A 56928-nucleotide genomic window follows, 5' to 3' on the forward strand; every position below is an offset into this window, starting at 1 on the left:
GGTGGGAGGGAGGCGATGAACACTGGCGTTTCAGCTAGCGCCTCCCTCCCCTGAATGGGGAGGGATTGAGGGTGGGGTGATGGGAGCCACTATACCAGAAATCGACCTGGGGAAGGTTGGGTGGGGGTAACCCCTAGAAAACTAAGCCTTGGCTTCTTCGAACAGCAGTTCGACGTGTTCCCAGTTCACCAGGCTGTCGAACCAGGCTTCGAGGTACTTCGGACGGGCATTGCGGTAGTCGATGTAATAGGAGTGCTCCCACACGTCGACACCCAGGATCGGCTTGCCACCATGGACCAGCGGCGACTCGCCGTTCGGCGTCTTGGTGATTTCGAGCTTGCCGTTCTTGAGCGAAATCCAGGCCCAGCCGGAGCCGAACTGCGTGGTGCCGGCTGCAATGAAATCGGCGCGGAGCTTGTCGAAGCCGCCGAGATCAGAATCGACAGCTGCCTGCAGCTTCGCGGGCAGGTTCTTGCCGCCGCCGTTTGGCTTCATCCAGTTCCAGAAGTGAATATGGTTGTAATGCTGGCCGGCATTGTTGAACAGGCCGGCATTCTTGCCGTAGCTTTCCTTGACGATGTCTTCGAGCGGCAGGATTTCGAGACCCGAACCTTCGAGCAGCTTTTCGCCATTGGTCACATAGGCCTGGTGATGCTTGTCATGGTGAAACTCCAGCGTTTCAGCCGACATGTAGGGGCCGAGCGCATCATAGGCATAGGGCAGGGGCGGCAGAGTGAACTTGGTCGACATTTAGGCCTCCATTTGTGGATTAGACGCTGAGGTGATCGAGCCGCTTTGGAAAATCCGTCCACGGGTTTTCCAAACTGGCCCTTGGTAAAATATATAAGACGATTGTGACGGCACAGCAATCATTTGCCGGGGAACGATCCTTCCAAACCGACGGCATTTAACGCAAAGGCGTAGCACATGGCGGTTTCCTTGAGGCGATCGAAGCGCCCTGAAGCTCCGCCATGGCCGGCGCCCATATTGGTCTTGAGATATAAGGGCGCCGAGCCGCTCTTGGTTGCGCGCAGCTTGGCGACCCATTTGGCGGGTTCCCAGTAGGTGACGCGCGGATCGGTCAGGCCAGCAAGCGCGAAAATCGGCGGATAATCTTGTGCCGCGACCTGCTCATAGGGTGCGTAGGCGGCGATGCGGGCATAATCCCCGGCCGAAGCCAGCGGATTGCCCCACTCGGGCCATTCGGGCGGAGTGAGCGGCAGCGTCTCATCGAGCATGGTGTTGAGCACATCGACAAACGGCACCTGGGCGAGAATGCCGCCCCACAGGTCGGGGCGCAGGTTGGCGATGGCGCCCATCAGCATGCCGCCGGCCGAGCCGCCCTGGGCGACGATGCGGCCCTTGGCGGTGTAGCCGTCGCTGATCAGCATTTCGGCCGAAGCGATGAAATCGGTGAAGGTGTTGGTCTTGTGCTCGCGACGGCCGCCGACATACCAGCGATAGCCCTTTTCCATGCCGCCACGAATGTGGGCTGTGGCATGCACAAAGCCGCGATCGACCAGCGACAGCGCCGAGATTGAGAAGGCGGCCGGCATCGACATGCCATAGGCGCCGTAGCCATACAGAAGCGCCGGGGCGGAGCCGTCGAGCTTGGTGCCCTTGCGATAAAGCACCGTCACGGGGACCTGCTCACCGTCGGGGGCAGTGGCAAACAGGCGGCGGGTTTCGTAATGGTCCGGATTGTGGCCAGACGGCACTTCCTGCTCTTTAAGCAGGGTGCGAGTGCCGGTTTCGAGGTCCATGTCATAGGTGCGTGACGGCGTTGTCGGCGACGAATATGTCAGGCGGAACACCGAGGTATCGAACTCGTAGCCGACGGACATGCCGAGCGAATAGGCTTCCTCGTCGAATTCAACGGTCTCTTCCTTGTCGGTGCGCAGGTCTCGCACCACGATGCGCGGCAGGCCCTCGAAGCGCTCGAGGCGCAGCAGGTGGTTCTTGATCACCACGGTGTCGAGGATCAGCACGCCTTGCTGGTGTGGGATCAGGTCGCTCCAGTTCTCGGCGCCCATACTGTCGACGGGCGCGATCGCGACCTTGAAGTCCTCGGCGCCGTTGGCATTGGTGCGGATATAGAGCAGGCCGTCGCGCTCCTCGATGTCGTATTCGCGGTCGGTCAGGCGCGGGGAAACCACGCGTGGTTCGCCGCCAAGTTCTGCATCGATCAGCCAGCATTCCGAGGTCTGGTGGTCATGCGCGTCGATGACGATGAACTTGTCGGAGAGGGTGCGGCCGACGCCGACAAAAAAGCCGGGGTCTTTTTCCTCGAAGATGATCGGGTCATTGGCCTGATCGGTGCCGATAGTGTGCAGCTTGACCCGGTAAGGGCGGTGGTTGTCGTCATATTCGGTGTAGTAGATGGCGCTGGAATCATTGGTCCAGACGTAGGAGCCGGCGGTTTCGACAATGACCTCGCCGCTGTCCATGCCGGTATCGAGGTTGCGGATCACGATATCATAATATTCCGAGCCGGCGCGGTCGGCGGCCCAGGCGAGGTAGCGGTGGGAGCGATCATGCTCGGCCCCGGCAAAGCCGAAATACGCGTCGCCGGCTTCGACATTGCAATCGAGCAGGATGCTCTCGGGGCCGCCATCGCGGGCGGTGCGGACGATAAGGGGATACTGCTTGCCCTCCAGCATCCGCGAATTATAGGCGAAGGGGCCGTCCGGCGAGGCCATGCCGCTGTCGTCCTCTTTGATGCGGCCGCGGATTTCCTTGTAGATCGTGTCCTGCAGCGCCTCGGTCGGCTTGCCGAACTCGGCCTCGAAATAGCTGTTCTCGGCATCGAGATAGGAGCGGATTTCCGGGTCCAGCGTCTCGGGCCTCTGCATCACCTCCTGCCAGTTATCCGCACGCAGCCAATGGTATGGGTCATCCCGCTGGATGTTATGGAACGTGGCGGAATGCGGCTTGCGGGCAGCAACAGGAGGCGTGGTCTTGGTCATGGGTGGATCCAGAAAGGCGGGGTCCACTCACATAGGGCCGCGCCGGGACTTAGGGAAGGGGTGCAAGAAACTGCGCCTTTGTGGCCCCATCACCCCACCCTCATTCCTTCTCGCCTCAAATCGCTCCACTGGAGCGATTTGCCCTTCGGGATGGTTCGAAGCCCATTCAGGGGAGGGAGGCGCCAGCTCAAAGGCCAGTGTTCATCGCCTCCCTCCCCCTTGTGGGGACGGAATGAGGGTGGGGGTGGTTTGGGCGAGAACTATCATTCTTGTTTTCCCCCATACCTCGCGCGTGTCACCCCGTTTTGGCTTGTCCGCCGCACCTCATTGTTTAAGGTCTTGCCAACCCGGCCAGAAGAGTCGGTGCGGCGGGAGTATCGGTCTTGGAGCTCGGCATGGACGCAAGCATTGCGCTGGTGGCTATTTGGCCATTTGCGGCCGCGTTGCTGGCGCCGTGGGTCCATCGCTTCGCCAAGCCCTTTGGCGGATGGGTGCTGGCGCTGGTGCCGGGCGGGATATTTCTGTTTCTATTGACGCTGATCGACCCGGTGCTGGCGACTGGATCGGTTTCGGCCCGCATCGCCTGGGTCCCCGCCTATGATCTCGACCTGTCGTTTTTCGTCGACGGGCTGAGCCTGATCTTCGCACTGACTATCTCCGGCATTGGCACACTGGTCGTGCTGTATGCCGGCGCCTATTTGAAGGGCCATCCACATCTCGGGCGGTTTTTCGGCTTCCTGCTGGCTTTCATGGGCGCCATGCTGGGGCTGGTGCTTGCCGATAACATGCTGGCGCTGTTCATGTTCTGGGAGCTGACCTCGGTCACCTCATTCCTGCTGATCGGCTTCGATCATACCCGGATGGCAGCGCGGCGTGGCGCCATCCAGGCGCTGGTCATCACCAATATCGGCGGCATGGCCCTGCTGGTGGGCGTGCTGCTGGTGCATCAGATGACCGGCGTTTGGGACCTGAGCGCTTCGGGGGACGAGGTGCGAGGCACGGCCTTATATGGCTCGGTGCTCGGGTGCTTCCTGCTTGCGGCTTTCACCAAATCGGCGCAGGTGCCGTTTCATTTCTGGCTGCCCAATGCCATGGAGGCGCCAACCCCGGTTTCGGCATTTCTTCACTCGGCGACCATGGTGCAGGCCGGCGTTTACCTGCTGGCGCGGACCATGCCGTGGCTGGGCGGCACCGCAGCCTGGACCTGGATATTGGTGTGTTTCGGCGGCGCGACGCTGATCTGGGGCGCGTTGGGTGCGCTGCGCCAGACCGATCTCAAGCAGATGCTGGCGCAAACCACCATCGCCTCGCTAGGACTATCGGTATTGCTGCTGGGCCTGGGCTCGACTTATGCGGTATCCGCAGTAGTGATCTATTTTGTCGCCCACGCGCTGTACAAGGCTGCGCTGTTCATGGTGGTCGGGGCCGTCGACCACGAAGCAGGCACGCGCGACGTCACCGTGCTGAGTGGGCTGGCCGACCGGATGCCGGTGACCTTTATCGGCGCCGCGCTGGCAAGCCTGGCGATGATCGGGCTGCCGCTTACTCTCGGCTATTACGCCAAGGAAGAGATGTATCTCGGGCTGCTGGCGTGGCGCTGGGACGATATCGTCGTCCTCGCGGTGCTGGTGGCTGGCAACGCCACGCTGGCGGGTGTGGCCATGCTCGTCATGGTGAAGCCGTTCCTCGGGCCAACGCTCCCGACGCCAAAAGCCCTGCACGAAGCGCCCATCGCCATGCTGGCGGGACCGATCATTCTGGGCGCGGCGGGTATCGTTGCCGCCGTGATGCCGGATTGGCTGGGGCAGACTGTGCTGCAGCCGGGCGCTTCTGCTATCCTCGCAACACCGGTCGAAAGCCACCTGTCGTTGACGATCAATCCGGCCAATCCGCTGATCTGGCTGTCGGTGCTGACCTGGGTGCTCGGCCTACTGGTTTATCGCAAGATGGCGACGCTGCGCACGCTGCTGCGGCGGCTTGAAACCGGGCTAGGCTGGACGGCGGACACGGTGTTCGATGCACTGATGTTCGGGCTGATCGGCTTTTCGGCCGCGGTGACACGGTTCTTGCACCATGGAAAGCTCGAGATTTATCTGGTCACGGTGTTTGCCGCACTGGCGCTGGCGCTGATCGTGCCGATGGCTCTGCTCGGTGGTTATGCGGTGCTGCTGCCGACAAGCGATCTGGGCAACTGGTCGGCCAAGCTCGCCTGGCCGCAACTGACGATTTATGAGTGGGGCGTGGTCGCGCTGGCGCTGGTCGGCCTCGTCGCGGTTGTGCTGGCGCCGAGCCGGCTGATCGCCATCGTCGCCCTGGGCATCCAGGGCGCGGCGGTGGCGCTGATCTTCCTGCTGTTCGGGGCGCCGGACCTAGCCTTTACCCAGTTCATGGTTGAGGTGCTGTCGGTGGTGATCCTGGCGCTGGTGATGACGCGGCTGCGGCTCGACGAGCGCGATCATCGCGAGTTGGAAGACCTGGCCCGCGACGGCATGCTGGCGCTGGTCTGCGGCGTGGGCGTCAGCCTGTTGCTGATGGTGGTGCTGAGTGGCGATCTTGACACGCGCCTGTCCGAACTGTTCATCGCCACCAGCGTGCCGATCGCTCATGGCGCCAATATCGTCAACGTTATCCTGGTTGATTATCGTGGCTTTGATACGCTGGGCGAAATTTCGGTGGTGATGGGTGCCGGCATGGCAATCACGGCGCTGCTGCGCCGACGAAAGGCTGTGGCATGAACACCATCATTTTCCGCACCATGGCGCCGCTGATTGTCGCCATCATGCTGGTTTTCGCCGTCTATATCTGCCTGCGCGGCCATAACGAGCCGGGCGGTGGCTTTATCGGCGGGCTGATCGCCGCATCGGCTATCGCCATCCTCGGCATGGCCAACGGCGCAGAAGCGACCCGGCGCGCATTGCGTTTTGATCCGCTGTCCATCGCTGGCTTTGGCGTGTTCATCGCCGGGCTGTCGGGGCTGGCCTCATTGTTCACCGGCTCGCCCTTCATGACCAGTATCTGGCTGTATCTCGAACTGGGAGAGACCGTGGTGCCGCTCTCGACGCCGATGGTGTTCGATATCGGGGTGTTCCTCGTGGTGTTCGGTACCATCTCGGCGATTTCGCTTGGCCTCGAAGCCGATGGTGGGGAGGCAAGCTGATGGATTACGTGCTCGCGGCGCTGGTCGGGTGTTTTATCGCGGCGGGGATTTACCTGCTGCTGTCGCGCTCGGTCATCCGCATGCTGCTCGGGCTGGTGGTGTTCGGCAATGGCGTGAACCTGCTGATCTTCACCGCTGGCCGGTTGACTCGTGCTGCCGCCCCTATCGTTCCAGCCGGATTGAATCAGCCAGATGGCCCCGTCGCCAATCCGCTGCCGCAGGCGCTGATCCTGACCGCCATCGTCATCGGTTTTGCCGTGTTCAGCTTCCTGCTGGTGCTGGCCTTCCGGGCCTATCAAACACTCGATGCCGACAATACAGATACGATGCGCGTCGCCGAACCGGTGGATGAGCCCAATCCGCCGCTGAGCTACTAGATGGGGACGTTTGTGTTAACCGATGCGCTAATCCAGACCACCACGGCAGTTGCCGATTGGGTGCTGGTTTTGCCGCTTATTTTGGCCTTGCTCGGCGCAGCGGCGGCGCTGATGCTGCGTAAAACGGCTAACCTGTGCTTCTTACTGGCGATGCTGGTCGTAGTCGCCATAATTGCCTGCGAAATCACTCTGCTGCTGCGGGTTTTCGAGAGCGGCCCGCTCAGCATGACCATGGGTAAATGGCTGCCGCCGTTCGGTATTTCCTTCGTCGCTGACCTGTTCGGCGCCGGCTTTGCACTGGCCGCATCCGTCGTGACGCTGGTGGTTTTGGTCTACGCCGAAGGCGAGCGCGGTCAGGGTGTGGACGACAATTTCCACGCCATGGTTTTGCTGCTTCTGGCCGGCGTCACCGGCTCGTTCCTGACCGGCGATCTGTTCAATCTCTACGTCTGGTTCGAGGTGATGCTGATCGCTTCCTTCGGCCTGATGGTGCTGGGCGGACGGCCCTTACAGCTTGATGGCGCTGTAAAATACGGCTTCCTCAACTTCCTGGCGACAGCATTTTTCCTGCTGGCACTGGGCCTGCTGTATGGCCTGCTCGGCACCCTCAACATGGCCGATATCCTGCGCGGGGCGCCGCTGGCAAACCCTGCGGCAATAGCGACGATTGCTGGCATATTGCTGCTGGCTTTCGGCATGAAGGCTGCAGCTTTTCCGCTTAATGCCTGGTTGCCGGCGTCCTATCATACACCACCGGCGGCTATTTCGGCTTTATTGGCCGGCTTGCTGACCAAGGTTGGAGCCTACGCGCTGTTGCGCAGCCTCGTCGTCGTGCTTCCGGCCAGCCGGGATTTGCTTGAGCCAGTGCTGGTGGCTATCGCGGCGGCAACGCTGCTGATCGCGCCGCTGGGCGCTATTGCCGAAACCAATCTGCGGCGGGCCATAGGCTTTTTGGTGATCGGTGGGATTGGGTCGGTGCTGGCGGGCGTGGCCGTGCCGTCGCTAGAGGGCGTCAGCGGGGCGGGGCTGTATGTATTCCACGCCATGCTGACCATGACCGCGCTTTATCTGGTGGCCGGGCTGATCGAGCGGGCAACCGGGGCGACCGATACGAGGCATATGGGCGGGCTCTATGCAGCAAGTGCGCCGCTGTCGATCCTGTTCCTGGTGCTGATCCTCGCCACTGCGGGCGTGCCGCCATTCCTGGGCTTCTGGCCCAAGCTGCTACTGCTGCAGGCGAGTTTGGGGCAGGGCGGCTGGAGCGGTGGCCTGCTGGCTGGCGCGCTGCTGATCAACGCCGTGCTGACGCTGATTGCCGGCTCGCGGCTGTGGGCGCATGTGTTCTGGCGTCCTGCTCCCGGCGGGGCAACGGTGCTGCCGATGGCACGCGGCGCGGTTTGGACCGGCTTTGGCGCTACAGCGGCTCTCGCCGCGCTGATCGTCGCGGCAGGGCTTTGGCCCAATGGGCTGTTTGAAATTTTGGCCGTCGGCGCGCCTGACATGATCGATCCAGCGCGCTACGTCGAAGCCGTCGGACTTGCGGGAGTAGCGCCATGACCGTGGCTGTGATTGTGCTCATGCTGGCGCTGCTTTGGGCAGCCATCACCGGCAATTTTTCGGGGCTCAACCTGCTGCTGGGCGCGACTATCGGCGCGCTGGCAGTATCACTGCTGCGGACGGCCTTTGCCCCGCCCCGGGCCTTGCGCAAGATCCGGCAGTTCCTGTCGCTGACGCTGCTGTTTTTCTATGAACTGGCGGTCAGTGCTGTCCGCGTGGCGATCGTAGTACTGACGCCGAATCTGAGATCGGCTTTGCGCCCGAAGGTGGTAGCCTTTCCGCTCAGCGTAAAGTCGGATGCGGAGATCACGCTACTGGCCAATCTCATCACGCTGACGCCCGGCACGCTCAGCATTGATGTCAGCGCCGACCGGTCGATACTCTATGTCCATGTATTGAACGCGCAGTCGCCGGAAGCGGTGATTGCTGAGATCGCGGGTGGCTTCGAGGCCAAGGTGCGGGAGCTTTATGCATGACGCCGGCTGACGCGCTTTCTCTCGCGACTTTCATCGCTCTGATCATGCTTGCTCTGGCGCTGCTGCTATCAACGGTGCGGATCATCATCGGGCCTACGTTGGCCGACCGGGTGCTGGCGCTGGACCTGATGACGGTGGTGGCCATGGGTTTTGTCGGTACGGCGGCGATTCGCACCGGGCTGATGCTGTATCTCGACATTGCCATCGCACTGGCGCTGCTCGGTTTTGTAGCGACCATCGCTCTGGCGCGCTACATCTTGTCGCGGGTTACGTCGGAGGGGCCGCAATGACGATCTCCGACATTGCAGTTTATGCCGGGTGCGTAATCCTGGTTTTTGGCGCAGCATTCAGCCTGATTGCGAGCATCGGAGTGTTGCGACTGCCCGACCTCCTTACGCGCATGCATGCAGCCTCCAAGGCGGGTGCAGTCGGCGGAGGGCTGGTTTTGCTGGCAGTTGCGCTGCTGTGCTTTGACGCAGGCATAGCCCTGCGCGCAATTATCGGCATTGTATTCTTACTGCTCACCACGCCAGTTGCGGCTCATCTGCTAGCAAGAGCCAATTATCACGTCACTGATCAAACACCTGTGAACAAGGCAGTTGCGCAACTAAATTCAAAAAGAAGCCCAGATTCACAGAAATGAACTGAGACTTCGTAGCATGTTAATCGGGCATACTGGGTTGCGAAGCACAATGAACAGTCTTAGAGATGAAAGATGGTCGTGGCCGCCACCGTGACGACCCAAGAAAAATAATGAAAGGTTGAATTATGAGTGACATCGCCGGATCGGCGACGGGTTACGAGCACGATCTTATCGAGCTCAGCACCGACATCGTCTCTGCTTACGTGAGCCACAACTCGGTCAGTGTGACTGATTTGCCCAAGCTGATTGCCGAAGTTCACGGTGCTCTGCGTGCGCTTCAGAACAACGAAGTGCAGGTGCCCGTCGAAGAATTGAAGCCTGCCGTGCCGGTTCGCAAGTCTGTTGCTGCCGACTACATCATCTGCCTCGAAGACGGCAAGAAGTTCAAGTCGCTGAAGCGCCACCTTCGCACGCATTATAATCTCTCGCCGGAAGAATACCGCGAGAAGTGGGGCTTGCCTGCCGATTACCCAATGGTTGCTCCCAACTATTCGGCTACGCGCTCCAAGCTTGCCAAGGATAACGGGCTCGGCCGCAAGGCTGCTGCCTAACTTACCCTACATCCACTACGAGACGTCGCGTCCATCCGGACCCCGGCGAGAACCAGCCTCAAACGGCCGCCCACCAGGGCGGCCGTTTGACTTTCTACAGACTTATCCCCCTCCGCTCTTGCCTATCGCAGTATGTAGGAATTAAATCCTGATACACAGCGAGGCAGGCACATGCACCACACTCCTTTTCCCTCGACGATCCAGCACGCCGTGCCTTGGGGCGCCACCGCTCAGCGCAACTGCGATCGGGTGATTGCCCTGGTAGCTCAACAAAAAAGCGTTCCAATACGGCTGCTTACCGACGCCAACCGAGGCCGCCGTGGCGCAGCGCGGGCTCGCCAGCTGGCGATGTATCTGTCCCATGTCGTCTATGGCCGCAGCTTAGCCGAAATCGGCAAAGCCTTCGGGCGAGATAGGACAACTGTCTCATATGCCTGTGCGTTGATCGAAGATATGCGCGATGATCCGCGCTTTGACGAGGAGGTGTGTGCGCTGGAGCTACAACTGGAAACCTCCATGGCGACGGAGGTGGACCATGTCCGCTAGGGCGCCCGGCGATGGCGCGGGAGATGCCTTTCTCGGGCCGCATCATCTGGCGGCGGCGGAGCGGTTGGAACGCTTGATATTGCGGGCACAGCTGATGCCACGGGTGACCATGTCGTATAATCCGGCCAGTGCCGGTGGCGGGAACCGGGGCGCCAATAGCGTCGAGACCGGCAGCGACAGTGCCGCCGCCGCCCGCCAGAAGCTCAACCGCCTGGCGGGGATGTTGCCGCCCGATTGCTGGGGCGTGCTGATCGACTGTTACGGCCTCGGCAAGGGGTTGCAAGTGATCGAGACCGAACGGCGCTGGCCGCGGCGCAGTGCCAAGCTGGTGTTGCGCATCGGGCTCGACCAGCTTGCCGCCCAGTTCGGACTGGCGCCGCATGCGACGGGCGGGGAGCGCGTACCGGCGCAAAACTGGCTGGAGCAGCGCCTGCCGCTGATCGCGGCGAAGTTACCATAACCATCTAGTGTTCGGTAATAATTGGCTATCCCCCAGCATGCTACAAAGGGCGATGCGGCACAAATTCATCTCGGTTCAGTACCTGCGCGGCTTCGCGGCGATGTTCGTTCTGGCATCTCACGCGCTCTTGTATCCGCTGGTCGGGCATCACCTCGGCTATAGCCGGCTAGGCTGGATGGGCGTCATCCTGTTTTTCGTGATTTCCGGCTTCATCATGGTTGCAGTGACCGGGGAAGGCCGTTTCTCTCCCATGGATTTCTTGCGTCGCCGCTTCATCCGCATCGTTCCGATGTATTGGGGCGCGACCCTGATTGCCGCCGGATTGGCACTGTTTGCGCCCAGCCTGTTCAAGACCACGGTCTATGATACCGGCCAATTGGTGCTGTCGCTGCTGTTCATTCCGTTTCACAACCCGGTCAGCGGTGGAATTCATCCGCTCTACAAACTGGGCTGGACGCTGAACTACGAAGTGTTCTTCTATGTCTGTTTTGCGCTGCTGGCCTTTCTCGGCGCGCAGGCCCGCGTTATCGGTCTGACCGTAGCTTTTTCGGTGCTGACGGCGATCGGCGCGATGTTGCGGCCGGAGCCGGCTATTGCCGAGTTCTATACGAGCTTCATGCCGCTGGCATTTTGCGCCGGTGCCTGGATTGGGTTGGCGACCTTGCGCGGCAGGATAACGACCCTGCCGCGGCCAGCGGTGTACGCCGTCGCCCTAATCGGCCTGGTGGGGCTGGTCGAGGGTTTTTCCGTTAATCGCGGGCTGCTTGAGGACGGGCTGGCTTTTATCGGACTTGCGGCCTTCGCCTCGGCTCTGGTGCTGCTGGCGGTGCGCTTTGAGCATGCGCTGCCCAGGATCCACCTGCTTGAGCTGATCGGCGACGCGTCCTATTCGATCTATCTTGTGCACATCTACGAGGTCGCCATTCTCGCCGGCCTGGCATTCAAGCTGCTCGATCCGGCTGACCTGTGGGCGGACTACTTTATCGCCGCAGTTTCGGTCGTCGGCGGCACGCTAGCTGGGATCGTGGTGTATCGCTGGGTGGAAATGCCGGCGCTGCGCTTCTTCAACGGCGTGTTTGGCAAGAAGCGCCCGCTGCCGGTACCGGCCGAATAGCTTAGCTCAGCGCTTTGCCTTCGGCGCGGATGCGGTTGACCATGGCGACGAGGCCATTGGAGCGCTGCATGCCCAGATGCTCGCTGAGACCAACTTTCTTGAACCACTCGATAGCATCGGTCTGGGTGATTTCCGTCGCTGGCCGGCCCGAATAGAGGGCGATGAGCACGGCGACCAAGCCCCTGGTGATGATGGCATCGGACTGGCCCCGGAAGCCCATGACCGGCAGCCCGCCAGAGCGGTCCACGCTGGACACCAGCCAGACATTTGACACGCAGCCCTTGACCTTGTTTTCGGCAGTCTTGTCGGCCTCAGCTATCTGCGGCAGCGCCTGCCCAAGCTCGATGAGGTAATTCAGCCGGTCTTCCCAATCGTCGAGGAAGGAGAGGTTTTCGGCAATGTCCTGGAAGGCTTGGGGCTGGCTCATTTCGATTACCTAATCAACGCGCAGCGGCAATACCAGAGCGGCATGGCAAAGAAAAGGCCACAAGCACGGGGCAGCGTGCTTGTGGCTCAGGACCAGAGCTCGTTGGGGTGTCGCTTGGGGAAGTGACACGAGGACTGGTATTCTATCCTGCCCAGTCCGGACGCATTCTCGGAACCGGCGCCAGCTTGACCGTCGAAGTCTCATGCATGGGCGTCGCGATGGTCTGGGAGGTCTGTAGCGTGATGCTTTCCAGCGTATGCCCGGCAATGGCCTTGCCGCCGATGCACTGCAAGCTGTCGCATTGAATGGTGCTGATCTGCTCGGCGACGACGCGGCTGCCCGCGGCCATGGCCTGCTGTGAGAGGGCATTGGCATCCGGAAAATCAACGCCGGGCTTGATCACCATATAGGCGACCGTCAGCCAGAAAAGGGAGCGAACCACTACGAACATTGCCAATACCGGAAATCTCTCGCGGGCCAGATGCGACCTGCCAGACCGACATTAGGGAGAGGTCGTTAAACCGCGTTGGGACTTTTAGATAAAATTTGAAACAAATGCCCACGGTCATTTCAGCAAGGGCAACACCTTGTTTACGCTAACCCGAGAAAGCCCGCCCTGGAGCGATGTCGAGCCGCAGCAGGGCTCTGTATTTAAGGGCGAATTTAGCTGTTGGGACGCAGGGTGACCCCACGAGACCTGGACTCATTCAGGCGGACCGCAGTTGCGGTCGCACCCTGGATGCTCGGCATCCGCCACTGCTGGCGTCGTGATAGTGAGTAATGTGTATGCGTAGCTTATTCTCTTTCGGCGCAAGCAAAGAGATGCCTATGGCCGCAGCCGGGAACGGTCATCGGCCCGAAGTACTGCGCCGCGAGACGCTCGCCAACAATTCCCGCCTGTTGATTCTGCTGAGTGCGCTGGGCATGCCCTTCGCAATCTATCTGCTGGTAACCGGCAGCGTGGTTCCCTTCGTCGTCACCGCTCTCGCCCTGAGCGTCGGCATGGTGACCATGTCGTTGCACCAGCGCAAACTGTTCGATCTGGCGGCCGCCGGGCAGGTCTATGCGATGCTGGTCATCGGTTGCCTGCTGACCCTAGTCGATACCCGACTGGGCGATGCCGGCCTCGCCATTGCGGTGATGGGGCCGATCCTCGCGGCACTGGTGGGACGCACGCCGTTGCGGCGCCAGAGTTGGGTGATGCTGGTGGGTGTCATTGCGCTCGCCGGGCTTGCGAGCATGCTGTCGCTGCCGGCGGTATCAATTGCGGAATCCGTGCTGATGGCGACCAACGTGGCAGTATTCTGCGCCGCCACGGCTATCGTGCTGCAGACCGCCAATCGCATCAACGCAGCCTACGAAGTCTATGACAAGTCGCAGATGGCCGCTTATCGGCACCTGATCGAGCACGTGCAGGACGGGGTGATCCGTTTCTCCAGCGAGGGCGACATTCTGCTGGCCTCGCGCTCGTCCGAGCAGTTGTTCGGCTGCCGTCGCTATGAGCTATCGACCAGCACCTTGAGCGATCGCATCCATGTGCTCGACCGGCCTGCCTACCTCAAGGCCTTCGCCGAGGCTAACCAGGGCGGCCGCACCCGGACTTTCGAAGTGCGGATGCGCCAGGACGATGCACGCGGCGCCCGCAATGTGCCCCGCTTCATCTGGGTCGAAATCAGCCTGTCGCCGGTGGTGGATCCCGACCGGGTCGAGCATCACCATGAAGTCGTGGCCCTGTTCCACGATGTCACTAGCCGCAAGGACAATGAAATAGCCATGGTTGAGGCGCGGCGCATTGCCGAAGAAGCCTCTGCCGCCAAGTCGCGCTTCCTTGCGACCATCGGCCATGAGCTGCGCACGCCGCTCAATGCGGTCGTCGGCTTCTCCGAAATGATGACCAGCGGCATAGGCGGCGAACTGTCCGAAACGCATCGCGAATATGCCGGACTGATCCACCAGAGCGGAAAGCATCTGATCGAAGTGGTTCGCATGCTGCTCGACATGTCCAAGATCGAGGCCGGCAAATTCGAACTGCAGGCCGAGCCCTTTCTTGTCCAAGATATGATCGCACCCTGCTTGAGCATGGTCGAGGCGATGGCGGACAAGCATAACATCACGCTCAGCGCCGATATCGCCGGGCAGCTGCCGATGCTGGTCGCCGACGAGCGCGCATGCCGCCAGATCCTGATCAACCTGCTTTCCAATGCCATCAAGTTTAGCCACCCGAATGGCAAGGTGACGGTCAGCCTCAAGCGGCAGGGCCAAAGCCTTAATCTCTCGGTCAGCGACAATGGTGTCGGCATGGCGCCCGAATCGCTGGAGCGAATTGGTGAGGCCTTCTTCCAGGTGCAGGACGGCTTGTCCCGCCGCTACGAGGGAACCGGCCTAGGCTTGTCTATCGTCAAAGGCCTCGTGGACCTGCATAAGGGTACCCTGAGGGCCATGTCCGAGATTGGAGCGGGGACAACCGTGACAGTTTTGCTGCCCATAAACGGTCCGGCAATAAAGACCGAAGAAACTGGCTCCGTAACGCCCTTCCGCAAAGAGCCGACAGCTGCTCAGATACACCCATGGCAAGACGAAAAAAGAAAAGCGCAATGACGGTAACCACCTTCTCGCGCCTGCCTCTATTGGCGGGCAGTGCTGTCGCGGCCACGCTGGGCCGTGCCGGACTTTGGACTGTGTCGCGCTACATGCGCGCTCCGCTGGCATCGACCGGCCTGTTGGCCATGGTCACGCTGACCGCCCTCGCGGCCAGCAATGCCCTTTATTTCCAGACCGCGCGCCACCCGGCGCCGTTCTTTTCGCCGGCGCTCGATGTGCCGATCGCCCAGCCATTTGTCGCTCCGGTTGGGCAGCCCGCATCGGTCGAGCGGACCGCTGTGCTGCCGGAGGTGTCCGATGACACGACGGGCAGCGTTGCCACACTGCCGCAGGTCGCCCCGGCATCCGCCGTAGTTTCGGGCGGTCCGGTGGGTAACAAAGACGCCTTTGCCGTACAGAAACGGCTGAGCGAACTCGGCCTGTTCAATGGCGCGGTGGATGGCTTCTACGGCCCGATGACCGCTTCGGCGATTCGCTCTTTCGAGACGCGCAATGGTATGACGCCGACCGGCGCGCTGACGCCGGGAGTAATCGAGGCGATCCTCAAATCGGATGCCGCTGGCAGGGTCCCCGTGGCGCAGCAGGTAGAGCCAGTACCACCCGCCCCGGTGCAGCGAGCGGTGGCGCCAGTGCCAGAGGCCGATGTCGTCGTTACGCGCGTTGCCGAGCTGTCTCCGGTCGACCAGGCTGTGGACACCATCGGCAATGCCGCTGCCACCACGATTGATTCGATCGTTGCCGCCGTCGATGGCGGCCGCTCCATGCCTGAGCCTACGGCCAACGCGCCAGTGCCGCAGCGACCCTTACTCGCTTCGCTGGCTCCGGTCGAACCGGCCCCAATCCAGGTTGCCTCGCTTGAACCAATGGCGGCGCCGCGTCCTGTAGCGGCTGAGCCTGCGCCGCAGCAGTCGGTGGCCGATACGAACGTCTTGCCGGCCAACAATGTCCAACTGGTCGGTAACATCCAGAAGGGTCTGGCCAGCCTCGGCTTTTATCATGGATCGATCGACGGGCATCCGGGCGATTCTACTGCCCGCGCCATCCGGGAATTCGAGAATTTCCACAGCTACAAGGTCACCGGTCAAGTGAACCCGGACCTCGTCGAGCTGCTCCGCCAAGCCGGCGCTTCGATCTAGGTGTCCAGGCTCCGCAGCGATCTGTGGTGCGGCGTGTTTGTTCGGCGCCACAATGATCTCGGCGAGATGTGCGTCGTGTCGCGACGTGGCGATCCCATTGCCGGACAGGTCTTCATCGAAGTCGACCACCTAGACGGCACGCGCTCGCTATACACGCCCGCCCCATCGACCAGCGACCGGGACGATGCCCGGCTGGTGTTTCAATGCAGATTCAAACGGGTAGAGCCGGCCAAGGTAACTGAGCGCATCGCCCGCGAGGTCGAGTTCGATCCCGATCTATGGGTGATCAGCATCGACCTGCGCGGCGACGATCTTGGGATCGATTTGACTTAGCTAAATGGGCACGCGGTCACCACAACCGCTTTTTCGCTCGGGCTTGACCCGAGGGCCACTCTCCATACGGCGCAAGCGATGAACGGCCCTCGGATCAAGTCCGAGGGAGGAGAGGTGGGTGGACGCGATTTGGGTGCCCGGCCTCGTGGTTCGACAAGCTCACCAGGAGGTCTCCAAGCCTAACCAGCGCGGCGGGCGCCGATGCGGGCGAGGGCTTCGATGGCCTGGTCGACCACTGGATTATGGGCCGGTGCCAGTTGCGACGGGGTGCGGCGGCTGGTTTCGGTGAAGGGCTTGTATTCGGGCTTGTTGAGCTCGAGCAGGTTCACTTCGCCGCGCCATGCGCTCATCAGGTAGGCCATGGATTCCGGCGTGACATTGCCGAACATCGTGGCGAAATCGGCCAGTGCGCGGGAGCGGTCATTGTCGTGGCTGGTGGCGTGGATCAAAACCTTTAGCCCGTCATAGGCGGTGCAGCCGAAGGCGCGCAGGATGACGAACAGCGAGGCGCCGGTTACGTCATGGGCAATCTGGCCGCAGCGCACTTCATCCAGCCCGGTGATCTGGCTGAGCAGGCGCGTGACTTCCGGACGACGGTTTTCCGAGAACAGCTTCATCAGCGCCTTGGTCAGTTCCTGATTGGCGACAGAGAGCTGCTCGATGGTCTTGCGGATCGGTGCGGGCGGTGTCGCGCGCTGCATGAACGAGCGGATGACCTTGATGCGATGATCGTCCGACAGGTCGAAGAAGGCGGGGGCCAGCAGCGCTGCGTCGAAATCACTGCGCTGGGCCAGGGCCTCGGCAACCATGTGGTCCATCTGAGCCGAACGGGCCAGCGCGCTCAGGTAAGCGCCGCGCGGCACGATGGCGATGTTGGAGGCAAGGGCGCGGTAAACCTTGCGCGAATTCATCTGGAACAGCTTGGCCAGGACCACATTGGAAAGGTCCGGGCGGGCCGCGATAGTGGCGGCCGCCGGCACGTCATAGCGGGCGATAATTTCGAGCATGGTAGGCTCGGACAGCTCCTTGGCGGATGCCAGGAAGCTGATGAGGTCTTCGCCGATATTGTCGATCACCAGCTGCTCCAGTGCTGAAGACAACATCTCGGCGCGTCCCAAAATAGCGGCGCCCTTGGCCTTGGCCTGACTGCCGGCGATGGGGAACAGGCGCCCGGCTAGGGCTTCAAACTGTTCCATTTCGGGAGGCGTTGGCCTGCCACGACGGGCATAAGCGTCGCAGGCAGCGATCAGCAAGGTGTTCGTACGGTCGACGCCACCCGTCTCGATGAGCAGTTGAAACGTCTCGTAGGGCTGAAAACCAAGCATTTTTCGGGGACCGTCACTTCGGAATCGCATCACATTTGATGCAAGCCCACTCTTGCCGCCAATTCGTTAGCAGACTGTTAACCTTGACGTTCTCTTAATGGCCCCATGAGCAGTGAGTTGCGAGGGGTGTCGCATCAACTGATTGTAACGCGAAACGCTGCTGCCGATGGGACCGGCCGAGCGAGCCATTTGGAGGACAGCTTGGGAAAGCTCGTCAAATTCGATCAGCGGCCGCGCGCCGTCAAAGCCGGTGCATCACCAATGCCCGGCAAGGCCCAGATCTTGATTTTCACTGGGGTACGTTATGAACGTGGGACATTACAGCAGCCCATTTCGGGGCTTGATCCTACGCGGCCCAAGCGCAAGCGTGGATAGATTATTTCGCCTGACGACGGCGCTGGCTTTGGCCGCGTTGCTGGTTGCTTGTTCACCCGTCGCGAGGCCGGTGGGGGATTTCGGCCGCGCGGCGCCCAGCTGGACCCATGACGCGGCCATGCCGGCGGCCGGCAATGCCGCTTCCAGCCTGCGTGGGGAGCCTGTCTCCAATTTCAACAAGACCGACCAGGAAGAGGAGATGCATGATCGCGTCTGGCGCTTCCTTGTTGCGGCGCATGCCAAGGACTGGGTGTTCGACAGCTCGGTGGAACTGCAGCGCACGCGGATCATCCCCCCCAACAAGGACCAGCACTACACGGTCGAACGCTACTATGCCTGGCTCAAGCGCACCGAGTACCAGTCCTCGCGCACGCGCTATTCTGCGGTGGGCCGCCATATCGCGGCTGACATCGACACGCTGCCCACGACCTTTGCCGCGATCTGCGCGGTGATCGAGGTCGACCGGCAGCGGGCCGTGGCCTACTCCGGGTTGAGCAACGGATTGCCGCCGGCCATGGGCGACAATATGCGGGCCCGCAAATATGAGAACGACGCCTTCATCGCCTGGTTTGTCCGCGCCCTGAACTACCGCAATGACAGTTATGACTTCGCACTCGACAACCTGCTGGTGGAAACCCCGCATGAGCAATCGCTGGCGGTGGACGAGGCGCTGCGGCGTCTGTCGGCTTTCGTGGCGCGCGCCAATCGGTATGATTTCTGTGGCAATGGCACGGCTCACCTGACCGGCGGCGGTGTCGTCATACCGTCACGCTACCAACGTAGTGGCGATCAGGAGGTCGTGCTGCCCAAATAGAGCTTTAACACGCGCCGCAACAAGACCGAGCGGAGGGCAGGGTGAACGACATCGAGGTTCAGAAAAGCGGCAGTGCGGGCGAGGTGTTCCTCGCCTTCCTCAAGCTCGGGCTGACCTCGTTTGGCGGACCGATCGCGCACCTCGGCTATTTCCACGACGAAATCGTGACGCGCCGACGCTGGATCGGCGAAAGCGCCTATGGCGACCTGGTGGCACTGTGCCAGTTTTTGCCCGGGCCGGCTTCGAGCCAGGTTGGATTTGCGCTGGGCCTGTGGCGTGCCGGGCCGCTTGGCGCACTTGCCGCCTGGGCCGGATTTACCCTGCCTTCGGCGATCTTTCTCGTGCTGTTTGCGCTTGGCGCTGGCGCACTCGATGGGCCGGTGGCGCAGGGCGTGTTGCAGGGGCTCAAGATCGTGGCGGTTGCCGTAGTGGCCCAGGCGGTCTGGGGCATGGCGAGGAGCCTGACGCCGGACCTGCAACGCGCGGGCATCGCACTGGTGGCTATTGTCGTGGTAATCGCGTTGGCTGGATCGGCGGGGCAGGTGGTCGCCATCGTTTTCGGTGGTCTGGCAGGAGTGGTGCTGTGCCGCGGGCCGGCTATTCCGGTGACGCATGTGATGCGTTTTCCGGTCTCGCCGCTAGCCGGGGCGATTTGCCTGCTGGTGTTTGGCGTCTTGCTGGTCGGCCTGCCATTGCTGGCCACTGTCGGCGGGCAGGAAATCGTGCTTTTCGACGCTTTCTATCGCGCCGGCGCCCTGGTGTTTGGCGGCGGCCATGTGGTGTTGCCGTTGCTCGATGCCGAGACCGTGGCGACTGGTTGGGTCAGCAAGGACAGCTTTCTCGCGGGCTATGGCGCGACACAGGCCATGCCGGGGCCGCTGTTCACCTTCGCTGCCTATCTCGGCACTGTCAGCAATGGCATTGCCGGGGCAGTCATAGCGCTGGTGGCGATCTTCCTGCCCGGGCTGCTATTGCTCGTGGGCACACTGCCCTTCTGGGACGGACTGCGTGGCAAGCCCATGGCTCAAGCTGCAATGCGCGGCGCCAATGCTGCCGTGGTCGGTATTCTGGCGGCCGCCCTCTATGACCCGGTCTGGACCAACGCCATTCTAGGACCGATTGATATCGCACTGGCCGTGGCAGGCTTTGTCGCACTGGTATTGTGGAAGGTGCCGCCCTGGATTGTAGTGTTCGCGCTGGCGCTCGGCGGTGGCGCCCTAGGCTTGATGCGGTAACATACCGCCCTGTCGGGAAAGTGGGCGCGTGGTGAATATTTGCGCCGCGCAGCAGCATGACAAGCGCTGGCCGCCGGGTTAGTCTGTGTCGGGACCGCATCGGATTGCCATGAGCCACGATTTCCAAACCGACATCGACGCCGTGGCCCGTATCGACGCGGTCAACACGATCCTCAACGTGATTTGCCAGACCACCGGCATGGGCTTCGCCGCCGTGGCGCGAGTCACGGAGGACCGCTGGATTGTCTGCCAGGTGCTGGACAAGATCGACTTCGGCCTGGCACCCGGCGGCGAACTTGAGTTGGTGAGCACCATCTGCAACGATATCCGCGATAGCGGAAAGGCCGTGGTGATCGACCATGTGGCGGAGGATGAGGCTTTCCGCACGCACCGTTCGCCGCTGCAATACGGCTTTCAGTCCTATATTTCGATGCCTATCGTGCGGCAGGACGGCTCGTTGTTCGGCACGCTTTGCGCCATCGATCCAAACCCGGCCAAGCTGAACAATCCGGTCACAATCGGCATGTTCGAGATGTTTGCGCAGCTCATTTCGGCACAACTGGACTCGGTGGACAACGTTTCGTTGGCCCGGGCCGGCCTGGCCAGCGAACGCCAGATGGCCGAATTGCGCGAGCAGTTCATCGGCGTACTGGGACACGACCTGCGCAATCCGCTGGCTGCCATTGGCTCAGGCACCAACATGTTGCTTAAGACCCCGCTCGACGACAAGGCGACGCGCATCGTCACCCTGATGCAAGGCGCCGTCGTGCGCATGGAATCGCTGATCAGCAATGTAATGGACTTCGCCAGCGGCCACCTGGGCAGTGGTATCGAGCTCGCCAAGGTGCGCGGCGATATGCGGCCGGCGCTGCTGCAGGTGATCGAAGAACTGCGCCTCGCCAATCCCGACCGCGAAATCCTGGCGCGGATCGATTGCGAAACGCCGGTGCATGCAGATCCTGTTCGGGTGGCGCAGCTATTTTCCAACCTCCTGGCAAATGCGCTGACCCACGGCGCGCCGGAGCTGCCAGTCGAAGTCGAGGCTAGCGCCAATGGCGGCAGTTTCCTGCTGTCGATCGTCAACGGCGGCGAGGCAATTCCCGCCCATTTGCATGCCGAGCTGTTTCAGCCCTTTTCACGCCCCTCGGGCAGCGCTGGCCGGTCCGGTCTGGGGCTTGGTCTCTACATTGCCAGCCAGATCGCCGAGGCGCATGGCGGGACCATCGCGGTCAGTTCCACCGCGGATGAGACCCGCTTCACCTTCAGCATGCCGACCGGCTAGGGCCGCGTACCGCAGGTCACATTGGCCAACGACCGTTCGAACCGCCCCCGTACCACGTCATGAGGCGGGGCCAGGCGCACCAGGACGAGCAGCTTGTCGCTGGTGGATTCGACGACCAGCAGGCCTTCTGCGACATCGAGCTGCTGCTGCGCCAGCAGGCGCGTTTGGCTGGCGTTGAAAATGCCGAGATCCAGCACCTGACCGATGCCGTCGCGATTGGTGGTCGAGTAGGCGATAATGCCGGACTGGTTGAACAAGGCCACTGACCAGAATGCATCGGGCAGGGTGCCTTTGACATAGGCCGGACCCTGGCTGAGATCGACGCGGCAGAGGCCATAGACCAGCTCGGGATCGAGACCGAGTGGATTGGCCTCGCCTGCCTTTACCGGGGGCAGGATCGCCATGCGATTGTCGGTATCGATCTCGGCCACGCGGGTCCAGACCGACTGCTCGGCCAAAGCCGGCAGCATCAGAATGACGAAAATGTGGATGATGCCGCCGAGCACGGCGCCGGCAACCAGCCAAAGTAGGGGCCGGATCATGCGCAGTCTCCGCGCAGGATCACCGGCATGGATTCGTCGCTTGAGAAGCCTGAAAACACGGCGGTGTCGTAGAGGCTGAGCACGAGTTTGAATGAGCCTTCGCCGGTCAATTCGAGCCAGTTGCCCGGCATCAGCCGCGTGCCGATATTGATCTGGATGTCGCCCTCGTTGGTGCGCACGATATTGGCGCTGTGCATGGCGGGCGCCACGTCGGGGGCAGCGATGTTGACGCCTGCGTCGTCGAGCGCAACCAGCGTCCAGAACGTGGCGAGCGGCGTCTTGCCCTGCACACTATAGCTGCAATCGCGGCTAAGCGCCTGCCCGTCGCTGTCGCTGGTGGCGGTGAACTGCAGGCCCTCAGCCTGGCCAAGTTCGAAGGCGGCAGTACGGGCCAGATGGCCGCGTGTGTAGGGATTGGGGGCGCTTGCGCCGACATCGGGCCAGGCGTGCCATGGGCCAACCTGCGCCACGCCGAATAGCCGCCCGTCGGTCAGGGCGTAATAGCTCAAGCCGAAGCCCACAACCAAGGCCACGGCGATCATCATCAAAAGGTAGAAGACGAAGCGCACTGGTCAGTGGCTCTGGCAGGCGATGAGTGACATGGGCGGCGAAACCTGCGCGCGAAATGGCTGCCCAAGCCTATAGCAAGGGGGGCAAGTGTTCGGAAGGGCGAAGGTGCCGCTCCGGCTAAACGAGATCGTCGATGGTGACGCGCAATGCCTCGGCGAGCTTGCGCATGGTTTCGATGGAGCCATTGCTGCGCTTGGCTTCGATGTCGGCGATCTGGACACGATTGACGCCCGCGGCGATAGCAAGGGACGACTGCGTCATGCCCCGGAAGTCGCGATAGACCCGAAGCGGGCTCTCGCCATCGATCATGCGATTGACAAATTCGGACGGGATGAGTTCCTCTCGCCCAGAAGCCAGGTCCGCTTTGATGCGATTGTAGGCCGCGATGTCCGCCAAATCCTCGGCAGCCTCGCGCAGGCGCTCATATTCTTCGCGCGGTATCGTCACCATCTCGTTCATTACTGGCCTCCTTCAACATGGGCTCTGCCTCTGGGGGCGACTTTCAGAACCTCGAGGACGGCACCGTCTTCGATGATAACGCGCCAATCCCCGATACGAAGCCTAATCCAACTGCTGCCATGCAAGGCCATGACATTGTTCGCCTGTGATGCAGGAACGGAAGCATATTCGACTATCTTGCCGCGTATGAGCGCAGCCGTAGTCGTCGGCATTCTGCTCAATGCCCGTGCCGCTGCCTTCGTGTAGGTGATCTGCTTCACAGCAGGCATATGTAGTTTAAAGCTACGATGTAGTCAACAACTACAGCCCCTGCGTCGTCGCCGCGGTCACACTCGCCTGATTGCGCGGCGCTGCAGACGCCCCGATCGTGGCGGCAAGCCTGTCGGCGAGGTCGACGAGTTTGCGGGCGGCGCCGGGGGTTAGGCTTGGGGGCCGCTGCACGATCTCTTCTTCAACGGCAGGATCGGTTTCGGCGACTATGGCGGGCTCGATAGCGAAATCGACGCCGAACACCGGCTGGATTTCGACACCGGTATGGGCATAGGCCATGAATTTCTGCCAGGCGATGGCGGGCAGGGTGCCGCCTGTCAGATTGTTGGTCGGGTGATAATCATCGTTGCCGAACCACACCGCGGCGACGTAGTTGCCGGTGAAACCGCAGAACCACGCGTCGCGATAGGATGACGTGGTCCCCGACTTGCCGACCACCGGGACGCCCGGCACATCGGCCCGGCGTCCCGTTCCGCCGGTGACCACGCCACGCAGCATGGAATTCATGTTGGCAACTGTTGTGTCACTGAGAATGCGTTCGCGCGGGGCATCGGGATCGAGATCAAAGACATTCTCGCCGCTGAGCGTGGTCATGCGGGTAATTCCATACGCTGGGGTCTTGAGGCCGTGGTTGGCCAGCACGGCGTAGGACGAGGTCATGTCCAGCACCGAAACCGAGGCGACGCCCAACGCCAGCGAACGGGTGACCGGGTAATCGGCCTGCAAGCCCATGCGATGGCTGAGGGCGGCAATGGTGTCGCGGCCAGTCTTGATCGACAGCGTCACCGGCACGGTATTGAGCGATTGCGCGAAAGCGCTAGCCAGCGTCACCGAGCCCTTGTAGCTGCGGCCGTAGTTCTGCGGGCACCAGTCGCCAATACAGACCGGACGGTCGGTAATCATGTCGGACGGCGTCAGGCCGAGCTGCTCGAAGGCTTCGGAATAGACGAAAATCTTGTAGGCCGATCCGGGCTGTCGGGTGGAGACAATGGCGCGGTTGAACTGGCTTTTGCCGTAATCAGTGCCGCCGACCATGGCGCGGATGGCGCCGACCGTATCGGTAACCACCATGGCGGCCTGGGTCACGTCGTATTGCTCACCCTGTTCGCGCACGGTCGAGACCACGGCCTCTTCGGCGAACTTCTGCAGGGTGGTATCGATCGTGGTGCGGACCACAAAATTGTTGGTGGTGTGCAGGCTGGATTCGATCAGCGTCTTTGACTGCTCGAAGGCCCAATCGAGGAAGTAGTTCGGCGAATTGGCATCGGCAGCACGGCTGACCGGAGTGGCCGGATGACGGCGCGCAGCGGTGACCTGGCCCTCGGTGAGGAAGCCGGCCGCCACCATGTTGGACAGCACCACATTGGCGCGGCCGCGGGCGGCGGCAAGGTCGATATGCGGCGCCCAACGGCCCGGCGCCTTGTAAAGGCCCGACAGCATGGCGGCCTCGGCAAGGGAAACGTCCTGGATGCGCTTGCCGAAATAATAGTCGGCTGCGGCGACCACGCCGAAGTTGCCGCCGCCCATATAGGCGCGGTCGAGATAGAGCTTGAAGATATCGTCCTTGCTGTAGTGCCATTCGAGCCAGACCGACAGGAAGGCTTCGACGATCTTGCGCTCGATGGTGCGCTCGGAGGAAAGGAACAGTTGCTTGGCCAATTGCTGGGTAATGGAGGAGCCGCCGTGGAGGCTCGTCTCGCCCTGCGCATTGGTCAGCAATGCGCGCAAAGTGCCCAGTACGTCGATGCCGAAATGCTCGTAGAAGCGCCGGTCCTCGGTGGCGAGTGTCGCCTTGAGCAGGTAGTCGGGCATATCGGCCAGAGGCACGGAATCATCGGAGCGAATGCCGCGCCGGCCGATCTCTGTGCCGAAGCGGTCGTGGAACACCACGGAATAATCTTCGGCCTTGTTGAACTCCCCCGATGCGGTGACGTCGAAGGCCGGCATAGCCAGGGCCACCAGCAAAACGCAGCCGAGGGCGAGGAAAGAAAATCCGTCGCTGACCACTTCTACCACGACCCGCTTGAAGCCGGCGACGTGGAAGATCGACATGAAATCCTGGAAGCGCGTATAGCCGCTGCCGAGCGATTGCCAAAATTCGTAGAGCGAGGAATCGAGCCACGCATCGGCCGCCAGCATGCCGCCGGATTTTTTGCGTTTCTCTTTGGTATAGAACGGATCCTGCACCAGATATCCCCGGGTAAGCTTCACGGACTGTTGTGCGTACGCGGCGGCGAAAGCAACACAATCGCTGGAATATGATTGCGCTCTGCTCGCGACAAGGGCAAACCGGCAACAGAGCTAGCAGACCTCAGGTTAAGATGGCCTTTTGGGACGAGAAATCCCTGGACGAAATGACCGACGCGGAGTGGGAAGCCCTCTGCGACGGCTGTGGTCGCTGCTGCCTGATCAAGCTCGAAGACGAGGACAGCGGCACCCTCATCACCTCCGACGTCCGCTGCCAGTTGCTGGATGGCGATACCTGCGCTTGTACCGATTATCCGGGGCGGCAGGCCAAGGTGCCGGATTGCATCAAGCTGACGCCGCAGAATGTGGGTGAAATCAAGTGGATACCGGTCACCTGCGCTTATCGCCGGCTAGCCGAAGGCAAGGGCCTGGCATGGTGGCACCCGCTGATTTCAGGCGACCCGCAGACGGTTATTGACGTTGGCGTATCGGCGCGCGGACGCACCTTTGCCGAACTCGATATCGCCCCCGATAAATGGGAAGAACACGCCGTAGACTGGCCCGAATGGGAGCCGCCTGAACAACTCTAAGTGAATTTACCATCTGTTAACCATCTCATGGCCAGATCACGACGTGTGCGAGCCTAGGATGGGCGACGATCATGACGACGACGGCGGTAACTTCCAAACAACCAGTCGATGCTTTCTGGACGCGGGTACGGACAGCGCTGAATGCGATGCGTCCGGTGCGGCAGCCAGCCTACGGACAGGCGGCGATGGCACGCTCGATTGGCATGAAGCCCAAGCTCGGTGCGCTGATCGAAGAAGAGCTGGTGGCGGGTTGGGGCCGGGCCGCTGAAAAGCATGTGTCCCTCAGCCTGCTGGTCATTGAGATCGACCGGGCCACCGAATATTTTACCGCCTATGACAAGCCCGAGACCGATGACGGCGTGCTGACCGTGATGCGCGCCATCACCGATGCGCTGCCGCGCGTTGGTGATAGTTGCCTGCGCCTGGGGCGCGGTGGCTTTGTCGTGGTGCTGCCGGACCTGCCGGTGCTGATGGCTCGGTCGCTGGCAATCAAGATTACCGATGCAGTGCGTCGCCAGAACCTGGCGCACAAGGAAAGCCATGCCGGCATCGTTACCGTCAGCCTCGGCCTGGCCGTGACCAATCCGCGTGGGAGCTATGACCGCAAGTTCTTCGAAGCTGGCGCCGAGGCGCTGAAAAAGGCCCAGCGCAAAGGTATCGGCTATCTGCAGGCCGTCGACCTGCGGCCGGCACTGGAGCGCAAGCGGGCCAAGCACAAGGTTGCCAAGGCCGCCTGAGTCGCCATTCGGGCATAGCCCTCAAGCCGAGAAGACCACCTTCGAAGTTGCCAGCCTGAGCCCGATTCCCTATGAGGGCCGTCCCCTCGCGCGCCTGAAGCGCAAACCCATGATGGACGGCATGCCATGACCCTCGTTTGCGGCCTCGACTTCGGCACGTCCAATTCCACCATTGCCCGGCTTGATTCGAGCGGCGTGCCGCACCTGCTCAAGCTCGAGGCGGGGCGCGAAACCATTCCCAGCGTGATCTTTTTCAGCTTCGAGGACGACAGCGTACATTTCGGCCGCCAGGCCGTGGCCGAATATGTCACCGGCGCCGACGGGCGGCTGATGCGCTCGCTCAAGAGCGTGCTGGGTACCTCGCTGATGAGTGACACCACCCGGGTCAAGGCCAGGAGCTATGGCTTCATCGAAATCCTCGGCATTTTCATTGCCGAACTGAAGCGTCGCGCCGAGTCAGAACTTGGCGGCGCGCTGGATAGCGTGGTCTGCGGCCGGCCGGTGCATTTCGTCGATGACGACGCGGTGGCCGATGCGGCGGCGCAGGAGCAACTGGCCGGAGCGGTGCGCGCGCAGGGTTTTCGGCATGTGGACTTCCAGTTTGAGCCGATTGCGGCGGCGCTGGATTATGAGCGGCAGGTTTCGGATGAACGGCTGGCGCTGATCGTCGATCTGGGCGGCGGTACCTCTGACTTTTCGGTGGTGCGGGTTTCGCCGGAGCGGGCGAAGTTAGTAGATCGCGGTGGCGATATCCTGGCGACAGCGGGCGTGCATATCGGCGGCACCGACTTCGACCGACTGCTGTCGATGGCCAAGGTGATGCCGCAACTCGGGCTGGGCAGCATGACCAAGGATGGCAAGCGGCACCTGCCGGTGGCGCCATATCATGACCTGTCGACCTGGCATCGCATCAACCGGCTCTACAACGCCCAGACCCTGCGCGACCTGCGCGGCACCCGCCGCGAAGCACAAGCGCCCGAGCGGGTCGAGATGATGATGGAATTGATCGAGGACCGACTAGGCCATCGGCTGGTCGGCGCAGTAGAAGCCGCCAAAATTGCATTGTCCGATGCCGACGCGACGGAATTCAGCTTCGAGGTGCGCGACCGCAAGATCGAAGCCACCATGAGCATCGCCGATTTCACCACAGCCCTGCGCCACTCGGTGACGCGGATCGAAGACACCATCGCCGAAACCCTGAAGCGGGCAGGGGTGACGACCGCAAATATCGACAGCCTGATCCTGACCGGCGGGTCCACCCAGGTCCCAGCCATCGCCGACCGCCTGCGGGCATTGTTTCCAGACGCGGAGCTGGTGCGCACGGACGTGCTGGGGAGTGTGGGGCTGGGACTTGCGCTGGACGCGAAACGCAAGTTTGGGTGAGCAGTGGCGGGTCGGACGTTCCGATCAATCGCGCCATTCTGATTTTCAGCATGAAACCGCGACGGCGGGACAGTCGGCAATGGTCATGGCTGGTGCAGACAGAATGCAAGTGTTGGCATTTGTGACCTATGGCAGGCCGTATAGCACGTTGGCTAGGTCCTGGTACGACTAGCAAAGCTTTGGCTGCCTTGCGTTTTTATAGCATGGAATTTCCACATAAGTCGAAGCTAAGGTTCTTCCATGTGGAGTGATTTCAAGAAAATGAAGTTATAGCTTTCTTTTTGAAGTTGGACTACAAAAAGTTAGATCGTAGCTACATTTTAGGTGCGGTGTTCCCGTGAATTGGGAGAGATAAAGCCATAGCAACAAATTTATATAGTGCGGATGTCCTATTCAAGGGCAAGCTGGCCGGCATCCTCGAACAGACGGTGACGGGCGGGACGCGTTTTACCTATGGAGACGGCTGGACAGGAGACATTGCCTGCTGCTTTCCGGCCACCCAGCGCGAGCACAACTGGGCAAATGGGCTGCACCCCTTTTTCCAGCATTTGGGGCCGGAAGGCTGGCTGCGCGAGAAGCAGGCCCGAGGCGCCCATATCCAGGATGAGCAGAACGACTTCGCGTTGCTTTTGGCTTACGGCGAAGATTGCATCGGGGCCGTCGGCATTCGCGCGTCCGAAGAAGCGGACATTCCTAAAGTCGAGGAGGGGGCTCCGACGCCGGGAAAGACGCTGTCCGGCGTACAGAAAAAGCTGCTGGTCGTAAAAGACGGCGATGGTTTCGTCGCTGCGGGCAGAGATGGCCCCGCCCCCTATATTGCGAAATTTAATTCGGAGGCGAGGGAGGGCTTGGTTCGCAACGAGTTTCTTTCGCTTCAGTGGGCAGCAAAAATTCTCGGCAAGAACGAGGTAACGCAGTTCAAGACTGGTCATTTTGGCGAAGAGATCGCGTTGATCGTCAGCCGGTTCGACCGGACCGAGAAAGGCGAAAAGCTGCGCCTCGAGGACTTCGCGCAAGTGCTGGTGAAACCGAGGGGCGTCAACTATGACGGCAAATACGGAAGCAGCTACGAAGAGGTCGCCCGCGTCATCCGGGAGCATTCCGCCCGCCCTGTCATCGATCTCGATAAGCTGTTTCGGCGGCTTGTCGTGTTTGCGGCGCTCGCGAACTGCGATGCACACCTCAAGAATTTTTCGCTTCTGGAAACACCGGAAGGCCTTCGGCTATCGCCGGTGTACGACGTGCTGAATACGGCCATCTACGATGATCTCGACAGGAATTTCGGTCTTTCGATTCTTGGCAGAAGCCGCAACCTCGAAGAGCTGAACGGAACGCTGTTCCGGAAGTTCGGCGCTGAGATCGGCCTGCATGAGCGGGCCGTGGAACTTGCGCTTGGCGACCTGAAGAAGCAAATCGGCAAGAACCCCATCAATGCGCCATCTGGCGAACCACCGAATGGCTTCGTTAGCCGCTTCGAGGAAGTCGTGAGGAACCAATGTCTTCGTCTCTTCGAGGAGTAAATCTCCTCAACTGGCAAAAGCTCATCGATGAAACGATCGAGCGCCGCAAGGAAAGCGGAATGACTAAGCGCGAACACACCGCGCTTGCCGGCGTGAGTGCGCCGACCATGACGGCCTTCGAGCGCGGCGAGACGACGCTTAGCCTGACGAAAGCTTTCGACATTTTGCGTGTCGTCGGACTGATGGACGAACCTGCCGCCGCCGGCGCGCAGGAGCGGTTTCTCCGCGAATCCATTCAACGTTGGCAGAGCCTCATCAAAGACCTTGCAGCCAACAGCCCGGCCCGTTTTCCTGACGGTTATTACCGTGCCGACTACTGCTTCACCGGTGATCTGAAGACGCCGACAGCGCGAGAGTTCGAGGACATGCTGAGGGAAGTGTCTTACACAAAATACACTGGCTGGCCGGTCTTCATGTTCATGACGCGGGAAGAAACCCGCCCTAGCGAAGTCGACGGCGCCATTGAAACCTGGCTCCCGCCGAGCGAGATAGCGGAGCGCAGCTTCGACGATGCCGCTCACTGCGATTTTTGGCGCGGTGTCCCCTCCGGTCGAATGTTTCTGATCCGCGGCTATAAGGAAGACGGTCAGGAAACCTTTCCCGCAGGAACCGTATTTGATGCCACCTTGCCCATCTGGCGTCTTGGCGAAATCCTCATGCATGCGAGCAACCTGGCGCAACTGCTGGCCAAGAGGGATCCATTCCCGCTGACCGTGAAAATGCGCGTACTCTACACCGGACTTCGAGGGCGCCAACTGAAGAGCTGGGCCAATCCTCTGGCAGGGCTGATTATGGAAGGCAGGCCGTCTCGCAGTGACGAAGTCCTGCTTGAAACCGAGGTATCGGTTGAGGATATCAAAGAGGACTTAGCTGCGGTTGTTACGCCCCTCGTGTCGCAACTCTTCGAGCGGTTCGACGCCGAAAGCGTGTCCTATGACTTCGTAAAAAGCGAAGTTTTAAAGCTCACCAAGGCTCGGTTTTAGACGTCTGGTTTTCGAGGGTCGGGACGTTCTGTCTCGACTTCGAAGTTGTGCGGACGCCCACGATGCGCCATTCGAAATCGGGAGGGAACAGGGCCCCGCTCACAAGAGCGGGACCCGTAAGTCGCTTACTTCAGGTCGTCTGCCGACATGTAGCCGGAGTCGACCACAAGTTCCTTGTAGTTGTTCGCATCGACTTCATACGGAGTCAGCAGGATCGACGGCACAACCTTGACGCCATTGTTATAGGTCGTGGTGTCGAGGCCTTCCGGCGTACCGCCGGTGAGAACGGTGTCCACGAGGCCAGCAGTGACGCGCGCCAGTTCGCGGGTGTCCTTGTAGACGGTAGAATACTGCTCGCCGGCGATGATCGCCTTTACCGACGGGATTTCAGCGTCCTGGCCCGAGATGATCGGGTAAGCCAGGTCGCCCGAGCCGTAGCCGATGCCCTTGAGCGAGGAGATGATGCCGCGTGCGACGCCATCGTTGGGGGAAAGCACGGCGTCAACGCGCGAACCGTCCGAGTAGCTGGCCGACAGCAGGTTGTCCATGCGGGCCTGGGCGGTAGCGCCGTCCCACTTCAGGGTGCCGACCTTGTCCATGCCGGTCTGGCCGGACTTCACCACCAGCACGCCGGAATCGATCAGCGGCTGCAGCACGCTGAGCGCCCCGTCATAGAAGAAGAAGGCATTGTTATCGTCTGGCGAACCGCCGAACAGCTCGATATTCCACGGACCCTGCTTTTCGGGATAACCGAGGCCCTTGAGGATGGAATTGGCCTGCAGCACGCCGACCTGGAAGTTATCGAAGGTCGTGTAGTAATCGACGTTGGCGGTGTCGCGGATCAGGCGGTCATAGGCGAACACCTTGACGCCGGCATCGGCCGCCTGCTGCAGAACGGCGCTGAGCGTGGTGCCGTCGAGGGCTGCGATCACGAGGGCCTTGGATCCCTTGGTGACCATGTTTTCAAGCTGTGACAGCTGGTTCGGAATGTCGTCGCCGGCATACTGCAGGTCGACGGTGTAACCGGCAGCTTCAAGTGCCTTCGTCAGCTCGGCGCCATCCGAATTCCAGCGCAGGGTGGTCTGCTCGGGCATCGAAATGCCGATGGTGCCCTTGTCCTGCGCAAAGCTGCTGACGGACGCGCCCAGCGCCAGAGCGCTGACGGCGATCACGGTGGCTAGCGATTTCATAAGTTTCATTATTTTACTCTCCCGTTCAGATTGATCTGGTGGAAGCGGACAAAACGTCGTGCTCAGCAGCAGCCCAAGTCGCACGAATGCGACAGGCGCCTGAATGAGCATTATGTAAATTATGTCCCCACGCGGCGAAGTTGCGCCAAGGCCCTCCCAAGCCAGACGACTAAAGTATGATATGGAATTGAAATACGCAAGATTGTTGACGTACGTACGTCGCAGACGGAAGGCGTATTGGTATGGTAGGTCGCGCCGGCCTCGTGTGAACCCGTTGATCCGCTATCCGGGGCGGACTGTTTTACAATGTTACGGCTGCCGCTCCGACCGCAAATCATGCAGCCTTTTCACCTGCGGGACGGATCAAACTTATGCACTTTATCCCCGCGTGACGGTGGCGGTGTATAGTTCAGGTATGGTCGGAAAAGTGGGTCAGGAAGCTCGGCGTAGAGCAGGCGGGCGGCGGTTGCGCTGTCCGCTCTGAGCTTGCGATTTATAGCTCGAAGCCAGGAAGAGGCCGGAGCGTTCGTGCCATTCGACCATAGGTCTCATGGCCTTCTCGTGCCCTGCGAAGCGGTTCGAAGTCAGTAAAGTGGGTCAGGATGCACGGCGCAGCACATGCGGGCTTCGGTTGCATTGTTTGGGTGGTTCGACGAGTTCGCATTCAAAGCGCCCGCGGATTGAATGGTTGAAGAAGCGGCCGCGGGATTCTGCATCGCGTAAAGCTTCGTAGAGAAACTCGGGCACATCGAAATATTTGTAGCGGCGGCCTTCGGGGGCGAACCAGATCGAGAGTTCCTCGCTGGCGGGCTTGTAATGGATATGGCGGATCGCGGCGGACATCGGGCCTCTCCCGGTTGGATTCCGCAAAGGCGAATCCGCGACGGATTCATCGGGTTCCGGGCTGCGGCGCCGGAGCGATTCACAAGTGAGTCATTGGCATGCAGCAAGAGGACGTTTCCGTCGCCGCGACGATCCAATGGGACCTGGTTCGCGAAGAGTACGAAGCACGCCGGTTTTTACCGGCTGTGATCTGCAAACGCTACGGCATCAGCGCAGCTCAATTGCGGTATCGCCGGCAAGTGGAAGGCTGGCTCAGTGCGCGTGCACGGGTCGTGCGACAGGACGATCTCGTGGCGCGCATGTTGAAGGTTTTGGACAAGCAAGTGAGGCGACTGGAAATGGCTGTAGATGAACCGATCGACAAGCAGGCAAACGTGCTGAGCATCCAGGTCAAGACGCTCGACAAGCTGATCGAGCTGGGAGCTGCCCAGCGGAACGTGGAACCTGCAAGCAAGCGGGACGTCACCGATCTTCGTAACAAGGTGGCGAAGCGAATTGAACAATTCCGCAATCGTTGATCGCTTTGCAGACCCCTCCAAAAAGACTGCAGAGGAACTCGAGGATTTCTACTTTAACTGGGACATATGGGCACTCGACAAGCAGCGCCCCCCGGAAGGTGACTGGACCACCTGGCTGCTGCTGGGTGGACGCGGTTCAGGAAAGACGCGCGCCGGGGCAGAATGGGTCCGCAGTCTTGCAGCACGACGAATTAGCCCGATCGCTTTGGTCGGCGAGACGATGACCGAAGCCATCGCCATAATGGTGCGCGGCGAGAGCGGTATTCTCAATGTGCATCGGGACGACGAGCGACCGGTGCTAAGGGGGCAAACTTTGCTTTGGCCGAATGGCGTAGAGGCGGCTGTAATGTCGGCCTCGGACCCCGACCGGTTTCGGGGCCCGCAGTTCGCGGCGGCGTGGTGCGATGAGGTGGCGAAGTGGCCACGTGGGGAAGATGCCTGGGATCAGTTGCAGTTCGGTCTGCGATTGGGGGACCATCCCCGGCAATTGGCAACGACGACGCCCAGGCCGACGCGACTGATCAAGCGCCTGCTTACCGACCCGCATGCCGTGATGACCCGAATGGCGACGGCGGAAAACAGGGCGCAGCTAGCGCCAACGTTTCTCGATGCCGTAGTCGGCCGCTATCGCGGCTCAGTGCTGGGGCGGCAGGAACTGGATGGGGAATTGATCGAGGACTTGCCCGGGGCGCTGTGGCAGCGGGGGATCTTTCGGCGGTTCGAGGGCGGGGCGGTCAATCGGATCATCGTGGCGGTCGATCCGCCAGTGACGGGGACGGCGAAGTCGGATGCCTGTGGCATCGTGGTGGCCGGACGGGTTGGCGAGGGCGTGGTGGTGCTGGAAGATTGCACGATCAAGCCGGCGGCACCGCTGGCCTGGGCACGGCGGGCGGTGGCGGCGTTTCATAGCCACCAGGCCGATGCCATCGTGGTGGAGGTCAACCAGGGCGGCGACCTGGTGCGGTCGGTGATCACGCAGGTGGATGCATCGGTGCCGGTGCGCGAGGTACGCGCCAGCCGCGGCAAGTGGCTGCGGGCCGAGCCGGTGGCGGCGCTGTATGGGCGCGGATTGGTCAGCCATGTGGACGGGTTGACGGCGCTGGAGGACGAGATGTGTGCGTTCGGGACCGATGGGAAAAGCGATGGGCACTCGCCGGACCGGGTCGATGCGCTGGTCTGGGCGGTGACGGAACTGATGTTGAATGAGATGCGGCCGCGGGTTCGGGGGCTTTGATTTGGGTTGGCCAGGCCCGAATTGGCCCGGTGGAGCGATCTGGCGCGAATGGGCCTTGTGCGCTTTGCCTCAAAGCAGGCGAGGGGCGATAGCGCTGATATTTGGGCCAGCCGACCCCCTCACTGACCCTCCCCGCGAGGGGGAGGGTGTCGACTGATGAGCAGGTTCAGGCCAGACGTGCGCACTCCGCGCAGCGCGGCTTGCTGCCGGTGCCTTCGCGACGGTTTTCGGTTTCGATATTGTTGCCGGTGTTGCAGCTGGTGTTGTCGTGGTGGACCGACTGCTTGATCTAGTGCCACGGGGATTTCTTGGCCATTTTTGACGCCTGAATTTGGAGTTCTGGGGCGGCGACACTGGGCGATTCCGCCGGTTGCCGAAATCAGTAGGAGCCCGCTTGGGAGTTCACCCAGCGGGACAGGATAACGAGGACATCGCCATGCCGAACTGGATCAGCCGCCTGTTGGGTGGCGGAGCGAATGCGCCTGCAGAGAGCAAGGCGTTCAATGGGCAGACGCTGCTGACCCTGTCGCAACTGGGCGCGGCGAACTGGAGCAATCGGGGATTTGCCAGTCTGGTCAGCCAGGGGTTTGCGCGCAATCCCGTGGTGTACCGCTGCGTGCGGCTGATCGCCGAGACGGCAAACCGCGTGCCGCTGGTGGTCAGCGAACATGGCAAGCGGCTTGACGAGCATCCGCTGGCCAGCCTGCTGGCGCGGCCCAATGGGCGGCAGTCGGGCGGAGAAATGCTGGAAGCGGTCTATGCCTATCTGCAGACGGCGGGCAACGCCTACCTGCAGGCCGGCGTGGTCGACGGCGAGGTCAAGGGACTGTTTTGCCTGCGGCCGGATCGCATGAAGGTGGTGGCCGGGACTGACGGTTGGCCGGTTGGCTATGATTATACAGCGGGCGGGCGGACCATGCGGCTGCGGCAAGACGTGACGCCGGTGCCGAGCGTACTGCATATGGCGCTGTTTCATCCGATGGACGATCACTATGGCATGGCGCCGCTGGAGGCCGCGCAGATCAGCATGGATATCCACAATGCGGCCGGCGAGTGGAACAAGGCGCTGCTCGACAATGCAGCGCGACCGAGCGGAGCGCTGGTTTATTCGGCGGCCGGGCAGAACCTGACCCAGGATCAGTTCTAGCGGCTCAAGAGCGAGCTGGAGCAGAACTTCTCGGGCACTGCCAATGCCGGGCGGCCCATGCTGCTCGAAGGCGGGCTGGACTGGAAGACCATCGCGCTTAGTCCACGCGACATGGATTTCATCGAGGCGAAAAATGCCGCGGCGCGCGACATCGCGCTAGCCTTCGGAGTGCCGCCGATGCTGCTCGGCATACCGGGCGACAATACCTATGCCAACCTGGCCGAGGCCAATCCGGCGCTGTGGCGACAAACGCTGATCCCGCTGGTGGTGCGGGTGGCTGAGGAGCTGAGCAACTGGCTGTCGCCGGCGTTTGGTGGCGCGGTGGTCAAGCCGGATTTCGACGGCGTAGAAGCGCTGGCGGAGGACCGGGCGGCGCTGTGGGCACGGGTGGGTGGCGCGGAGTTTTTGAGCGACGCCGAGAAGCGGGCGATGCTGGGGGTTTAGGCGATGCCAAGGTTCATCTCTTCCGGACTATGGGGTTTTCTCGCGGCCGTTCGATTCGCCACGCTCGAGATCAAGTTGGACGTGCTGGTCAGCGCCCTCGAGCGGCGCTACCGTCAGGACCAACCACGAGCGCCAACAGGTATGCCGGAGGGCGGGCAGCGGGTCGAGGACCGCGTGCGGGTGGCGGTCGGGCCTCGTTGCGATGGATTCTCAAGTGGATGCCAACTGGGCGGGTCATTTGGGACCAGCGGAATGTATGAGATATCTGGCAAGAAGCTTTGTCGGGGGTGTGCTGTCAAATTCTTGGGAATTCAGGGTCTACCCTACCAGGAGCAACGGGAAACGCTGCGGGGCCTCGATCGGACAATTCTAAAGTGAGGATTTCGATGTCGACCCGAATGCAAGCCCTAAGTGTCGTGAAAGTCGACGATGTTATATTCGGACTTGGAGCAGGTGGGCAGGATAAGTTGCTGCTTGTTTACGAGGTGGACGACAATGGCTTCTCTGCCCGACACATTACTACGCAGATGACGTTCAAATTCGGCCGCGACGGCAAGACCTGGGGTAATGCAACAGACGGTTATGTTACCATCGTCTCCACGGCGAAGCTTACTCCGGACATGTATGAAGTCGCACTTGGACTGGACCGCAAATTTGCTGCGCGGCCGGAATATCCGGATGGTATTTTGACCAAAGCAGAAATTCAGCTCCTGCTTACGCACAAGAGATTCTTCGAAGCGCGCTTGTTGCCAGGACCGTAGCGTCGCTCAGCTGCGTAGCTAGATTATCCAAAATTTTCACCAAGAGGCTGCCCGAGGGCGGCCGCTTCTGTTTTGTGGATTTCCAACATGGACGAACTAACCAAAACCGTCATCGAGCGCGGGGACCTGGCGCATCTGGCGCTGTTCCTTTGGGCTTCCGGGGCGAGTGCGCTGCTGGTGTGGAGCCTGCGCGAGATGGCCAAGGTGAATCAACACTTCAACGACTTCGTGCAGGAGATTGCCAGTTTGAATCGGCTGTTCAGGAAGGATGATTAACCCCATGGCAAACAAGCCAAATCGCGAGAATGCGCAGCAGACGTTCCGGCAATTTGCCTGGAATCTCGCCGGCACGCTGGCCAAGACCAAGCCGGCGATCGCCAAGCCGGGGAAGGGCTGATGGCAAAGACCTCGGGAGCCATTCCCATCGACGCTGAAGGGCGTTTTGCCGGCTATGCCAGCGTGTTTGGCAAGGTGGATGCCGGTGGCGACGTGGTCATACAGGGGGCGTTTGCCAGGAGCCTCGCCAAGCGCCGCGACCGCATCCGGCTGCTGTTCCAGCACGACCCCAAGGAGCCGGTCGGCATCTGGGAGACCATTGCCGAGGACGGGCATGGGCTGTTCGTCAAGGGGCGGCTGGTGCCGGGCGTGCCGCGCGCCGATGCGCTGAAACGGCTGATTGCCGATGGCGCACTGGACGGGTTGTCGATCGGCTTTCGCACCCTGCGGGCGACGCGTGAAAACGGCCAGCGCAAGCTGTGGCAGATCGATCTGTTCGAGATTTCCATCGCGACGTTTCCGATGATGGAGGACGCGCGGATCGCGCCCTCGTCGCTTTCGACCGGCGCCGCCATCGCGGCCGCCACAGACACTATCCGCAACCGATAAGGACATCTTGCATGGACATGACCAGTGACGGCCTTGAAACCAAGGCCGGCGCGGGGAGCGATATTGGCGCTCTCTTCGCCGAATTCTCGACGGCATTCGAGGAATTCAAGCGCACCAACGACCAGCGGCTGGGCGAGATCGAAAAGCGCGGCTCGGCCGACGGACTGCTGGAAGGCAAGCTTGACCGACTGAACTCGGTGCTCGACGGGCAGAAGGCGGCGATGGATCGCGCGATGGTGGAGCGGGCGCGTCCGCTGCTCGATGGCCGAGGCGCCCCGCTGGGCGGTGAGTACAAGGAAGCGTTTGCCTCCTATGTGAAGCGCGGCGAGGAAAAGGCGCTGTCGGTCGGCGTCAATGCCGATGGCGGCTATGTGGTGCCGCCCGAGACCGAAACGGAAATCACCCGGTTAATGACGGCGGTATCGCCGATCCGCGCCATTGCTGGCGTGCGCCAGGTGAGCGGCTCGGTCTACAAGCGGCCGATTTCGGTGACCGGGCCGGCGACTGGCTGGGTGGGTGAGACGGCGGCGCGGCCGACCACCAACAGCCAGACGCTGGCAGAGCTGAGCTACCCGACCATGGAACTTTACGCCATGCCGGCGGCCACCTCGTCCTTCCTCGACGACGCCGCGGTGGATGTGGGGCAGTGGATTTCCGACGAGGTCAACGCGGCCTTCGCGGCGCAGGAAACCACAGCCTTCGTAACCGGCAATGGCGTCAACAAGCCGACGGGGTTCCTGACGGCAACGTCGGTGGCGGAGGCGAGCTGGACCTGGGGTAACCTCGGCTATATCGCCACCGGCACGGCTGGTGCGCTGGCGCGGCGGATAACGGCGCGGAGCCTGCCGTCTGGACATGCACAGGCGCCGGAGGTGGACCGGCCATTACCGGGCGGGGTGAGTGTTGCGGTGCGGGCGCTGCCGCTGGTCATGGTGGCGCATCTGCCGCCGCTACCGTCCGATCCGTCGCGTTCGCGCCTCGTCGTGGCGGCCTATACCCAGCCCTGGCCGGGAAGGGTGCAGGTGGTGGATGACGCTACCGGCACTACGCTGGCGGAACTGACGCGGCGCGGACTGCTCGGGAGCCTCACGGCCGATCTGCAAGCGGGGCCGCTGGGCATCTGGGATCAGGGCAACGTCGTAGACGTGACGCTTCTGGAGGGACATCTGGCCTCGGGCGAAGACCTGGCAGTGCTGGGCGGCAGCAATCGGCTGGCGGTGGAGAATGACGCGGGAAACTGGGAGGTCGTCGGCTTTGCCAATGCCGAATTGGTGTCTCCCGGCCGCTATAGGCTGAGCCGCCTGCTGCGCGGCATGGATTGCACCGGTCCGGCGATGAGCACGGCGCCGGTGGGTCGGAGGGTGATTCTGCTGGATAGCCGGGCCGTCAGCCTGCCGATGGACGCGCACTGGCTGGGCGAAACGCGGACCTTCCGCATCTATGCCGGCGCGCGCGATGTCGAGGGGCAGAGCTTGAGTTTCGCGACGGATGCCGGGCCGGCCCTGCCGCTGCCGCCGGTACATCTGCGGGCGGTGCGGGCAGGCGGCGATGTCGCATTCAACTGGACACGTTGCAGCCGTGCCGATGGCGACGGCTGGGGCGCGGCGGAGAGCCCGCTCGAGCATGTGCCTGAACGCTATCAGTTGACAATTTTCAATGGCTCGACGCCAGTTCGATTGCTGGAGAGCACCTCGCCTGCCGCCAGTTATGGCGCGGCTGATCAGGTAAGCGACTTCGGCGTGCTGCCGGCTGTTTTCAATTTTACCGTGGTTCAGGTCAGCCCGGTGCTGGGTGGCGGTCATGCGGCAGAGGGAGCATTCCATGGCTAAGAGCCGGTTCGATATCTGTCTTGACGCAGTGCTGCTGTACGAGGGCGGCTATGCCGATCATCCAGCCGATCCGGGTGGCGCAACCAACCTGGGCATTACCCACAAGACGCTGGCGCGCTGGCGGCGGGTGTCGCCCTGGTGGGCGCTGCCCAAAAGCGAGGTGCAGGCGCTGCTACGCACCGAAGCAGCAAAGATCTATCGCGCCAGCTATTGGAATCGCATTCAAGGCGGGCAATTGCCGCCGGGCCTCGACGTGGCGCTGTTCGATTTTGCCGTCAACTCCGGCCCCCACCGGGCCATACGAATGCTGCAGGCGGAACTCGATGTCGCCGCAGACGGGCAGATCGGGCCGCTGACACTGGACGCGATCGAGAGACGGCCAGCGGGCCAGCTCATCAATGAACTGTGCGATCGCCGGCTGGCTTTCCTCAATCGCCTCTCGACCTTCGCAACTTTCGGCAAAGGCTGGACCAACCGCGTCGCCGCCGTGCGCAACGCGGCACTGGCTGCCGCGGGTGCGACCACGACTATCTCAACCAAACCCAATCAATGGAGAACCATCATGGACCTGCTCAACGGCTACAAGACCTACATCGTCGCCATTTTCATGCTGCTGGCCGGCGTCGCGCAGCTGCTCGGTATCGACCTGCCGGCACTAGACGGCGGCTCGTCCGGGCACCTGATCATGGAAGCACTGGCAGTGCTGTTCCTGCGCAAGGGGCTGAAGAGTGATATCGCTCGGGCATGATGTGCGGTTGCAACTTCGCTGCGAGTGCTCGATATTCAAGGTCTACTTTGCCGAGGTTGCCATGAAGCATTCATCCATCGTCGTCCGCGCTCAATGGGACAGCGAAGCCAAGGTCTGGGTGGCGTCGAGCACAGACATAGATGGATTGAGTGTCGAGGCGGATACGATAGAAGCTCTCAATGCCAAGGTATTGGGGGCCATTTCCGACCTTATCGAGCTCAACGGCATCGACTCGGAGCTGGCCGAAATACCGGTTCACCTGCTGGCCGAGCAGTTTTCGCGCGTCCACAATCCGTCGCACTGATTGTGGGCGGGTTTCTTCGAGAGCTAAAAGCCAGGTTGTCCGAGGCCGGATGTTATTTTGTTCGACCGGGCAAAGGCAATCACGAGGTCTGGTACAGTCCGATCGTTGGTCGCCACGTTATTGTGGATGCTGGAGCGAAGTCCCGACATACGGCGAACGAAACGCTGAAGCAGGCTGGTTTGCCCAAGGCGTTCTGATGGTACGAATTATGGTGTTTCTACCTGTTTTGCCTCATTCATGTCCCATTCAGCAACGGCGCCATAAGGTGGTGTCATGAAAACCCTGATCCTCAAAATCCTTGCTCCCGCCGCCCTTGCGGTGGGTATTGGGCTGGCCGGCAGCGGCGCGGCCCAGGCGCAGTCCTGCATCGACAGTTCGGCTGAAATCCAGGCGCTGATTAGCGATGGGCGGATCATGAGCCAGTATGATGCCGTCGCTGCTGCAGGCTATAGCGCAGACCAGATCCTTAATTTTCGGCTGTGCGACGATGGTGGTCGCTACGTCTGGATTGTGGGTATATTGAGCGCGGACGGGACTGCGCAAAACCTGACGATCAGCGCAGAATAGACAAAGCCGAGTCGGCGAGGGGCCTCGATGCGTATTCTGGTTGTCGAAGACGATACCAATCTCAATCGCCAGCTCAAGGAAGCGCTGACCGACGCCGGCTATGCGGTGGACGTGGCTTTCGATGGCGAGGAGGGGCATTTCCTTGGCGACACCGAACCCTATGATGCCATCGTGCTCGATATCGGGCTGCCGCAGATGGATGGGCTTTCGGTGCTGGAAGAGTGGCGCCGCGCCGGCAAGACCACGCCCGTGCTGCTGCTGACGGCGCGCGACCGCTGGAGTGACAAGGTGCAGGGCATCGATGGCGGCGCCGACGACTATGTCGCCAAGCCATTCCACATGGAAGAAGTGCTGGCCCGTATCCGAGCGCTGGTGCGACGTGCTGCTGGCCTTGCCTCCAATGAAATCGTCTCAGGCTCAGTGCGGCTGGATTCGCGCTCGGGAAAGGTGACGGTCGATGGTCAATCGGTGAAGCTAACCAGCCATGAGCTGCGCCTGCTGAGCTATCTGATGCACCACAAGGGCAAAGTCATTTCGCGCACCGAGCTGACCGAGCATCTTTACGACCAGGACTTCGACCGCGACAGCAATACGATCGAGGTGTTTGTCGGTCGCCTGCGCAAGAAGCTGCCGGACGATTGCATCCAGACTGTCCGCGGTCTCGGTTATCAGATCGCCGAGGATTGATCCTTGGCGGGGATGCGTAAGGGCTCTATCGCAGCCTCGCTGTTCTGGCTGTCGGCGGCCTGGCTTATCCTGGCGCTGGTGGCGACCGGGTTTCTTTTGACCGATCTCTACTCGCGGGCGCTCGATACCTCGCTGGCGGAAACCCTGGATTTTCATGTCGAGAGCCTGACCGGGGCCCTGCTGGAATCCGGCTCGCCCACCAGCGACGCGATCGCATTGACCGATCCGCGCTTTGATCGGCCACGTTCGGGCTGGTACTGGGCCATTCGTGATGCCGATGGCACGCTGTATAATCTCTCCACCTCCGTCGTGGGCATCGACCTGCCGGTATTGATGGGCGCGGCCGACAATCGTGGCCGTCGCACCGCCGTCATGAATGACGTCTTCGGCACGCAGATGCGGGTAGTGGAACGCACGGTGACAGTGGCGCCGAACAGTTACCAGATCGTCGTCTCCGGCAATCTCAGTGAAATTTTGGAACTGGTGGGCGATTTTCGCGGCCAGACCTTCATCGTGCTCGGCGCGGTGGGCGTGATGCTGGCCATCATGAGCGCTATCGTGGCGCGCTTTGCTATGCGTCCGATTTCCAAGCTTAGCCGGGCTATCGAAAGCGTGCGCGAGGGCGAGAGCGTGACGGTGGGCGGTACTTATCCGCGTGAAATTGCGCCGCTGGCCGAAGAGGTCAACGAGTTGCTGCGCTCCAATGCCCAGATTATCGAACGGGCTCGTAACCAGGTGGGCAATCTGGCTCATGGGCTCAAGACGCCTATCGCCGTGCTGCGCAACGAAGCTGCCACCAAGAAGGGTGCGCTGGCTGAAGTTGTGCTGAGCGAAAGCGAGAAGATGAGCACCATGGTCGCCACTTATCTCGAGCGGGCGCGGTTGGCAGCGCGCACCTCGGTGGTCGGCAAGAAGTCCGACGCGACCATGATCATGCTGCGATTGACGCGGGTGATGCGCAAAATTCACCCCGAGGTCACCATTGCCTTCGAGCGACCTGATGCATCGTTGCCCTGGTTCCGCGGCGACGAGGCCGATCTTGAGGAAATGGCGGGTAATCTGCTCGACAACGCCTGCAAATGGTCCAAGGGGCAGGTGGGTGTGCGGCTCGATGCCGAGCGCAACGAGACGGGCACGCTGCTGCTGATCTGCATCGATGATAACGGAGCGGGCCTCAGCGACGAGGACGCGCACAAAGTGTTGCGGCGCGGTGTCAGGCTGGACGAGAAAACGCCGGGAAGCGGCTTGGGGCTCGATATCGTCAAGGAACTGGTGGATGTTTATGGCGGAAGCCTCGAACTCAAGCGCTCGACGTTGGGCGGGCTGCTGGTCGAGCTGCGTCTACCCACATCGCGATTGAGCAGCATGGCGCGGCCCAATGCAACCTGACGCACTTTCGCCGCATTACGACAACATGAGCCACCCCATCGTCCACCGGATCGCAAACCCATGAACCGCATTGCCCTTTTCGCCACCCCGCTGCTCGCTTTGACCCTGGCTGCCTGTTCCAGCACCGGTCCGACCCAGGTGGTGGCAACGGCTCCCATGGTAGCGACCCCCGTCATTGCCCGCCCGATGGTGCCGACGCCCGCGCAGACGACGCAGCAGGCTTTGCTGACGACCAGCGTTTCCAATGGTTTTGTCGATGCGGCCGCCCTGTCCGTGATGACAGCCAAGGATTCGGCTGAAGCCAACAGCGCCCAGTTCTATGCCTTGCAGTTCGGCCGCCCCGGCGCGCCGCGACAGTGGGCAGGCGACAAGGGCACCACAGGCTCGGTAGGCGTTGGTCCCTATGTGCGCGTCAATAATCTCGATTGCCGCGATTTCACCCATACGGTGAAGGCAAACGGGCAGGACTATGTGAAAAAAGGCACCGCGTGCCGCGAGCAGAACGGCAACTGGGCCGTGGTGCAAGGCGCCGCTTAAGGCGTTTCGTGATCGCAACTGGAATGGATTGTTTACTTAAGCCCGGTAGGGTTCTGCGATAGCTCTCCAATTTTTTCGTGTTGATGTCACAAGCAGTCACCCAATCTGATCCATCGATGACCCGCCGGGCCGGACGCGCTGTTGTGCGACCATTTGCGGGTATTCTGGACCTGATCCTCGTGCAGGATCCGGTGCAGTTCTCTTTTCCGGGATCGGTGGAGCGCGCTCATACCGAGGCCGTTTGGACCTGGGTGTGTCGCGATCTCGCTCCCGAACTGATCGATTCCGAACGCCTGGCCGAGGGCACATATACCGCCGCCGATCTCGAAGCGGTCATGTCGCAGGTGTTGTTGCGCATGAAGGCGGGGATCGAGGCTGCTGCTGCCGATCCGGAAAAAGACCGCCGCCTGCGCGCCACCTTGGGCAGCGCTGATGCGCGCGACGCCCTGCCGGGCATTGTGCTGGCGGTGCGCAGCCGCGCCTTGCTCGGCAAGGCGCAGGCTTTCGGCAAGGCCATCAACGCCATGACCGATGACGGCGCCATAGGCGCGGCTCTCCAGTCCATGCCATTGAAAGACCCGGCTTTGTCGGCGTTGTTGTTTCATGCCGCGCTGCCGCAGGTGTCCAATCCGACGCGTCTTGCTACGGCAATCATCAAACTTTCCGGCAATGCCACTGAAGCAGCAGTGATCCGCATGGGCTTCACGCCGGTGATCGAGGCTATCCTGGCGCATGCGCAGAACCAGATTTTTGTGCTGCAGCCGATGGGCCCGTTTGCCGATATCGACTTGATCTGCCGCAGCCTCGACCGTTTCCACCGCCTCGTGCGTTCGCTGACCGGCTATATCGAATTTGCCCGCGGCAGCCGCTGGGCGACGATCGTGTCGGCCGTTACCAAGCAGGTTTCCGACCGTATCGAGCCGCGCTTGCGCGACGTGGTGTCAGACATCAACCAATCGCTGCGCAAGGGCCGCGAGGGCAGCGATCGCGTTGATGATGATCGTGTCCTGGCCGCCATCAACGGCGTATATCTGCTGGCAACGATCCGCGAATGCCGCGACTCGCTGGCGCTGAATGCGCTGTTCGAGCAGGCCTGGAGCCAGAGCGGCGAGGCGCTGGAACTGCACCTGCAGCGCAATCTCGACCTGATCCGCCAGAATCCGTCCGATGCCAACACCGGCCTGCGGCTCGATGCGGGGATCAAGATGGCCGAAGTGCGCTTCAACCCTGAATATGCCGACACGCTACGGCGTGCTCGCGCCTCTGCCGAGCGCCGCGGCTAAATTCATGCCATCTTCGTAGAGCACGACCAGTTGGATCGTGAATGCGCGACCTGGCTCGCGCACGCTGGCCGTCTGGCCCTCGGTGCCTGCAACCAGGGCAATGCTGGCACCGTCGGTCAAGCGCACCACGACGCCGATGGCCATCAGAGGATCGGTTTCGTCGGGGTCAGCGTGAATCAATGCGCCCACATTGAGTACGCGCTGTTCGGTGGGCGCGACGACGAACAGCCGGGCACCATGGTAGCGGCCTTCGAGATAGGGCGACAGGAGCGGTGCTGCGCCGCCGGAGGCCGATGAAGGCTCATCGCCCGCAGCGATCCCCACCATAGCCACCCGTTCATGCGCGACGATGCCAGCACTGGCTGGGGGAATAGCGCCGAGTTGCACACCCGCCGCGACCTCCGCGATGTCTAGCGGCTGCGGCGTGTAGTCCAGCGACCAACTGGGTGGCTTAGGCGCGAACGGCAGCCACGACGGCCAGCGGGAGGGCAGGGTGCGCGGGCGGACGAGATAGCCATGCCCGCCGTCGAGATAGGCCGGATGCCCACTATCATCGGGAAGATCGCCGATCGGCGCGGCACCATCGGGCGTTTCGTAGAGTGGATCGATCAACTGGTCCTGCAGCGGCATGCGCGGCTTGTCGAGCAGGCAATCGACGGCATCGCCGCCACTGTCTAGGCAGGCACGGCGGCTGAACCATCCGGCGGCACTGCCGGCCAATACAATGCCAGCGGGTGCGATGCCTGGTTCGAGTCGCGACGTTGCCGCACTCCAGCGGCCTTCGCCGCCGGCCATGTGCCAGAGCGTGAGGTCGGGCTGCCAGCCGCCGCAGGCAATCAGCCGGTCGGCGGCGATTGGTGCGTCTACCGTGGATAGACCCTCCATGGCGAGTTGCGGGGTGATGGCGACGCCGTATTCGCCGGCCGCTGGAGCCGCGTTCGCGACGACGGTGCCGGCGGCCTGGGTGATGCCATAGGCCTTGGCGAATTCAACGAAGCGGGATTGAGGCTGCGGCCGGGCGTCGATGATGCGCTTCACCTCGATACCCGCATCCTGCGCCAGCATGGCGAGGCGATAGGCCGGGCTGCTGCTGGTGGCGACGATGGCGGTCCTGCCGGGCCAGACGCCGTAATTCTGGGCCAGCTCGAAGGCTTCAAGCGCACCGACCACGCCGGGCAGGCGATTTCCCGCGAACACCGGTAGCCGCTCGAACGCGCCAGTGGCGAGAATGCTGCGAGGTGCAGGAATATCGAGGACGCGGCCGGTGCAAGCGCCGTTCAACAAATGCACCTGATGCAGTCGGACCATGCCGGGGCGCAGTGCGAACGCTTCGGCGGAGGTCAGCACGGTGATCTTGCTCGATGCTGCGACAGCATTGCTGAGGCGGATGATCGACTGGTCCGGCGTTTCCTCGCCGTCCATTGTGCCGAACAGGCGAGCGTGCCCGCCTAGCTGGGGCGTTGCTTCAATCAGCATCACGCGCAGGCCGTTTTTGGCACCGGCCACGGCCGCCGACATTCCCGCCACACCGCCGCCAATCACCACCAGATCGGCGTCTGGCCCGGGCGTGCCTGCCATGCCGAGCCATGGGCGGGTCAGCGGGTCGGGTCTGTCGAGGTCGAGGTGCAGCGAGTTTGTTTCGCGGCGCAGCAGGCGGGCGAGGGGCGAGCGGCTGAGTTGGTGGGCCAGAGTCACGTAGTCCGCGCCATCCGTGGCGGGCGTGCGATCCATCGGCAGCGCCAAGCTTGGATCTCTTGTGGTCGCAGGGACAATGGCCGGCGCATGCCGGGTGGTGAGTGCCAAGTTTACGCCGCCGCGTTTGCCCGCGGTATCGATACCGGCGGACAGCACGGCGCTGAGTAGGGTGTCGCCCGCAAAACCGGGGATGACTCGACCGTCGAGCCGAAACTGCAATGGTTGGCTGCGGTTGATGACGCTACCTTGCAAGAGGTGTTTCGTATCGGCGCCAAGGCGTGCGGAGCGCAGCTTCATATGCCTGCTCCGACGTCCGCGACCCATGCGGATGCGGAGTTGCGATCGACCAGCCGGGCGGCGAACCAGCCGTTTTCGCTGAGGCTCGCGACGCCCGCGAGCCAGCGTGCAATGGCGGGTGCGAAAAATGCGCCGGTCGGACCAAATCCGGCCAGAATATCGGCGCCGACGCCACCGAGCCGCCCGACGGCTGGTGCGGCATCGCTGGTGACGACGATCTGATAGCTCGATTGACCTGCCTGTCGGAACTCGCGCCTACCACCAAGCAGCACGCCGAGCCGGACGGCGAAAGCATCCATGTTGCCCGGACCCATGGCGGTGATGCCGCGGTTGGGCTGCTGCACCAGGGTCAGCCCGCTATCGAGTTGCAGCATCACGGGCGCAGCTATCGTCCGGGTCGGCTCGGTGAAAATCGTAGTGGTGAGCTGCCGCCGCAACAGGCTGGGCCATTGCGCGGCGGAGACGTGTTCCAACAGCGCCATATCATCGGCCAGCACGCTTTGGCCGATCTCGACGCGTTCATCGCCGGAGATCAGCTCGGCGCTGCCATCCTCACGGATGCTCAGTGTTTCGGCAGGCCCGAGGCGGCGAACCAGATGCTGTTTAAGCCAATGGTCGAGCGCTGTTTCCAGCGACGCCCGATGAAGCAACACCGCGTCGCGCAGGATGATGCCGTCGCGGCCCGGCCCAAGAGCCTGCTCTCCAATGGGTTCAGCAGCATGCCCAAATGCCAAGGCCATTTGACGGATATGGGAGAGGGCTATCTTGCCCGGCTCGTTCTCGGCAAACAGGATGGGGTCCACACGTGAGCGGGCGCTACGCCCGCCAATGCGCGAGATCAGCTTGAGCGTCTCGGCGACAAGCGGCTTCAGCATGTCCCATGTTTCGGGCCGCGTGATGGGTGCCACGGAAAGGTCAACGCCGCGCGGCAGGCGGTAGGCCGATTGGCTTTCGCCCGCAAAAATCACCGACTTTCCATGCACCGATGCCAGCAGTCCCGCGACCAGCCGGGCAAGGGGCTTCGATCCGACAATGACGAAATCGGCGCGGGTCTGGCTCATGCCCGGCGAGGTGCCTGTGGCAATGCGTCCAGCCCACGATCTCGTGTTTTGATGGTTTTTCGCCGCATTGGGCTTATAGATGGCAAAATCTTTCCGCATGCCGGCGTCAAGCGTCCAGGGCCCATGTTTTTCTGGTTCATCGCCATAGCCATCACCGCCATTGCCTGCACCGCACTTTTCTACGCGGCGGGCCGGCGTGTGGTCAACGTAGACGTCCCTGAAATGGACGATGCCAACAGCCATTTTCGCCTTGTACTGGCTGGGATCGACGCCGATCTGGCTGCGGGTAAGTTGGGCGAGGTCGAAGCGCAGGCCGCCAAGGGTGAACTGGCGCGGGAAATGCTCCGTCTTAAGGCCGAACCAAGGCACGTCGTGGCCAGTGCAAAGGGCTTGGGACAGGCGCCTTTGTTGGCCGGTCTGGTAGGCATCGCAGCGGTAACGCTTGGCCTCTACGCCGTGCTTGGCAGCCCTGACCTGCCCAGCCAGCCGCTGGCCGGTCGGCCCGAAGCGGTGTCCCAGTCGATCGATCTCGAAGACGCCATTGCGCGCATCGAAAGCCAGCTCACCGACAATCCGGATGACCTGCGCGGCTGGACCGTGATTGCGCCGGCCTATCTCGAACTGGCGCGCTACGCGGACGCTGCCCGCGCCTATCGCCGGATCATCGAACTCAGCGCACCGACTGCCGATTTGCAGACCAGCCTCGCCGAGGCGCTGATGCTGGCGTCGAATGGCGCCGGCTCGCCCGAGGCCGTGGAGCTGCTGCGCGCCGCAGCCGCATCCGAGCCGACCCATGTTCTTTCGCGGCTTTATATCGCCGCCGAGCTGACGCGCGCCGAGGACTATCCGGCGGCGGTGACTGCCTGGCAGGACGCGCTTGCCCTGTCCAAGGGCGGCGAGCCTTGGCTGATTACGGCGCAGCAGGGCCTTGCCGTGGCACAGAATGGTGGCGTGGCACCCGCCAATGATGGCGAAGCCGAGATGATCGGCCAGATGGTCACCGGCCTTGCCAACCGTCTCTCGGCCGATGGCGGCACTGTCGAGGAATGGACGCAACTGGTGCGGGCCTATCTGGTGCTGGGCGATACCGATAGCGCCCAGGCCGCCTATGACGATGCCGTCGCCGCCTATCCGCAGGCCTTTGACCGCGGCGACCTCGATACGCTGGCGCTTGGCGCCGGCCTGACGCTGAATGGAGCACAGCCATGACCATGCCCGCCGCCATCCGAAAGAAAAGCTGGTCGCGCAAGCAGAAGCGGCTGGCGACCATTGCCGCGCTCGGCGTAGTGCTGGCGCTGGCGACGACATTGGTGCTGGTAGCTTTGCGCGACCAGATCGTGTTCTTCTATTCACCGTCGGACGTGATTGCGCGGCAGGTCGAGGCGGGGACTCCGATCCGGCTGGGTGGGTTGGTCAAGGACGGCAGCTGGACCCGCGACGGACAAGAGAACCATTTCATCGTGACCGACAATGCCAGTGACATCGTGGCAAGCTACACCGGCATCCTGCCCGACCTGTTCCGCGAGGGGCAGGGCGTTGTCGCAGAGGGCAGCATGGGTGATGACGGCAGCTTCATCGCCAGCAACGTGCTCGCCAAGCATGACGAGAACTACATTCCCAAGGAAGTTGTCGATGCGCTGAAGGCCAGCGGCGAATGGCGCCCGGAGACGGCGACACCGTGAGCATCGAACTCGGACACTTCGCCCTCATCCTGGCCTTTGCAATCGCCGCCATCTCGACGGTGGGCGGCTATGTCTACTGGCGATCCGGCCAGCGTATCGCGCTGGTGCTGAGCCAGGGCGCCGTGCTGCAATTTGTGCTGGTGGCAGTGGCCTTCGCGGCGCTGATCCAGGCCTTCGTCACCTCCGATTTCAGCCTGCTGCTGGCGGTAAACAATTCGCATTCGCTGAAGCCGCTGCTGTTCAAGATCTCCGGCGTCTGGGGCAATCACGAGGGTTCGCTGGTCTTGTGGATTTTCATCCTCGTCTCGTTCGGCGCCATGGTCGCGGCGTTCGGGCGGCGCCTGCCCGATGACCTGCTAGCGCTGGTGCTAGCGACGCAGAGCCTGCTGACGGCGGCCTTTACCGGCTTCACGCTGTTCACCTCAAATCCGTTCGAGCGCGTCTTTCCAGCGCCGCTGCAGGGCAATGACCTCAATCCGGTGCTGCAGGATATCGGCCTCGCCATCCATCCGCCGCTGCTCTACGCCGGCTATGTCGGCTTCTCGATCTGCTTTTCTTTCGCCATCGCCGCCTTGATTTCTGGCCGAATTGACCAGGCATGGGCCCGCTGGGTGCGCCCATGGGCCATGCTGAGCTGGATTTTCCTGACGCTGGGCATCACCATGGGTTCGTACTGGGCCTATTACGAGCTTGGCTGGGGCGGCTGGTGGTTCTGGGACCCGGTCGAAAACGCCAGCTTCATGCCCTGGCTCGCGGGCACGGCGCTGCTGCATTCTGCGCTGGTGATGGAAAAGCGCAATGCGCTGAAAATCTGGACGATATTCCTGTCCATCATCACCTTCAGCCTGTCGCTGCTGGGGACTTTTCTCGTGCGCTCTGGCATCCTGACCTCGGTGCATACCTTTGCCAGTGACCCGACCCGTGGCATGGTCATCCTCGCGCTGTTGGCCTTGGTCATCGGCGGGGCATTTGCGCTGTTCGCATTCCGCGCGTCGTCGCTTCGGCAGGGCGGTCTTTTCGCGCCGGTCAGCCGCGAAGGGGCGTTGATCCTCAACAACCTGTTCCTCGCCACGGCCGTCGGCGCCGTGCTGGTCGGCACACTTTATCCGCTTCTGCTCGATGCCCTGACCGGCACTACGATTTCGGTCGGCGCGCCATTTTTCAATCTCACTTTTGGTGCGCTGATGGCGCCGCTGTTGCTGGTGCTGCCATTCGGACCGCTGCTGGCCTGGAAGCGCGCTGACGTCGTGGGCGCGGCGCAACGCCTGATCGGCGCGGCGGCCCTGGCGATTTTCGCCACCATCCTGATTTCAGCGCTCGGCGGCGTCTCCATTTCACTGGCGCCGCTGGGCCTGCTGCTCGGCTTCTGGGTGGCCTTCGGGGCGGTGGCTGAATTGGCCGAGCGCAGCAAGCTGGGTCGCATTCCGCTTGGCGAAAGCTTGCGGCGGCTGTTCGGCCTGCCACGCACTGCCTGGTCGACTGCTCTCGCCCATTTCGGCATGGGCGTAACAGTCTTGGGCATTGTCGCCACCACGGCATGGGAAACCGAACTGGTCACCACGCTCAATCCGGGCGAGACGGCCGAACTCTCCGGCTATACCGTGGCCTTCGATGACTTCCAGCAGGTACCGGGACCGAACTATCTTTCCGACGAAGGCCATTTCACCGTGACCGCACCGGGTGGCGGCACGCGCGAAATGATGGCCGACCGGCGCACCTATGTGGCCAGCGGCATGCCGACCACCGAGGCGGCCATCGAGACCTATGGTTTCTCCCAGCTCTATCTGCAGCTCGGCGAACCGCTCGACGACACCCACGTCGTGCGCATCTGGCACAAGCCCTACATCACCCTGATCTGGCTCGGGGCGATCCTGATGGCGCTGGCCGGTGTGGTTTCCCTGACCGACCGCAAACATCGCGTCGGCGCGCCGCAGCGCGCCCGCAAGACCTTGGCGAGCCCAGCGGAATGACCTGGCTTCGGGCGCTTGTGCTGGTGCTGTGCCTGGTGTCGCCCGTCGCGGCGCTGAGCCCCGATGAAGTGCTGTCCGATCCAGTGCTGGAACAGCGCGCCCGCGACATTTCGGCAGGCCTGCGCTGCCTCGTCTGCCAAAACCAGTCGATCGACGACAGCGATGCCGATCTTGCCAAGGACCTGCGCCTGCTGGTGCGCGAGCGACTGGTGAGGGGCGACAGCGACGAAGCGGTGCGGCAGTTTTTGGTCGATCGCTACGGCGAATACGTGCTGCTCAATCCGCGGCTCAACAATCACACGGTGCTGCTCTGGATCGCGGCGCCGGGCCTGCTGCTGGTTGGGCTCGGGACGTTGTTCGTGTTATGGCGCGAGCGGCGGGCGGTGACAGCGGGCCTGAGCGCCGAAGAACAGGCGGCACTGGACGAGTTGAAGTAACGCTCCCTACCTTTCTCCGCCTGTTCTTCTTTTCTCCCTCGGGCTTGACCCGAGGGCCGCCCAAAACCCGGCACAAGCGGCGAATGGTCCTCGGGTCAAGCCCTAGGGAAAAGCGGAGCCTGAGGAGGCATCCGGCCAAATCCGCCACAATCTCCGCCGCAATCCTGCCGCCAACATTGCCAAGGTTTAATATTGGCGCAACCTCGCAGAAAGATCACTCGTTCCATACCTAGGCCCACAAGCTGTTGAGGGCTTGCCGAAGGAGAACATCTTAATGCGCCCATCCATTATGAAGCGCACCAGAAGCCTGCTGGGGGCATCCGCCCTGGCGCTGCTGGTGGGTATCGGCGGTGTCTCTACCGCATACGTCATGACCGGCCAGGTGGCTAATGCACAGGTACAGAACGCCGCGCAGATCATCGTGCCGGCCGACGCCCAGCCGCATGCCGGCTTTGCTGACCTCGTCGAGGCAGTGAAGCCTGCCGTCGTTTCCATTCTGGTCGAGGCCGAGGAAAGCCCCGAACAGGTGCAAGGCCGAGGTGGCAACTTCGACTTCAATTTCCCCGATCTGCCCGAAGGTCATCCGTTCAAGGATTTCTTCAACCAGTTCGGTGATCGCGGCCCCGGCGGCCGCGGCGGCGCAACTCCGGAAGCTCCGGCTCCCCGCCAGTTCATGGCAGCGGGTTCTGGTTTCGTGATCTCGGCTGACGGCTATATCGTCACCAACAATCACGTTGTCGAAAACGCCACCAAGGTGACGGTCGTGTTCGATGACGGCACCGAAAAGGTCGCAACCATCGTCGGCACCGACGAGCGCACCGATCTTGCCGTTGTCAAGATCGAAGGCGCCGACCTGCCTTTCGTCAACTTCGAGACGGAGCAGAGCCGCGTTGGCGACTGGGTCGTTGCCGTGGGTAACCCCTTCGGTCTTGGCGGCACTGTGACCGTCGGCGTTATCTCGGGCCAGGGTCGTAATATCGGCGGCTCGAACTATGGTGATTTCCTGCAGATCGACGCTGCCGTCAATACAGGCAACTCGGGTGGTCCTGCCTTCAACACCAAGGGCGAAGTGGTTGGCGTCAATACCGCCATCTATTCGCCAAACGGCGGCAACGTCGGCATCGCCTTCGCCATCCCGGCAGCAACCGTCAAGGGCATCGTCGACCAGTTGGTCAAGAGCGGTACCGTGACGCGCGGCTATCTCGGCGTCGGCATCCAGGACGTTTCGCGTGACATCGCCGATGGCGTTGGCCTCAAGGATGCCAAGGGCGCCATCATCAGCAATATTGCTGAAGACGGCCCTGCTGGCCCCGCTGGTATCAAGTCCGGCGACATCGTCACCGCCGTCGATGGCGATCCGATTGATGACGCACTCGACCTGAGCCGCACCATTGCCGGCAAGTCACCCGACTCGACAGTCGAGCTGACCGTGTGGCGTGATGGCGCCGAGACCAAGCTTTCGGTCAAGCTGGGCAAGCTGGATGAAGCCGCCCTGGCCAAGGCCGACGAGCCTGCTGCGCCGGTTCCCCCGGCAGCCGTCCCGGCTGAATCCTCGGTCGGCCTGACCCTTGTGCCGAATTCCGATGGCAACGGCGGCCTGTTGGTCCAGGATGTCGATCCTGAATCGGCTGCGGCTAAGAAGGGTCTCGCCGTTGGCGACGCCATCCTCGAGGTCAACAATACGCCGGTGGCTTCGCTCGACGAGTTCGAAGCAGCCATTGACGCGGTCAAGGCACAGGGCCGCAGTACCGCCCTGGTCAAGGCCAGCCGCGACGGCCGCGATACGTTCATCGGCCTGCCGCTGAGCGAGTAAATATGGCTGTGGCGCTTTGGCGCCACAATCACTGAGCGACACCGCCCCCTTGACGGGGGGCGGTTGGGAGGGGGTGTGGAAGCCCCGATCTGGGCCAAACTGCCCCCTCCCTTGATCCTTCCCCGCAAGGGGGAGGTGCCGACTGAAACAATCGTGCCTCGGGGGCTCCGATGAAGATTTTGCTGATCGAAGACGACCGCGAGGCTGCCAGCTACCTGATCCAGGCCCTCGATGAAGCCGGCCACATTACCCACCACGCCGCCGATGGCGAAACCGGTTATGCCATGGCCTCGGGCATGGACTATGAAGTGCTGATCGTCGACCGCATGCTGCCGCGCCGCGATGGGCTTTCCATTGTCGAGTCACTGCGCGCCGAAGGCGACAAAACCCCCGTTCTCATTCTCTCCGCCCTTGGCGAAGTCGACGACCGCGTCACCGGTCTTCGTGCCGGCGGCGATGACTACCTGACCAAGCCCTATGCCTTCACAGAGCTATTGGCCCGCGTCGAAGTGTTGGCCCGCCGTTCCAGCCCATCGGAAGCCGCGACCGCCTATGAGGTCGCCGGGCTGAGCCTCGACCGGCTGTCCCGCAAGGTCGAGCGTGATGGCGAGACCATTCTGCTGCAGCCACGCGAATTCCGCCTGCTCGAATATCTGATGAAAAATGCAGGCAAGGTGGTCACCCGCACCATGTTGCTCGAAAACGTCTGGGATTATCATTTCGACCCGCAGACCAATGTCATCGACGTCCATATGTCGCGGTTGCGCTCCAAGATCGACAAGGGCCATGCCAGTCCGCTGCTGCAAACTGTGCGTGGCGCCGGCTATATGATCCGCGAGTAGATCTTGAACCGCTTCTGGCAACTCTGGCGCACTTCGACGGTCAGGCTGACGGCAACGTTCATCCTGATCTTCAGCCTGTTCGCCATCCTTCTGCTGGCCTTTATCACCTGGCAATCCAGCGTCCAGATTCAGCGCCAGCAGGCCAATGATATCGACCGCGAAGTGCGGGTGTTCCAGCGCATCGAGGCCAATCAGGGCATACGCGCCCTGGCCTTTGCGGTGCAGCGCATCGCCAGTTCTCCCGGTCCCGGCGTCTATTACCTCGGCGATGCTACCGGCCAGTTTCTGCTTGGCAATGTCACCGATATCCCCGCCAACGTGCTGATCGAGCCGGGCATCTATAGCTTCGATTATGAGCGCGCCAATCCGTTCATCGATCCGCCCGACGAGAACGCGTCCCCCGGCGCCGGCCCACCGCCGAAGTCCGGCTTTGCGGTGGTGCGCTCCATAGTCCTCGACAACGGCATGCGGCTGGTGGTTGGTCGCGACGTGGTCGAGCGACGCGGGTACTCCGCAATCATCGTGCAGAGCTTCCTGTTCGGCGTGCTCGGCATCATGGTTTTCTCCATCATTGCCGGCGGCGTCACCGCGCGCCGCGTGCTGCAGCGCATCGACACCATCCGCGATACCTCGACCAAGATTATGTCGGGCAATCTCAGCGAGCGCGTGCCGGTCACCAAGCGCAACGACGAATTCGATGGTCTCGCCACCAATCTCAACGCCATGCTAGACCGCATCGAGCAATTGCTGCAGGGCCTTAAGGAGGTCACCGACAATGTCGCGCATGACCTCAAGACGCCGCTAACCCGCCTGCGCAACCAAGCCGAAACGGCTCTGCGTGATGGCGCCAGCGACGAGACCCGACAGCGCGCACTCGAAGCGACCATCGCCGAGAGCGACCGCCTCATCCAGACCTTCAACGCACTGCTGATGATCGCCCGCGCCGAGGCCGGTGCGCCGTCGGGTGCGCTAACCGACGTGGATGTCAGCGCTGTGGTCGCCGACGTCGCCGAGCTGTATGGCCCCGTGGCCGAAGACGAAGGCATATTGGTCGAGACCGCCATCGAGCCGGGCGTTCACCTGCATGCCAATCGCGAACTTATCGGCCAGGCCATGGTCAACCTGCTCGAAAATGCGGTCAAATACGCCACGCCGGAAGGCGAAGGGCAGGGGCGGATAGCCATCGGCCTGCGCCGCAACGGCAACCGGGTGCTCATCGAAGTGGCCGACAACGGCCCAGGCATTCCCGTCGAAGACCGCACCCGCGTGCTGCAACGCTTCGTCAGGCTCGAAAAAAGCCGTTCGGAAACCGGTTCTGGCCTCGGCCTGTCGCTGGTCAACGCCGTCACCGGCCTGCACGGTGGCAGCTTCCGCATCGAAGACAATGCGCCCGGCGTGCGCGCAGTGATCGATCTGCCAGGGGCGTGAGCTTGCCCCAATCCCGCCGCCACGCTATCCCTCCCTCATGGCCATATTGCTGAACCCACTACCGTCCATCGACACGCCGCGCTTTGATGCTTGGCTGGCCGAACTGCCGTCCGACCAGCAGGTCGCGCTGACCGCGTATCGCGCCACGATGGCGCCACTGCTGGAATCCGCGCCCTATCTGCTCGAGCTGGCGCAGCACAATGCCGAGTGGCTGATTGCGACCCTGGCCGACACGGCCGACGGCGCCTTCACCGACATTATCGACATCGTCGATAGTCTCGGCAGCACCGCCACCACCGAGGAAGCGCTGGCGCCCGTGCTGCGAATCGCCAAGGGCCGCACGGCTTTGCTGGCGGCAATCGCCGAAACCGGTGGCGGCTGGACCACTGCACAATCCACTGCGGCCCTGTCCGACCTCGCCGATGCGGCGCTGGACGCCGCGTTGAACCTGTTGATGCGCCAAGCCGCCGACAAAGGCCAGTTGACCATCTCGGCCAGCGAAGCGACCGCCGCCAATTCCGGCCTCGCCATCTTCGCCCTGGGCAAGCACGGCGGCCAGGAACTCAACTACTCCTCCGATATCGACATCGTGGTGTTCTACGACCTCGAAAAGGGCGTGCTGGTCGATCCGAGCGAAGCCACCAAGATCTATTCCCGTATCGTGCAAAAGCTGGTCGGCCTGATGGAAGACCGCCAGGCCCACGGCTATGTGTTCCGCACC

57 protein-coding genes and 1 pseudogene (1 of these 58 only partly in view) are annotated in these 56928 nt (G+C 62.1%); 45 read left to right on the forward strand and 13 right to left on the reverse strand.

Annotated elements, in window-relative coordinates; translation table 11 throughout:
• Positions 1-141: 141 nt before the first annotated feature.
• Both WH91_RS06825 and WH91_RS06830 read right to left on the reverse strand, forming a co-directional pair.
• Positions 142-750: a superoxide dismutase gene (locus WH91_RS06825; protein ID WP_046170253.1), complete on the reverse strand. Its 609-nt coding sequence runs from the start codon at positions 748-750 to the stop codon at positions 142-144.
• A gap of 119 nt (positions 751-869) precedes the next feature.
• On the reverse strand, positions 870-2966 hold the full coding sequence (locus WH91_RS06830; protein WP_046170254.1) for a S9 family peptidase: 2097 nt from the start codon (positions 2964-2966) through the stop codon (positions 870-872).
• Positions 2967-3361: 395 nt separating this feature from the next.
• Here WH91_RS06830 and mbhE point away from each other — a divergent pair, with 395 nt between their 5' ends.
• The 11 genes from mbhE (at position 3362) to WH91_RS22520 (ending at position 11847) form a co-directional block, all read left to right on the forward strand.
• The gene (gene mbhE, locus WH91_RS06835) at positions 3362-5701 is read left to right on the forward strand and encodes a hydrogen gas-evolving membrane-bound hydrogenase subunit E (protein WP_046170255.1); all 2340 of its coding nucleotides are present in this window, start codon (positions 3362-3364) and stop codon (positions 5699-5701) included.
• Positions 5698-6123: an MnhB domain-containing protein gene (locus WH91_RS06840; protein WP_046170256.1), complete on the forward strand. Its 426-nt coding sequence runs from the start codon at positions 5698-5700 to the stop codon at positions 6121-6123. Before mbhE ends, WH91_RS06840 begins: the two co-directional genes overlap by 4 nt.
• Positions 6123-6500: a Na+/H+ antiporter subunit C gene (locus WH91_RS06845; RefSeq protein ID WP_046170257.1), complete on the forward strand. Its 378-nt coding sequence runs from the start codon at positions 6123-6125 to the stop codon at positions 6498-6500. The genes WH91_RS06840 and WH91_RS06845 overlap by 1 nt, the downstream gene beginning before the upstream one ends.
• Complete coding sequence (locus WH91_RS06850) at positions 6501-8057, forward strand: proton-conducting transporter transmembrane domain-containing protein (RefSeq protein ID WP_046170258.1); 1557 nt, start codon at positions 6501-6503, stop codon at positions 8055-8057.
• Positions 8054-8533: a Na+/H+ antiporter subunit E gene (locus WH91_RS06855; RefSeq protein ID WP_046170259.1), complete on the forward strand. Its 480-nt coding sequence runs from the start codon at positions 8054-8056 to the stop codon at positions 8531-8533. Before WH91_RS06850 ends, WH91_RS06855 begins: the two co-directional genes overlap by 4 nt.
• Positions 8530-8823, forward strand: a complete 294-nt coding sequence (locus tag WH91_RS06860; protein ID WP_046170260.1) for a monovalent cation/H+ antiporter complex subunit F — start codon at positions 8530-8532, stop codon at positions 8821-8823. Before WH91_RS06855 ends, WH91_RS06860 begins: the two co-directional genes overlap by 4 nt.
• Positions 8820-9176 carry a monovalent cation/H(+) antiporter subunit G gene (gene mnhG, locus WH91_RS06865; RefSeq protein ID WP_046170261.1) on the forward strand — a complete coding sequence of 119 codons (357 nt, stop codon included), beginning with the start codon at positions 8820-8822 and terminating at the stop codon, positions 9174-9176. The genes WH91_RS06860 and mnhG overlap by 4 nt, the downstream gene beginning before the upstream one ends.
• A gap of 125 nt (positions 9177-9301) precedes the next feature.
• Positions 9302-9727, forward strand: coding sequence for a Ros/MucR family transcriptional regulator (locus WH91_RS06870; RefSeq protein ID WP_046170262.1), 426 nt, complete (start codon positions 9302-9304; stop codon positions 9725-9727).
• 171 nt (positions 9728-9898) lie between these two features.
• The gene (locus tag WH91_RS06875) at positions 9899-10273 is read left to right on the forward strand and encodes a helix-turn-helix domain-containing protein (RefSeq protein ID WP_052952647.1); all 375 of its coding nucleotides are present in this window, start codon (positions 9899-9901) and stop codon (positions 10271-10273) included.
• The gene (locus tag WH91_RS06880; RefSeq protein WP_052952648.1) at positions 10263-10733 is read left to right on the forward strand and encodes a DUF6456 domain-containing protein; all 471 of its coding nucleotides are present in this window, start codon (positions 10263-10265) and stop codon (positions 10731-10733) included. The genes WH91_RS06875 and WH91_RS06880 overlap by 11 nt, the downstream gene beginning before the upstream one ends.
• Before the next feature lie 52 nt (positions 10734-10785).
• The gene (locus WH91_RS22520) at positions 10786-11847 is read left to right on the forward strand and encodes an acyltransferase family protein (RefSeq protein WP_052952649.1); all 1062 of its coding nucleotides are present in this window, start codon (positions 10786-10788) and stop codon (positions 11845-11847) included.
• A gap of 1 nt (position 11848) precedes the next feature.
• On the opposite strand, the gene WH91_RS06890 is transcribed toward WH91_RS22520, so the two are convergent.
• Both WH91_RS06890 and WH91_RS06895 read right to left on the reverse strand, forming a co-directional pair.
• Positions 11849-12274, reverse strand: a complete 426-nt coding sequence (locus WH91_RS06890; protein WP_046170263.1) for a SufE family protein — start codon at positions 12272-12274, stop codon at positions 11849-11851.
• Positions 12275-12416: 142 nt separating this feature from the next.
• Complete coding sequence (locus WH91_RS06895) at positions 12417-12725, reverse strand: hypothetical protein (protein WP_046170264.1); 309 nt, start codon at positions 12723-12725, stop codon at positions 12417-12419.
• Positions 12726-13102: 377 nt separating this feature from the next.
• Between WH91_RS06895 and WH91_RS06900 the strand changes: the two genes are divergently transcribed.
• From WH91_RS06900 to WH91_RS06910, 3 genes are read left to right on the forward strand one after another with little or no spacing between them, the layout of a single operon-like run.
• Positions 13103-14872, forward strand: a complete 1770-nt coding sequence (locus WH91_RS06900) for a PAS domain-containing sensor histidine kinase (RefSeq protein ID WP_052952650.1) — start codon at positions 13103-13105, stop codon at positions 14870-14872.
• Positions 14869-16011: a peptidoglycan-binding domain-containing protein gene (locus WH91_RS06905; RefSeq protein ID WP_046170265.1), complete on the forward strand. Its 1143-nt coding sequence runs from the start codon at positions 14869-14871 to the stop codon at positions 16009-16011. The genes WH91_RS06900 and WH91_RS06905 overlap by 4 nt, the downstream gene beginning before the upstream one ends.
• The gene (locus tag WH91_RS06910) at positions 16012-16344 is read left to right on the forward strand and encodes a DUF1491 family protein (RefSeq protein ID WP_046170266.1); all 333 of its coding nucleotides are present in this window, start codon (positions 16012-16014) and stop codon (positions 16342-16344) included.
• 179 nt (positions 16345-16523) lie between these two features.
• On the opposite strand, the gene WH91_RS06915 is transcribed toward WH91_RS06910, so the two are convergent.
• Positions 16524-17669 (reverse strand): DUF2336 domain-containing protein, encoded by a 1146-nt coding sequence (locus WH91_RS06915; RefSeq protein WP_046170267.1) that lies wholly within the window; start codon positions 17667-17669, stop codon positions 16524-16526.
• 367 nt (positions 17670-18036) lie between these two features.
• Here WH91_RS06915 and WH91_RS06920 point away from each other — a divergent pair, with 367 nt between their 5' ends.
• From WH91_RS06920 to WH91_RS06930, 3 genes are all read left to right on the forward strand, one after another.
• Positions 18037-18858, forward strand: a complete 822-nt coding sequence (locus tag WH91_RS06920; RefSeq protein WP_143078074.1) for a hypothetical protein — start codon at positions 18037-18039, stop codon at positions 18856-18858.
• Positions 18859-18899: 41 nt separating this feature from the next.
• The gene (gene chrA, locus WH91_RS06925) at positions 18900-20093 is read left to right on the forward strand and encodes a chromate efflux transporter (RefSeq protein ID WP_046170269.1); all 1194 of its coding nucleotides are present in this window, start codon (positions 18900-18902) and stop codon (positions 20091-20093) included.
• Positions 20094-20202: 109 nt separating this feature from the next.
• Positions 20203-21375 (forward strand): GAF domain-containing sensor histidine kinase, encoded by a 1173-nt coding sequence (locus WH91_RS06930; RefSeq protein WP_046170270.1) that lies wholly within the window; start codon positions 20203-20205, stop codon positions 21373-21375.
• On the opposite strand, the gene WH91_RS06935 is transcribed toward WH91_RS06930, so the two are convergent.
• The 4 genes from WH91_RS06935 to WH91_RS06955 form a co-directional block, all read right to left on the reverse strand.
• Positions 21372-21917, reverse strand: coding sequence for a DUF1254 domain-containing protein (locus tag WH91_RS06935; protein WP_046170271.1), 546 nt, complete (start codon positions 21915-21917; stop codon positions 21372-21374). The two genes, WH91_RS06930 and WH91_RS06935, sit on opposite strands and share 4 nt — an antisense overlap.
• Positions 21914-22486, reverse strand: coding sequence for a DUF1214 domain-containing protein (locus WH91_RS06940; protein WP_046170272.1), 573 nt, complete (start codon positions 22484-22486; stop codon positions 21914-21916). The genes WH91_RS06935 and WH91_RS06940 overlap by 4 nt, the downstream gene beginning before the upstream one ends.
• A 118-nt stretch (positions 22487-22604) precedes the next feature.
• Positions 22605-22946, reverse strand: coding sequence for a helix-turn-helix transcriptional regulator (locus WH91_RS06945; RefSeq protein ID WP_046170273.1), 342 nt, complete (start codon positions 22944-22946; stop codon positions 22605-22607).
• A gap of 300 nt (positions 22947-23246) precedes the next feature.
• Positions 23247-25427 (reverse strand): transglycosylase domain-containing protein, encoded by a 2181-nt coding sequence (locus WH91_RS06955; RefSeq protein WP_244542344.1) that lies wholly within the window; start codon positions 25425-25427, stop codon positions 23247-23249.
• A gap of 110 nt (positions 25428-25537) precedes the next feature.
• Here WH91_RS06955 and WH91_RS06960 point away from each other — a divergent pair, with 110 nt between their 5' ends.
• From WH91_RS06960 to WH91_RS06980, 5 genes are all read left to right on the forward strand, one after another.
• Positions 25538-25993: a YcgN family cysteine cluster protein gene (locus WH91_RS06960; protein WP_046170275.1), complete on the forward strand. Its 456-nt coding sequence runs from the start codon at positions 25538-25540 to the stop codon at positions 25991-25993.
• Between the two features lie 71 nt (positions 25994-26064).
• The gene (locus tag WH91_RS06965) at positions 26065-26730 is read left to right on the forward strand and encodes a diguanylate cyclase domain-containing protein (RefSeq protein WP_046170276.1); all 666 of its coding nucleotides are present in this window, start codon (positions 26065-26067) and stop codon (positions 26728-26730) included.
• Positions 26731-26856: 126 nt separating this feature from the next.
• On the forward strand, positions 26857-28113 hold the full coding sequence (locus WH91_RS06970; protein ID WP_046170277.1) for an Hsp70 family protein: 1257 nt from the start codon (positions 26857-26859) through the stop codon (positions 28111-28113).
• Between the two features lie 428 nt (positions 28114-28541).
• Positions 28542-29633 carry a type II toxin-antitoxin system HipA family toxin gene (locus tag WH91_RS06975; protein WP_244542342.1) on the forward strand — a complete coding sequence of 364 codons (1092 nt, stop codon included), beginning with the start codon at positions 28542-28544 and terminating at the stop codon, positions 29631-29633.
• Positions 29609-30616: a helix-turn-helix transcriptional regulator gene (locus WH91_RS06980; protein WP_143078073.1), complete on the forward strand. Its 1008-nt coding sequence runs from the start codon at positions 29609-29611 to the stop codon at positions 30614-30616. Before WH91_RS06975 ends, WH91_RS06980 begins: the two co-directional genes overlap by 25 nt.
• Positions 30617-30741: 125 nt before the next feature.
• Here WH91_RS06980 and chvE read toward each other — a convergent pair whose 3' ends face one another.
• Together chvE and WH91_RS06990 are read right to left on the reverse strand one after the other, a co-directional pair.
• Positions 30742-31806, reverse strand: a complete 1065-nt coding sequence (gene chvE, locus WH91_RS06985) for a multiple monosaccharide ABC transporter substrate-binding protein (RefSeq protein ID WP_046170314.1) — start codon at positions 31804-31806, stop codon at positions 30742-30744.
• A gap of 597 nt (positions 31807-32403) precedes the next feature.
• Positions 32404-32649, reverse strand: a complete 246-nt coding sequence (locus WH91_RS06990) for a KTSC domain-containing protein (RefSeq protein ID WP_046170279.1) — start codon at positions 32647-32649, stop codon at positions 32404-32406.
• Between the two features lie 98 nt (positions 32650-32747).
• On the opposite strand from WH91_RS06990, the gene WH91_RS06995 reads away from it, so the two are divergent.
• The 15 genes and pseudogenes from WH91_RS06995 (at position 32748) to WH91_RS07065 (ending at position 44982) form a co-directional block, all read left to right on the forward strand.
• Positions 32748-33167: a hypothetical protein gene (locus tag WH91_RS06995; protein WP_046170280.1), complete on the forward strand. Its 420-nt coding sequence runs from the start codon at positions 32748-32750 to the stop codon at positions 33165-33167.
• Entirely contained in the window at positions 33145-34401 is a 1257-nt protein-coding gene (locus tag WH91_RS07000; protein WP_244542341.1) for a DNA-packaging protein, read from the forward strand. Before WH91_RS06995 ends, WH91_RS07000 begins: the two co-directional genes overlap by 23 nt.
• A gap of 436 nt (positions 34402-34837) precedes the next feature.
• Positions 34838-35992 (forward strand): annotated as a pseudogene (locus tag WH91_RS07005) (phage portal protein).
• Between the two features lie 386 nt (positions 35993-36378).
• Entirely contained in the window at positions 36379-36753 is a 375-nt protein-coding gene (locus WH91_RS07015; RefSeq protein WP_046170282.1) for a hypothetical protein, read from the forward strand.
• 87 nt (positions 36754-36840) lie between these two features.
• Entirely contained in the window at positions 36841-37029 is a 189-nt protein-coding gene (locus WH91_RS07020) for a hypothetical protein (protein WP_046170283.1), read from the forward strand.
• Positions 37030-37149: 120 nt separating this feature from the next.
• Positions 37150-37638 carry an HK97 family phage prohead protease gene (locus tag WH91_RS07025; protein WP_046170284.1) on the forward strand — a complete coding sequence of 163 codons (489 nt, stop codon included), beginning with the start codon at positions 37150-37152 and terminating at the stop codon, positions 37636-37638.
• A gap of 11 nt (positions 37639-37649) precedes the next feature.
• Positions 37650-39467, forward strand: coding sequence for a phage major capsid protein (locus WH91_RS23300; RefSeq protein WP_143078071.1), 1818 nt, complete (start codon positions 37650-37652; stop codon positions 39465-39467).
• Positions 39460-40215 (forward strand): glycoside hydrolase family 108 protein, encoded by a 756-nt coding sequence (locus WH91_RS07035; protein ID WP_074797361.1) that lies wholly within the window; start codon positions 39460-39462, stop codon positions 40213-40215. Before WH91_RS23300 ends, WH91_RS07035 begins: the two co-directional genes overlap by 8 nt.
• 61 nt (positions 40216-40276) lie before the next feature.
• Positions 40277-40519, forward strand: coding sequence for a DUF1902 domain-containing protein (locus tag WH91_RS07040; protein ID WP_046170318.1), 243 nt, complete (start codon positions 40277-40279; stop codon positions 40517-40519).
• Positions 40520-40521: 2 nt separating this feature from the next.
• Positions 40522-40716 carry a type II toxin-antitoxin system HicA family toxin gene (locus WH91_RS25330; RefSeq protein ID WP_074797359.1) on the forward strand — a complete coding sequence of 65 codons (195 nt, stop codon included), beginning with the start codon at positions 40522-40524 and terminating at the stop codon, positions 40714-40716.
• Positions 40717-40792: 76 nt separating this feature from the next.
• Positions 40793-41086, forward strand: coding sequence for a hypothetical protein (locus tag WH91_RS07045; protein WP_046170285.1), 294 nt, complete (start codon positions 40793-40795; stop codon positions 41084-41086).
• Positions 41087-41113: 27 nt separating this feature from the next.
• Entirely contained in the window at positions 41114-41773 is a 660-nt protein-coding gene (locus WH91_RS07050) for a response regulator transcription factor (RefSeq protein ID WP_046170286.1), read from the forward strand.
• Positions 41774-41785: 12 nt separating this feature from the next.
• Complete coding sequence (locus tag WH91_RS07055) at positions 41786-43162, forward strand: sensor histidine kinase (RefSeq protein ID WP_046170287.1); 1377 nt, start codon at positions 41786-41788, stop codon at positions 43160-43162.
• A gap of 60 nt (positions 43163-43222) precedes the next feature.
• Entirely contained in the window at positions 43223-43699 is a 477-nt protein-coding gene (locus tag WH91_RS22525; protein ID WP_052952651.1) for a hypothetical protein, read from the forward strand.
• Positions 43700-43815: 116 nt separating this feature from the next.
• Positions 43816-44982 (forward strand): hypothetical protein, encoded by a 1167-nt coding sequence (locus WH91_RS07065; protein ID WP_046170288.1) that lies wholly within the window; start codon positions 43816-43818, stop codon positions 44980-44982.
• Here WH91_RS07065 and WH91_RS07070 read toward each other — a convergent pair.
• Both WH91_RS07070 and WH91_RS07075 read right to left on the reverse strand, forming a co-directional pair.
• Positions 44944-46974: an FAD-dependent oxidoreductase gene (locus WH91_RS07070; RefSeq protein WP_046170289.1), complete on the reverse strand. Its 2031-nt coding sequence runs from the start codon at positions 46972-46974 to the stop codon at positions 44944-44946. The genes WH91_RS07065 and WH91_RS07070 overlap by 39 nt on opposite strands.
• Positions 46971-48134, reverse strand: a complete 1164-nt coding sequence (locus tag WH91_RS07075) for a hypothetical protein (RefSeq protein WP_158409530.1) — start codon at positions 48132-48134, stop codon at positions 46971-46973. The genes WH91_RS07070 and WH91_RS07075 overlap by 4 nt, the downstream gene beginning before the upstream one ends.
• Positions 48135-48158: 24 nt before the next feature.
• Between WH91_RS07075 and ccmI the strand changes: the two genes are divergently transcribed.
• The 8 genes from ccmI to WH91_RS07115 form a co-directional block, all read left to right on the forward strand.
• Positions 48159-49244: a c-type cytochrome biogenesis protein CcmI gene (gene ccmI, locus WH91_RS07080; protein ID WP_158409531.1), complete on the forward strand. Its 1086-nt coding sequence runs from the start codon at positions 48159-48161 to the stop codon at positions 49242-49244.
• Entirely contained in the window at positions 49241-49717 is a 477-nt protein-coding gene (gene ccmE, locus WH91_RS07085) for a cytochrome c maturation protein CcmE (RefSeq protein WP_046170292.1), read from the forward strand. Before ccmI ends, ccmE begins: the two co-directional genes overlap by 4 nt.
• Complete coding sequence (locus WH91_RS07090; protein WP_046170320.1) at positions 49714-51687, forward strand: heme lyase CcmF/NrfE family subunit; 1974 nt, start codon at positions 49714-49716, stop codon at positions 51685-51687. Before ccmE ends, WH91_RS07090 begins: the two co-directional genes overlap by 4 nt.
• Positions 51684-52124: a cytochrome c-type biogenesis protein gene (locus WH91_RS07095; protein ID WP_046170293.1), complete on the forward strand. Its 441-nt coding sequence runs from the start codon at positions 51684-51686 to the stop codon at positions 52122-52124. Before WH91_RS07090 ends, WH91_RS07095 begins: the two co-directional genes overlap by 4 nt.
• Positions 52125-52398: 274 nt before the next feature.
• The gene (locus tag WH91_RS07100) at positions 52399-53937 is read left to right on the forward strand and encodes a Do family serine endopeptidase (RefSeq protein WP_052952652.1); all 1539 of its coding nucleotides are present in this window, start codon (positions 52399-52401) and stop codon (positions 53935-53937) included.
• A 170-nt stretch (positions 53938-54107) separates the two neighbouring features.
• Positions 54108-54779: a response regulator transcription factor gene (locus WH91_RS07105; protein WP_046170295.1), complete on the forward strand. Its 672-nt coding sequence runs from the start codon at positions 54108-54110 to the stop codon at positions 54777-54779.
• Positions 54780-54782: 3 nt separating this feature from the next.
• Positions 54783-56207: a sensor histidine kinase gene (locus WH91_RS07110; protein ID WP_046170296.1), complete on the forward strand. Its 1425-nt coding sequence runs from the start codon at positions 54783-54785 to the stop codon at positions 56205-56207.
• Between the two features lie 37 nt (positions 56208-56244).
• Positions 56245-56928, forward strand: the start of a protein-coding gene (locus WH91_RS07115; protein ID WP_052952653.1) for a bifunctional [glutamine synthetase] adenylyltransferase/[glutamine synthetase]-adenylyl-L-tyrosine phosphorylase. The gene runs 2199 nt beyond the window's last position; 684 of the gene's 2883 nt are visible here — the first part of the coding sequence; it begins with the start codon at positions 56245-56247; its stop codon lies beyond the right edge, outside the window.

This window comes from Devosia psychrophila (assembly GCF_000971275.1).
Classification (GTDB): domain Bacteria; phylum Pseudomonadota; class Alphaproteobacteria; order Rhizobiales; family Devosiaceae; genus Devosia; species Devosia psychrophila.

Coding starts and splice junctions, on each gene's coding strand:
- WH91_RS06915 (WP_046170267.1), bottom strand. CDS start 17,669: ATGCTTGGTTTTCAGCCCTACGAGACGTTTCAACTGCTCATCGAGACG.
- WH91_RS06845 (WP_046170257.1), top strand. CDS start 6,123: ATGGATTACGTGCTCGCGGCGCTGGTCGGGTGTTTTATCGCGGCGGGG.
- WH91_RS06900 (WP_052952650.1), top strand. CDS start 13,103: ATGGCCGCAGCCGGGAACGGTCATCGGCCCGAAGTACTGCGCCGCGAG.
- ccmI (WP_158409531.1), top strand. CDS start 48,159: ATGTTTTTCTGGTTCATCGCCATAGCCATCACCGCCATTGCCTGCACC.
- WH91_RS06990 (WP_046170279.1), bottom strand. CDS start 32,649: ATGTCCGCCGCGATCCGCCATATCCATTACAAGCCCGCCAGCGAGGAA.
- WH91_RS07040 (WP_046170318.1), top strand. CDS start 40,277: ATGAAGCATTCATCCATCGTCGTCCGCGCTCAATGGGACAGCGAAGCC.
- WH91_RS07075 (WP_158409530.1), bottom strand. CDS start 48,134: ATGCGGAAAGATTTTGCCATCTATAAGCCCAATGCGGCGAAAAACCAT.
- WH91_RS06935 (WP_046170271.1), bottom strand. CDS start 21,917: ATGATCCGGCCCCTACTTTGGCTGGTTGCCGGCGCCGTGCTCGGCGGC.
- mbhE (WP_046170255.1), top strand. CDS start 3,362: ATGGACGCAAGCATTGCGCTGGTGGCTATTTGGCCATTTGCGGCCGCG.
- WH91_RS06880 (WP_052952648.1), top strand. CDS start 10,263: ATGTCCGCTAGGGCGCCCGGCGATGGCGCGGGAGATGCCTTTCTCGGG.
- WH91_RS07045 (WP_046170285.1), top strand. CDS start 40,793: ATGAAAACCCTGATCCTCAAAATCCTTGCTCCCGCCGCCCTTGCGGTG.
- WH91_RS06905 (WP_046170265.1), top strand. CDS start 14,869: ATGACGGTAACCACCTTCTCGCGCCTGCCTCTATTGGCGGGCAGTGCT.
- WH91_RS22525 (WP_052952651.1), top strand. CDS start 43,223: ATGAACCGCATTGCCCTTTTCGCCACCCCGCTGCTCGCTTTGACCCTG.
- WH91_RS22520 (WP_052952649.1), top strand. CDS start 10,786: ATGCGGCACAAATTCATCTCGGTTCAGTACCTGCGCGGCTTCGCGGCG.
- WH91_RS06840 (WP_046170256.1), top strand. CDS start 5,698: ATGAACACCATCATTTTCCGCACCATGGCGCCGCTGATTGTCGCCATC.
- mnhG (WP_046170261.1), top strand. CDS start 8,820: ATGACGATCTCCGACATTGCAGTTTATGCCGGGTGCGTAATCCTGGTT.
- WH91_RS06850 (WP_046170258.1), top strand. CDS start 6,501: ATGGGGACGTTTGTGTTAACCGATGCGCTAATCCAGACCACCACGGCA.
- WH91_RS06875 (WP_052952647.1), top strand. CDS start 9,899: ATGCACCACACTCCTTTTCCCTCGACGATCCAGCACGCCGTGCCTTGG.
- WH91_RS07095 (WP_046170293.1), top strand. CDS start 51,684: ATGACCTGGCTTCGGGCGCTTGTGCTGGTGCTGTGCCTGGTGTCGCCC.
- WH91_RS06930 (WP_046170270.1), top strand. CDS start 20,203: ATGAGCCACGATTTCCAAACCGACATCGACGCCGTGGCCCGTATCGAC.
- WH91_RS07105 (WP_046170295.1), top strand. CDS start 54,108: ATGAAGATTTTGCTGATCGAAGACGACCGCGAGGCTGCCAGCTACCTG.
- WH91_RS07025 (WP_046170284.1), top strand. CDS start 37,150: ATGGCAAAGACCTCGGGAGCCATTCCCATCGACGCTGAAGGGCGTTTT.
- WH91_RS06855 (WP_046170259.1), top strand. CDS start 8,054: ATGACCGTGGCTGTGATTGTGCTCATGCTGGCGCTGCTTTGGGCAGCC.
- chvE (WP_046170314.1), bottom strand. CDS start 31,806: ATGAAATCGCTAGCCACCGTGATCGCCGTCAGCGCTCTGGCGCTGGGC.
- WH91_RS07035 (WP_074797361.1), top strand. CDS start 39,460: ATGGCTAAGAGCCGGTTCGATATCTGTCTTGACGCAGTGCTGCTGTAC.
- WH91_RS07070 (WP_046170289.1), bottom strand. CDS start 46,974: ATGAAGCTGCGCTCCGCACGCCTTGGCGCCGATACGAAACACCTCTTG.
- WH91_RS06830 (WP_046170254.1), bottom strand. CDS start 2,966: ATGACCAAGACCACGCCTCCTGTTGCTGCCCGCAAGCCGCATTCCGCC.
- WH91_RS06945 (WP_046170273.1), bottom strand. CDS start 22,946: ATGAACGAGATGGTGACGATACCGCGCGAAGAATATGAGCGCCTGCGC.
- WH91_RS06895 (WP_046170264.1), bottom strand. CDS start 12,725: ATGTTCGTAGTGGTTCGCTCCCTTTTCTGGCTGACGGTCGCCTATATG.
- WH91_RS07015 (WP_046170282.1), top strand. CDS start 36,379: ATGTCGACCCGAATGCAAGCCCTAAGTGTCGTGAAAGTCGACGATGTT.
- WH91_RS06870 (WP_046170262.1), top strand. CDS start 9,302: ATGAGTGACATCGCCGGATCGGCGACGGGTTACGAGCACGATCTTATC.
- WH91_RS06860 (WP_046170260.1), top strand. CDS start 8,530: ATGACGCCGGCTGACGCGCTTTCTCTCGCGACTTTCATCGCTCTGATC.
- WH91_RS06965 (WP_046170276.1), top strand. CDS start 26,065: ATGACGACGACGGCGGTAACTTCCAAACAACCAGTCGATGCTTTCTGG.
- WH91_RS06825 (WP_046170253.1), bottom strand. CDS start 750: ATGTCGACCAAGTTCACTCTGCCGCCCCTGCCCTATGCCTATGATGCG.
- WH91_RS07100 (WP_052952652.1), top strand. CDS start 52,399: ATGCGCCCATCCATTATGAAGCGCACCAGAAGCCTGCTGGGGGCATCC.
- WH91_RS06995 (WP_046170280.1), top strand. CDS start 32,748: ATGCAGCAAGAGGACGTTTCCGTCGCCGCGACGATCCAATGGGACCTG.
- WH91_RS06890 (WP_046170263.1), bottom strand. CDS start 12,274: ATGAGCCAGCCCCAAGCCTTCCAGGACATTGCCGAAAACCTCTCCTTC.
- WH91_RS23300 (WP_143078071.1), top strand. CDS start 37,650: ATGGACATGACCAGTGACGGCCTTGAAACCAAGGCCGGCGCGGGGAGC.
- WH91_RS06960 (WP_046170275.1), top strand. CDS start 25,538: ATGGCCTTTTGGGACGAGAAATCCCTGGACGAAATGACCGACGCGGAG.
- WH91_RS07065 (WP_046170288.1), top strand. CDS start 43,816: ATGACCCGCCGGGCCGGACGCGCTGTTGTGCGACCATTTGCGGGTATT.
- ccmE (WP_046170292.1), top strand. CDS start 49,241: ATGACCATGCCCGCCGCCATCCGAAAGAAAAGCTGGTCGCGCAAGCAG.
- WH91_RS06980 (WP_143078073.1), top strand. CDS start 29,609: ATGTCTTCGTCTCTTCGAGGAGTAAATCTCCTCAACTGGCAAAAGCTC.
- WH91_RS07055 (WP_046170287.1), top strand. CDS start 41,786: ATGCGTAAGGGCTCTATCGCAGCCTCGCTGTTCTGGCTGTCGGCGGCC.
- WH91_RS07050 (WP_046170286.1), top strand. CDS start 41,114: ATGCGTATTCTGGTTGTCGAAGACGATACCAATCTCAATCGCCAGCTC.
- WH91_RS06970 (WP_046170277.1), top strand. CDS start 26,857: ATGACCCTCGTTTGCGGCCTCGACTTCGGCACGTCCAATTCCACCATT.
- WH91_RS07020 (WP_046170283.1), top strand. CDS start 36,841: ATGGACGAACTAACCAAAACCGTCATCGAGCGCGGGGACCTGGCGCAT.